The organism is Streptomyces sp. NPDC037410, from assembly GCF_055602235.1.
Genome location: NZ_JBVJWR010000001.1, coordinates 102,874 through 156,931 on the forward strand (window position 1 = coordinate 102,874; position 54,058 = coordinate 156,931).

Below are 54,058 nucleotides of genomic sequence, written 5' to 3' on the forward strand. Positions count from 1 at the left end.
ACTCCTCTACCACCCCCCCCCCCCCCCCCCCCCCCCCCCCCCCCCCCCCCCCCCCCCCCCCCCCCCCCCCCCCCCCCCCCCCCCGACGCGCAGGTCCTCGTGTGGACCGACATGGCCGGCCTGACCGGCGGCAAGGTGCCGCGCTTCACCAAGCAGTACGCCAACCTCCGCGAGACGCTCGGCGACGCCGCCCGCGCCTTCGCCGAGGACGTCGGCGGCGGGGCGTTCCCCGCCGAGGAGCACACCTTCCACTAGCCGCAGCGGCACCATCCGACAGCCCGCCGACATCCCCCATCGGCGGGCTGTCGGTCGTCTGTCGGGGGCTTGTCGGTGGCGCCCTGTTCCATGGTGGACATGACGCGATCACACACCAACGCCGTCGAGGTCCGGGGCCTCGTGAAGCACTTCGGCGCGACGAAGGCCCTCGACGGGGTCGACCTCGACGTCCGCGAAGGCACCGTCCTCGGGGTCCTCGGGCCGAACGGCGCCGGGAAGACCACCCTCGTCCGCTGCCTGTCCACCCTCCTCGTCCCGGACGCCGGGACCGCCACCGTCGCCGGGTACGACGTGGTGAGGCACCCCCGTCAGCTGCGCCGCGTCATCGGCCTCACCGGCCAGTACGCCTCGGTCGACGAGAAGCTGTCCGGCTGGGAGAACCTGTACATGATCGGGCGGCTGCTCGACCTCTCCCGCAAGGACGCCCGCGCCCGCGCCGACGAGATGCTGGAGCGCTTCTCCCTCACCGACGCCGCCAAGCGTCCGGCCATGAACTACTCCGGCGGCATGCGGCGCCGCCTCGACCTCGCCGCCTCGATGATCGGGCAGCCCGCCGTCCTCTACCTGGACGAGCCGACCACCGGCCTCGACCCGCGCACCCGCAACGAGGTGTGGGACGAGGTGCAGCGCATGGTGTCCGAGGGCGCGACCGTCCTGCTCACCACCCAGTACATGGAGGAGGCGGAGCAGCTCGCGAGCGAACTGACCGTCATCGACAAGGGCAAGGTCATCGCCAAGGGCGGCGTCGACGAGCTGAAGGCCAAGGTCGGCGGCCGGACCCTGAAGGTCCGCCCCGTGGACGCGGGCCGGCTGCCCGCCATGGCCGCCGCGCTCCGCGAGACCGGCCTCGACGGGATCGCCGGCTCGACCGTCGTGCCCGACGAGGGCGTGCTGTACGTGCCGATCCTCACCGACGAGCAGCTGACGGCCGTCGTGGGCCTGCTCGGCGCGCGCGGTTTCGGCATCGCCCACATCGGCACCCATCTGCCCAGCCTGGACGAGGTGTTCCTGGCGATCACGGGCGAGAAGACCGCCGACTCCGACCTGTCCGACGCGATCAACGAGGAGGTCGTCGCATGAGCACGACCGCCGTCACCCCGTCCAAGTCCCCCGCCGGCGCCCCCGGGAAGGCCTCGCCGCGCACGGCGCCTCCCACGGAGAGCAGCCGGATCGGCCTGCGGGCCAACCTCCGCCACATCGGCGCCCTGGCCCGGCGCAACGCGCTCCAGATCAAGCAGGACCCGGAGTCGATGTTCGACGCCGTGCTCATGCCGGTCATCTTCATCCTGCTGTTCGTGTACGTCTTCGGCGGCGCCATCGCCGGCAAGGGCAACCAGGCCGAGTACGTGAACTACGTGGCCCCCGGCCTGATGGCCATGATGGGCATGAACATCGCGATGGGTGTCGGCACCGGCATCAACGACGACTTCAAGAAGGGCGTCATGGACCGGTTCCGGACCATGCCGATCGCCCGGTCCTCCGTCCTCATCGCGAAGATCGTCGTCGAGGTCGGCCGCATGATGGTCGCCACCGCGATCCTGCTCGGCATGGCCTTCGTGCTCGGGCTCACCATCCACACCTCGGTGCTCGGCCTGCTCGCCTCCATCGGCCTGTCGCTGGTCTTCGGCGCCTCTCTGATGTGGATCTTCATCCTGCTCGGCCTCACGATGAAGACGGCCCAGGCCGTCCAGGGGATGGCCATGCTCGTCCTGATGCCGCTCCAGTTCGGCTCCTCGATCTTCGCCCCGCCGACCACCATGCCCGGCTGGCTGCAGACGTTCACCGACTACAACCCGCTGTCGAACCTCGCCGACGCCTCCCGCGCCCTGATCAACGGCGGCGCGCTCGCCCACTCGGTGGGGATGACCCTCGGCTGGTCGGTGCTCATCACCGTCCTCGCGGCACCGTTCGCGGTCTCCAAGTTCCGCAAGAAGACCTGAGTCCCGACCGGGGGATCATGACTCGGCGCGCTCACTGATCGCGTCGGCGGCGCGACCGAGCAGGGCGGCGGCCTCTTCCAGAGAGAGGCGGCCGCCCTCCGCGTGTGCGGCCTCGAACTCCCCCTCCGCGAGCGCGGACCGGGTCAGTTCCGTGGCCCGCCACAGGTTCTCCAGCTCCCTGGGCGGCGACAGATGACCGGGCGGCAGCAGCCCCTCGGACGCGCCGAGCAGGACGGCGGCGGTACGGGACGGGGGACCGCCGAGGCCGGCGAGCGCCCAGGCCGCGGTGATCAGATGGATCGACGGCATCTGCGGGGCGACCATCAGGGACAGCCCGCCGAGGGAGCGCTCGTACGCCCGCCGGGACAGCTCGAACGCCGCGTCGTACCGCTCTTCGAGGTTGAACACCCAGGCCAGGCTGCCGAGCGTGAAGCCCTCGAAGATCGAGAAGGTCTCGGAGCTGAACTCGTCGAGCAGCCGCTCCAGATGCACCCGCGCCTCGGCCGTCCGGCCGGTCCGGGCGAGCAGCAGCGCCAGGAAGATCCGGGCGGCGAGCATCGGCTCGTGGCCCCAGCCGTGCTCGCCCTTCACCACCTCGCGCAGGATCCGCTCCGCCTCCTCGCCGCGGCCGGTCTCGATCAGCATGTCGGCGTACCGGGCGCGCAGCAGGCCCATCTGGGACTGGGCGCCGATCCGCTCCGCGTACGCGATGGCGTCGGCGTAGTCCTGTGCGGCGCCCTCGAACTGGAGCCTCCGCTCGCGGGCCTCGGCGCGCGCGGACAGCGCCTCGGCGGCGCCCCAGGCGTCCTCCAGGCGTACGAAGATCTCCAGGCTCTCGTCGGCGTCGGCGGTCGCCCGCTCGGCCAGGTCGGCCCGGTTGGCGAGCATGTTGGCGCGCAGCTGGAGGGCGTTGGCGAGCTCCCAGTCGTAGCCGTAGCGGCGGCAGGCGGAGACGTGCGCCTCCAGGGCCGCGTCCATGCGGCCGGGCTCGCCGATGAGGAGGACGGCGAAGACCGCGAAGGAGCCGGGCAGCCGGCAGGTCTGCGGGAGCCCCGGCGGGTAGATCTCGTTGATCCGCCGCAGCCGCTCGACCCCGGCGGGGGTGGTCCAGCGGCCGGTCTCGTGGTCCATGTTGAGCAGCTCGATCAGCCGCAGTCCGCGCCGGGCCTCCCAGCGCTGCTCCTCGGAGAGCGGCGGGGGCGCGGCGGTGCACGGCTCGTGCATCGGTACGACGGGGGCGGCGGGCGTCCCGAAGGGGTCGGGCCCGAGGGCGACGACGGACTCCGCCCAGTGCAGGGCGTCGGCGCGCAGGTCGCGCATCTGCCAGTACCAGAGCAGCGAGTGGACGAGCACGAGCGCCTCGTCCTCCTCGCGGGCGTCGACGGCCCGGCGCAGTGCGGTACGGATGTTCCCGTACTCGGCGCCGAACCGCGCGATGGCCACGGTCTGCCCGGAACCGCGCAGCTCGGGGTCGGTACGGCGGGCGAGCTCGCGGTAGTACGTGAGGTGCCGGCGCTCGACGGCGGTCCGCTCCCCGGCCTCGTCGAGCCGCTCCCCGGCGTACTCGGCGACGGTCTCCAGGAGCCGGTACCGCATACCGGTCTCGCCGGGGGCGGCGACGACGAGCGACTTGTCGACGAGGGCGCCGAGGAGGTCGAGGAGGTCGAGGACGGGGGCGGCGCCCCTCTCGTCGGCGCAGACCGCCTCCGCGGCCTCCAGGTCGCAGCCGCCCGTGAAGACCGAGAGGCGGCGGAGGACGGCGCGTTCGGGGACGTCCAGGAGGTCCCAGGACCAGTCGACGACCGCGCGCAGGGTCTGCTGCCGGGGCAGGACCGTCCTGGCGCCCGAGGTGAGGAGCCGGAAGCGGTCGTCGAGGCGGTCCGCGATCTGGCGGAGGGTCAGCATCCGCAGCCGGGCCGCCGCGAGTTCGATGGCCAGCGGGAGGCCGTCCAGGCGCCGTACGACCTCGCCGGCGGCGACCGGGTCGTCCTCGACGCGGAACCCGGGGCTGACCGCCGCGCCCCGCTCCCCGAGCAGCCGCAGCGCCATCCCGGTCGGCAGCGGGCCGAGGGGCCGCAGCGCCTCCCCGGGGACGCCGAGCGGTTCACGGCTCGTCGCGAGCACGCGGAGCTCAGGGCAGCGCGCGAGCAGGGTCTCGGCGAGTTCGGCGGCCGCGCCGACGAGGTGCTCGCAGTTGTCGAGGAGGAGCAGCATCCGCCGCCCGGCGCAGTGCTCGACGAGCCGGGCGAACGGGTCGCCCCCGCCGCGCAGCTCCTCGGCTCCGGCGCCGCGGAGCACGGTCTCGCGGGCGCCGACGGCCGCGAGGACGGCCTCGGGCACGGCCTCCGGGTCGCGTACGGGCGCGAGTTCCGCCACCCACACGCCGTCCGGCCAGTCCCCGGCCGTCCGCTCGGCGGCCTCCTGCGAGAGCCGGGTCTTCCCGGCCCCGCCGGGGCCGAGCAGGGTGACGAGCCGCGCGCCGCGCAGATCGTCCCGGACGAGGGCGATCTCCTCCTCGCGCCCGACGAAGCTGGTGAGCCGCGCGCGCAGGTTGCCCCGCACGGGAGGACGTTCGGGTTCCGGGGCGAGCAGCTCCGCGTGGAGGGCGCGCAGGGCGGGGGACGGGTCCGTGCCGAGGCGGGTGGCGAGGGCGCGGCGGACCGACTCGTAGGCGGCGAGCGCCTCGGCCGCCCGGCCGGTGTCCCGCAGGGCGCGGATGCGGAGGGCCTGGAGGGGCTCGTCGAGGGGATGGGCGGCGCAGAGGGAGGTGAGCTCGGGGAGGGCGGCGTCGGCCCCGCCGAGCGCGAGGGCGGCGTCGAGCCGGGCCCGGCGGGCGTCCAGGCGGCGGGCCTCCCAGCGGGCGGCCTCCGCGTCCCGGTCCGGCAGGTCGGCGAGGGCGGGCCCGCGCCAGAGCCCGAGGGCCTCGTCGAGGAGCGCCGCGGCGCGTGCGGGGTCGGCCGCGGCCATGCCCTCGACGGCGAGGCGCTCGAAACGGCGGGCGTCCACGTCCTCGGGCCGGGCGTCGAGCCGGTAACCGCCCTCGGCGGAGACCACGCGGTCCCGGCCGAGGGCCCTGCGGAGCCGCGCGACGAGGGCCTGGAGCGCGGCGGGCGCGTCGGCGGGCGGCTCGTCGCCGTGCCACACCTCGTCGACGAGCTCGGCCACGGGAACGATCCGGCCGGCCCGCAGGACGAGGACGGTGAGCAGGGCGCGGACGCGGGGGCCGCCGACGGCGAGGTCGGTGCCGTCGGGGGTGCGGACGAGGGTGGGACCGAGGACGGAGTAGCGCACGGGCCCATTCTCGCGTGCCCCCGCACCGGGCGGGGCGTCGCCCCAGCCCAGGAACTCGTGGCGGTGCCCGGTACGTTTCACGCACAGTCGTCCTCCGTACGTACCCCAGGGAGCCCTCGTGATGACCACGGCCGCCGCCCGGCGCCATGAACGGCGGGTCAGTCCCGTCTTCCTGGCGATCCTCGCCGTCATGGCCGTGACCGGCTGGGCGGTGTGGACGGACTTCGCCGCCTCGCCCGGTCTCGCGGTGTTCCTCTTCGTGACCTCGGCGTGGGTCGTGTCGCTCTGTCTGCACGAGTACGCGCACGCCAGGACCGCCCTGCACGGCGGGGACATCACCGTGGGCGCGAAGGGTTATCTGACGCTCAACCCGCTCGCGTACACGCACGCCGTGCTGAGCGTCGTCCTGCCGGTGCTGTTCGTGATCATGGGCGGGATCGGTCTGCCGGGCGGCGCGGTCTTCATCGAGCAGGGGCGGATCAAGGGCCGCTGGAAGCACAGCCTGATCTCGGCGGCGGGCCCCCTGGCCAACGTGCTGTTCGCGATCGTGTGCACGGCGCCGTTCTGGCTGGACGCGCTCGACGGCGTGCCGCTCGCCTTCCGGTACGCGCTGGCGTTCCTGGCGTTCCTCCAGGTGACGGCCGCGCTCCTGAACTTCCTGCCGGTGCCGGGGCTCGACGGCTACGGGGTCGTGGAGCCCTGGCTGTCGTACAAGGTGAAGCGGCAGATCGAGCCGTACGCGCCGTACGGCTTCTTCATCGTGATCGCGCTGCTGTTCGTCCCGCAGATCAACAGCGCCTTCTTCGACGCGATCGACGCCCTGATGCGCGCGCTCGGGGTGCCCGAGTTCAGCCGGTACTGCGGCTCGCAGCTGTTCCGGTTCTGGGAGGAGACGCCGGAGTTCTGCCGGGTCTAGGCGTCCGCGGCGGCGGCCTTCTCGGCCTTCGCGCGCCGGATGTAGTACCAGGCCATGTTCGAGGACAGGCCGGCGAGGAGCACCCAGACGACGCCGAGGAAGCTGCCCTGGACGAAGGAGACGACGGCCGCGGCGGCGGCCAGGGCGCAGACCACGAGGGCGTAGAGGGCGAGGCGGGGCATGGGGGTCGGCTCCTGTCCGGATGCGGCGTTTCGTGCCCGTCCAGTGTCCCCCATGCCCCGGTCCGCGACGGGACCGGCTCGGACGACCGGCTCAGATGTCGGTGACCCGCAGGCCCGCGTGCGCCTTGTAGCGGCGGTTGACGGAGATCAGGTTGGCGACGAGCGACTCGACCTGGTGGGCGCCCCGGAGCCGGCCGGCGAAGACGCCGCGCATGCCGGCGATGCGGCCGGCGAGGGCCTGGACGATCTCGACGTCGGCGCGCTCCTCGCCGAGGACCATGACGTCGGTGTCGATCTCCTCGATGGAGGTGTCCTTGAGGAGGACCGCGGAGAGGTGGTGGAAGGCGGCGGCGACCCGGGAGTCCGGGAGGAGCGCGGCGGCCTGCTCGGCGGCGGAGCCCTCCTCGGGCTTGAGGGCGTAGGCGCCCTTCTTGTCGAAGCCGAGCGGGTTGACGCAGTCCACGACGAGTTTGCCGCGGAGCTCCTCGCGCAGCGACTCCAGGGTCTTGGCGTGGCCGTCCCACGGCACGGCGACGATGACGACGTCGCTGCGGCGGGCGGTCTCGGCGTTGTCGGCGCCCTCGACGCCGTGGCCGATCTCCGCGGCGACGGCCTGCGCGCGCTCGGCGGCGCGGGAGCCGATGATCACCTTCTGGCCGGCCTTGGCGAGGCGGTAGGCGAGGCCGCGGCCCTGGTCGCCGGTGCCGCCGAGGACGCCGACGACGAGACCGGAGACGTCGGGGAGGTCCCACGGGTCCTTCGGGGCGGGCTTGCTGTCAGTCGTAGTCATGGCCCCGACATTACCGACCGGTCGGGTCCGTCGGCCCACTCTCGTACGGGTGGAACTGCCGCGACCCGGCCTCGCGCGGGGCCCGGCTGGGGCAGGATGCGGGCCCATGGATGCCGTACGGGTCGCGTTGCTGCGGGAAGTGCTCGCCGGGACGGAGTGGCCGGCGGCGGCCCGCCGGTTCGCGGGCGCGCTCCGGTCCTCGGTCGTGCCGCACCGGGGCGGGCTGCTCCTGGTGGGCACGGAGGGGTACGAGCCGTGGCATCTGGCGGCGCACCTGGTCGACGAGTCCGCCTGGTCGGGGCTGCCGGAGCTGGCGCCGACGCTGGTCCGGCACCGGGTGCGACCGGGCGCCCCGGCGCATCTGTCGGTGGGCCTGGCCCGTCTGGAGGCGGCGGCGCGCGGGGCGACGCTGCTGATGGTGGCGCCGGAGCGGCCGGACGCGGGGGTGCTCCAGCGGGTGCACGACGCCCGCCGGGCGGGGGCGACCGTGCTGTCGCTCGACGGCGGCGACGAGGAGGTCCTGGGGCTCGCGCACGAGACGCTCACGGTGGCGGCGGGGGCGGAGGTGGACCTGGACACGGTGCAGCACCTGGTGAGCGCGGCGGCCGGGGAGAACAGCCTGCCGTCCCCGCGCGGCGGGCGCCGTTTCCGGGACCGGCTCTCGGGGCTCGCGGACCGGCTGACGGCCCCGCCGCCGACCCGCTGGTAGGCCTTCCCGCCGGTAGGCCCTTGCCCGTACGGCCCGCGGTAGGCCCGCCCTGCCGCTGCAGATCAAGGACCTGAGGGTTCGCCGTTCGCGGTCGGCGCGGTGGGCGCGGTCGCAGTCTGGACGGGTGGCGTGGTGTGCGTGGCCTCGGTGGGGCTGCTCTGTCTGGCGCTGCCGAAGCTGCTCGCGTACGACTCCGCGACGGACGAGGACTCGCTGCGCCGCAAGGCCCAGCAGGAGGCCGTCGACGGCGCACGGCCGGAGGCGGCCGGGACCGTCTGACACGACTACGGGTCCCGGCCGCTTCCGCGGGGGCGCTACTCGTCGTCCGCCTGGTCGTTTCCGGCGGGGGCGGCGCTACTCGTCGTCCGCCTGGTCCTTCCCGGCGGCGTCGTGCCAGCGGGGGTCGGTCTCCCATTCCAGGTTCCGCTCGCGGGCGGTCTCCATGGCGTGGGAGGCCTCCTCACGGCTGGCGTACGGGCCGAAGCGGTTCTTCGCAGGGCACTCGGGGCCCTCCTCGACCTTCTTGTGCTCCAGGCAGTAGTACCACTCGCCCGGTTTGCCCGTGGCGCTCTTCTTGAACAGCGGCATCGTCCTCGGCTCCTTCCTTCGGGACCATGCTGCCCCAGACCCGGTCGTTAGACTCGCTGGCATGTCTGGCCAGTCGCTTCTCGTACCGGGGGAGCTCTCCCCCCATCGTTCCGTTCCGGGTTCCATCCGCCGCCCCGAGTACGTCGGGAAGCCCGCACCGGCCCCGTACACCGGGCCCGAGGTGCAGGATTCCGACACCATCGAACGGATGCGGATCGCCGGCCGCATCGCCGCCCAGGCGATGGAGGAGGCCGCCAAGCACATCGCCCCTGGTGTCACCACCGACGAGCTCGACCGGGTCGCGCACGCGTACATGTGCGACCACGGCGCCTACCCGTCCACGCTGGGCTACCGCGGCTTCCCGAAGTCGCTGTGCGCCTCGGTCAACGAGGTCATCTGCCACGGGATCCCGGACTCGACCGTCCTGCGGGACGGCGACATCGTGAACCTGGACGTCACCGCGTACATCAACGGCGTCCACGGCGACAACAACGCCACGTACCTCTGCGGCGACGTCGACGAGGAGTCGCGGCTGCTCGTGGAGCGCACCCGGGAGTCCCTGAACCGGGCGATCAAGGCGGTCAAGCCGGGCCGCCAGATCAACATCATCGGGCGGGTCATCGAGTCGTACGCCAAGCGCTTCGGCTACGGGGTCGTGCGGGACTTCACCGGGCACGGCATCAACTCGTCGTTCCACTCCGGCCTGATCGTGCCGCACTACGACTCGCCCCACCACACCACCGAGATCAAGACCGGCATGACCTTCACGATCGAGCCGATGCTGACGCTCGGCAGCCACGACTACGACATGTGGGACGACGGCTGGACCGTGGTGACCAAGGACCGCAAGCGGACGGCGCAGTTCGAGCACACGCTCGTGGTGACCGAGAACGGGGCCGAAATCCTTACGTTGCCCTGACCGCTCGAACGGGTAGCGTTTTTACCGACAGGACGTCGGGAACCGGTTGACTTAGGTAAGCCTAAGTAGGCAGGATCGTCACTGGTTCCCGCCCATCGGTCTCGGAGGCACGCCTTGGACACGCCCTTCTCCACGTTGATCCGCACGGCTTCGCACGAGCAGCACACGGAGGCGGAGACCTCGTCCTTCATGGGCGACCTCCTGGGCGGGCGCCTGGCCGTCGACGCGTACGCCCGCTACACCGAGCAGCTCTGGTTCGTGTACCGGGCCCTGGAGGAGGGCGCGGAGGCGCTCCGCGAGGACCCGGTCGCCGGGCCCTTCATACGGCCCGAGCTGTTCCGCACGGCCGCCCTGGAGCAGGACCTCGCCCATCTGCGCGGCCCCGACTGGCGCGCGGGCGTCTCCCCGCTGCCCGCCACCGCCGCGTACGCCGGGCGGGTCGCCGAGTGCGCCCGCGACTGGCCCGCCGGCTACGTGGCCCACCACTACACGCGCTACCTGGGCGACCTGTCGGGCGGTCAGATCATCCGCGACCGGGCGGAGCGGACCTGGGGCTTCGACCGCAAGGGCGACGGGGTCCGCTTCTACGTCTTCGAGGAGATCCCCAACCCGGCGGCGTTCAAGCGGGGGTACCGGGAGCTGCTCGACGGCGTGGACGCCGACGACCTGGAGAAGCAGCGGATCGTCGACGAGTGCCGGCGCGCCTTCGACTTCAACACCGCGGTCTTCCGCGAGCTGGGCGGGGAGTACCCACTCAGCGCCTGAGAGCCCCTCAGCGCGTGAGCGTTCCCTCCAGGCGGACCCGGCCGCCCAGTTCCACGATGCCGTCGGGGCCGGGGGCGGTGAGCAGCTGCGAGCCCCGGCCCTGCGTGATGTTGAGGGCCCGTCCCAGCTGTGCGGTGAGGAGCAGCGCCGCCGCGCCGGTCGCCTCGTCCTCGTCGATGCCGTCGCCGCGGCCCGGGAAGGCCCGCGCCCTGATCCGCCCGGCGGCCTCCTCCTCCCAGGCCCAGGCGTAGATCCACTCCCCCGGCTCGGGCACGTCGAGGGCCTCCACCTCGGCGACGGAGCCGTACTGACGCAGGGTCCGGGGCGGCGCCCACTCGGCGCGCGCCTCGATCCAGGTGAACTCGCCGTCGCCGCGCACCCAGACCTCGCCGGCGGGCGGCTGGACGACCTCCAGGTCGAGCAGCCAGGCGGCGCCGACGAGCGGGTGTCCGGCGAACGGGAGGCGCAGCCCGGGGGTGTAGATGTCGACGATCCCGCGCTCCGGGTCGTCCACGAACACCGTCTCGCTGAAGCCGAGCTCCTTGGCGAGCGCCTGCCGTGACGACTCGTCGGGGTGGGTACGGGCGTCCCGTACGACTCCGAGACGGTTGCCGTGCCGGCCGTCGCCCGCACAGAAGACCCGGAGGACGTCGATGTCAGTGGCGGTCGTGTTCATGACGGAATTCAACCACCTGCGCACCGACCGTACCGACGCGTAATCGGAATCGGGATAATCCACCCCGCTTGACCTTCCCTTGACCAAGCCGTGATGCCCCCATGATGCCCCCGTGACCTCGCCGTGTCCGGTGCGCCCGCCCTGAGAGCTGAATCACTGGAGGGGTGGGTATTGCTGAGGTAAGCCTCGGTTAAGTTAGGTCCGCCTCAGTCCGTCCCCCGCGTTCCTGGAGTACTCATGCGAGCAGTCCGCCTCTCCGTCGTCACCGCCGCCGCGACAGCGGCCGCTCTGACCGCCGTCACGGGCTGCGCCGAGAAAAGCGACTCCAAGGCGAGCGACGACGCGATCACCGTCGTCGCCAAGGACGACTCCTGCGAGGTCTCGAAGAAGGAGTTCCCGGCCGGGCACGTGAAGCTGGCCGTCGAGAACCGCGGCTCCAAGATCACCGAGGTGTACGTCCTCTTCCCGGACGACCGGATCGTCACCGAGCGCGAGAACATCGGCCCCGGCACCAAGGCCACCATCACCGCCGAGTTCAAGTCCGGCGACTACTTCATCGCCTGCAAGCCCGGCATGAAGGGCGACGGCATCCGCCAGGCCGTCAAGGCCACCGGTGGCAAGGCCGCCGCCAAGCGCTCCCCCGAGATGGACGCCGCAGTCGCCGCCTACCGCCAGTACGTCCAGGCGCAGGCCGACGAGACCCTCCCCAAGGTGAAGGTCTTCACCGACGCCGTCCGCGCCGGGAACATCGAGGCCGCGAAGAAGGCCTACGCCGACTCCCGCATCGGCTGGGAGCGCACCGAGCCGGTCGCCGAGTCCTTCGGCGACATCGACCCCAAGGTCGACGTCCGCGAGGACGGCCTGGAGGACGGCCAGGACCCGGCGAAGGACTGGACCGGCTGGCACCGCCTGGAGAAGGCGCTCTGGCAGGACAAGAAGATCGGCGACCGCGAGAAGCAGCTCGCCGACCTCCTCGACAAGGACCTCGCGGACTGGGTGAAGCGGGTCGGCAAGGCCGAGATCACCCCGACCTCCATGGCCAACGGCGCCAAGGAGCTCCTGGACGAGGTCTCCACCGGCAAGGTCACCGGCGAGGAGGAGCGCTACTCGCACACCGACCTCGTCGACTTCAAGGCGAACGTCGAGGGTGCGCAGAAGTCCTTCGAGCTGCTCAAGCCGGTCGCCTCGAAGAACGACCCGAAGCTCGTCGCCGAACTCGACAAGCAGTTCGCCGCGCTGAACACGCTGCTCGACAAGTACCGCACGGACAAGACCGGCTACGTCTTCACCTCGTACGAGAAGGTCGGCAAGACCGAGCGCAAGGAACTGTCCGACGGCGTCAACGCCCTGGCCGAGCCGCTCTCCAAGCTCGCCGCCGCGGTCGTGAAGTAACAGGGGGAGGCATCATGACCGACGAGACCACCACCACGGAGCAGGGCGCCGCCGAGCAGGCCGCCGCGCCCTCCCGCCGCAAGGTCATCGGCTGGGGCGGTGCCGGGCTCGCGCTCGGTGCCGCCGCGGCCGGCGGCGCCGTCGCGCTGACCCGCGAAGGCGACCACACCGCCCCGGTCGCCGACACCGGCGGCGCCGTGCCCTTCCACGGCGCGCACCAGTCGGGCATCGCGACCGCCGTGCAGGACCGGCTGCACTTCGCGTCCTTCGACGTGAAGACCACCGACCGCGACGAGCTGATCCAGCTCCTCAAGGAGTGGACGCGGGCCGCCGAGCGCATGACGGCCGGCGCCGAGGTCGGCGAGGGCGCCTACGGCGGCCTGCCGGAGGCCCCGCCGGACGACACGGGCGAGGCCCTCGGCCTCAAGCCCTCCCGGCTCACCCTCACGATCGGCTTCGGCCCCTCGCTCTTCGACGGGCGCTTCGGGCTGAAGGACAAGCGGCCCGGGGCCCTGGTGGATCTGCCCAAGTTCCCGGGCGACAACCTCGATCCGGCGCGCAGCGGCGGCGACATCTGCGTGCAGGCCTGCGCGGACGACCCGCAGGTCGCCGTGCACGCCATCCGCAACCTCGCGCGGATCGGCTTCGGCAAGGTCGCGGTGCGCTGGTCGCAGCTGGGCTTCGGCAAGACGTCCTCGACGACCCCGGACGCCCAGACCCCGCGCAACCTGTTCGGCTTCAAGGACGGCACGCGGAACATCGCGGGCACCGAGACCGAGCGGCTCGCGAAGCACGTGTGGGTGTCCGGCAAGGACGCCGAAGGCGCCTCGGCCTGGATGGACGGCGGCTCGTACCTCGTCGCCCGCCGCATCCGCATGAACGTGGAGATCTGGGACCGCACTCCGCTCTCCGAGCAGGAGGACATCTTCGGCCGGGACAAGAAGGAAGGCGCCCCGGTCGGCAAGGCCAAGGAGCACGACGAGCCGTTCCTGAAGGCCATGAAGCCGGACTCGCACGTCCGCCTCGCGCACCCGGACAGCAACAACGGGGCGACGATCCTGCGCCGCGGCTACTCCTTCACGGACGGCACGGACGGCCTCGGCCGGCTCGACGCGGGCCTGTTCTTCCTGGCGTACATGAAGGACGTCCGCACGGGCTTCATCCCGGTGCAGACCTCGCTGTCCAAGAACGACGCACTCAACGAGTACACACAGCACGTGGGTTCGGCGCTGTTCGCCGTCCCGCCGGGCGTCCGCGACAAGGACGACTGGTGGGGCCGGGCGCTGTTCGCGTAACCGAGGAGGAGAACCGACGTGTTCGGAAACTATCTGATCGGCCTGCGTGAGGGCCTGGAAGCCAGTCTGGTCGTCTGCATCCTCATCGCGTACCTGGTGAAGACCGGGCGCCGTGACGCGCTGAAGCCGATCTGGATCGGCATCGGCGTGGCCGTCGGTGTGGCCCTCGCCTTCGGCGCGGGCCTGGAGTTCGGCTCGCAGGAGCTGACCTTCGAGGCGCAGGAGGCGCTCGGCGGCTCGCTGTCGGTCCTCGCCGTGGGCCTGGTGACCTGGATGGTCTTCTGGATGCGGCGCACGGCCCGGCACCTCAAGGCGGAGCTGCACGGCAAGCTGGACGCGGCCCTGCAGATGGGCACGGGCGCGCTGGTCGCCACCGCCTTCCTGGCGGTGGGCCGCGAGGGCCTGGAGACGGCGCTCTTCGTGTGGGCGTCGGTCCGGGCCTCCTCGGACGGTTCGTACGCGCCGCTGACCGGCGTCATCCTGGGCCTGCTCACGGCGGTCTTCCTCGGCTGGCTGTTCTACCGGGGCGCGCTGAAGATCAACCTGGCGAAGTTCTTCACCTGGACCGGCGGCATGCTGGTCGTGGTGGCGGCGGGCGTGCTCGCGTACGGCGTGCACGACCTCCAGGAGGCCCGGTTCCTCGGCGGCCTCGCGGACAAGGCCTTCGACATCTCGGCGACGATCCCGCCGGACAGCTGGTACGGCACGCTCCTCAAGGGCGTCTTCAACTTCCAGCCGGATCCGACGGTCCTTCAGGTCACGGTGTGGGCGCTGTATCTGATCCCGACGCTCGCGCTGTTCCTGGCCCCGATAGGGTCGGGTCCGTCCGTGCGGGTGGAGAAGCAGAAGGCGACCGATGACAAGGCTGAGGCGAGCGCCGAGACGACCGCTTGAGCGGCTGTCGTCGCGGCCCACGAGGTTCCTTGCCGCCGCGGCGGCGGCGACCGTCCTGTCGCTGACGGCGAGCGGCTGCGTCACCGTGCACGGTGAGCTGGCGCTGCTGCCGCCGGCGACGAAGACCGAGGCGGCGCAGGCCGTCGCCGACTTCACGACCGCGTACAACCGGGCCGACAAGGCCTATGACCCGGCCCTCGACTCGGACCGGGTCACCGGTCCGCTCGGGGAGGTCAACCAGTCGGGCCTGCGCGCACGGCACATCAACACCCCGGGCGGCAACCCGGACCACAAGCCGCTCGTGCTGAGCGACGCGCGGTTCGTGCTGCCCCGGAAGGCGGGCTGGCCGCGCTGGTTCGTCGCGGACACGGCCTCCAACCGGAGCACCCCCGACCAGCGCTGGCTCCTGGTCTTCGTGCGCAACGGGCCGGAGCGGCTGTGGGAGGTCGCGTACCTCACGATCCTGCCCCGGGGCGATGTGCCCGAGTTCTCCGAGGAGGAGGGGTACGCGGTGCCGGTCGCCGCGGACACCGACGCGCTCGCGGTCGCGCCCGAGGACCTCGGCAAGGAGTACGTCGCGTATCTGAAGGACGGGCGGCCGGGGCCGTTCGCGCCGGGCACGCACACCACGCAGTGGCGGGCGGAGCGGCAGAGGGCCGCCAAGCGGCCGGGCATGGCCACCCAGTACATCGACCGGGTCGCGGACCAGGGGGACTTCGCGCCGCTGGGTCTGCGGACGAAGGACGGCGGCGCGCTCGTCTTCTTCGCGACCCGGTACTTCGAGCGGCAGACGGCGGCGAAGGGCTACCGGCCGAAGGTCGGCCCCGACACCAAGGCGCTGCTGACCGGGGAGATCAGGAACACGGTCACCCGGGAGTGGGTGTCCAGCCAGGCGGTCCTGGTGAAGCCGGCGGGCACGGACCGCGACGGGGTCACGGTCGCGAGCCGGCTCCAGGGCGTGGTGGGCGCGGAGGGCTCGTAGCCCTCGCGCGGAGGGCTCGTAGCCCTCACTCGCCCTCCCGGGGGCGTCAGCGCGTCAGCGGCCAGGCGATCTCGTGGGCCGTGTGCTCCCCGTTCCCGTCGGCCTCGCGCTCGGCCGCGTGCCGGGCGCAGGCGTCCTGGAGGGCCTCCAGGAGGTTCAGCGGGTCCGGCAGCGGGTGCTCGGGACCCCGGAGCCAGGCGACGACCGGGTGGGCGTCCTCGTCGCCGGGGAGCCGGGCCGGCGGCACGAGGACGTAGCTGCCGCGGCAGTGCCAGCGCAGCCCCGGGTGCTCGTCCATCGTCTCCGGGTGGCAGTCCAGCTCACACGGCCACCACTCGTCCTCGTCCTCGGGGGTGCCGCGGGTGGCGGTGAAGAAGAGCATCCGCCCGCCGACCGTGTCGACGTCGGCGGACTCGGCGACGGGCCCGACCTCGACGCCCTCGGCGAGGAGGCGCTCCAGGGCGGCGCGGCCGGCGGCCAGCGGCACGTCGAGGACGTCGTGGACCATGCCGGTGGCGGTGATGAAGTTCGCCTCGGGCGCGTTCCGCGCCCAGCGCTCGATCTGCGCGCGGTCGGTGGTCGACTGGGTCTGCCAGGCGAAGGAGACGGGGTGCCGGGCGGGGGTGGGACAGCCGATCCGCTCACAGGAACAGCTGTAGCCCACGGGGTACGCGGCGGGGGCCAGGGGCAGCCCGGCGGCGGCGATGGCCAGGAGCAGCTTCTCGCGGTCGTTCTCCTCGTCGGCCGCGGTGCGTTTGGGGCGCCTGCGCAGCCACTGTGCGAGTCTGCTCTCCGTGCCGCGGTAGCGGCCGATGCCGTCGCCCATCTATCCCCTCACACCTCGTGCTCGCCCGTTCGGCTCTGCCCATCGTCCCACCATCCTGGGCCTCGGGTGACCGGAGTGCGGAAGGGGGTTGCTCACAGACACCGGGCGCGGGTTCAGTCGCGGGGCGCGAGACCGCGCAGGGCGAGGTCGACGAGGGTGTCGGCGTAGGCGTGGGTGAGCGGCAGGGTCCGGTGGATCCACCGGTGGTGGAGGGGTCCGACCAGGAGTTCGACGGCGACGCGGGGGTCCGTCCCGGGGTCGATGTCGCCCTTGGCCTGGGCGGCCTCGATGCGGCGGACGTAGGACTGGAGCTGGGGTTCGAGCAGGGCCTCGGTGAAGCGGGCGCCGAGCTCGGGGTCGACGATCCCCTCGGCGGCGAGGGCGCGGGTGGGGCCGTCGAAGGCGGGGTCGGTCAGCTCGTCGACGGTGGCGCGCAGGACGAGCCTGAGGTCGGCGGCGAGGTCTCCGGTGTCGGGGATCTCACTGTTCGCGTCTCCACCGAGTGCCTCGTTGGCCCGGGCGGCGAGGTCGAGGAAGGCGTCGAGGAGGACGGCCGCCTTGGAGGGCCACCAGCGGTAGATGGTCTGCTTGCCGACGCCGGCGCGGGCGGCGATGCCCTCGATGGTGGTCTTCGCGTAGCCGGTCTCGGAGACGAGGGCGAGCGCGGCGTCGAAGATGGCGCGGCGGGAGCGCTCGCTGCGGCGGGAGGCGTCGGGGGCGGCCTTGGGGGGCCTGGTCTCGGGCATGGTCCCAATCTAACAGCCGACGAGACGAGACGTCTCGCCATGTCCCGCCGCTCGGACGGGCCCGAACCACCCGAACGGTCCACAGCGCGGAGGCCGCCGAGAGCGGACCATGGGTCCACCCGTCACCACCGCTCTCCCGTGAGGAGCCTTCATTGCGCAACACTCCGCGCGCGTCCTCGCCCCGCCGCTACCTGATGTGCCCACCCACGCACTTCGCGGTGACCTACTCCATCAACCCCTGGATGGACCCTACGAAGCCGGTCGACCTGGCCCTCGCCCTCGCCCAGTGGGAGGACCTGCGCGACCGCTACCGCTCGCTCGGCCACACCGTGGAGCTCCTGGATCCCGACCCGGCGCTGCCGGACATGGTCTTCGCGGCGAACGGCGCGACGGTCGTCGAGGGCCGGGTCCTCGGCGCGAAGTTCGCCCACCCGGAGCGGGCCCGCGAGGCCGACGCCCATGTGTCCTGGTTCCGGAGAAACGGTTGGGCGGACGACGCCGTGCGCGAGCCGGAGCACGTGAACGAGGGCGAGGGCGACTTCGCCGTCACCGCCTCCTGGATCCTCGCCGGCCGCGGCTTCCGCTCCAGCCCGCTCTCCCACGACGAGGCGCAGGAGTTCTTCGGCCGCCCGGTGATCGGCCTGGAGCTGGTGGACCCGCGCTACTACCACCTGGACACGGCGCTGTGCGTCCTGGATGACGCCCGGGACGAGGTCATGTACCACCCGGACGCCTTCTCCCCCGGCAGCCGGGCGGTCCTCGCCCGGCTCTTCCCGGACGCCCTGATCGCGAGCGGCGAGGACGCCGCGGCCCTCGGCCTCAACGCGGTCAGCGACGGCCGGAACGTCCTGCTCCCGCAGGCGGCGGTGGGCCTCTACGAGCCCCTCCGCGCGCGCGGCTTCGAACCGGTCGGCATGGACCTGGGCGAACTCCTCAAGGGCGGCGGCAGCGTGAAGTGCTGCACCCAGGAGCTGCGCCCCTAATCGGCCGGCGGCCAGGAGTCGCCCCACTCCACGTCACGGGCCTGCTTGTACAGGGGCCCGTGCCGCTTGGTGACGGTCTCGCGGCCGAGGCCTTCGGGCGCGCAGAGTTCGAGCAGGACCTGGCCCTTGCGGATCTGCGGCCTGCGGACGACGCGCGCGGTCGTCGGGGTCGCGGGGAACCGCACGGCCGCCACGTACGCGTACTTCTCGTCCTCGTACGGCAGCGACCCCCCCTTCACCTTCCGGTGCAGGGACGAGCGGCTCACCCGGGCGGAGAAGTGGCACCAGTCCGTGCCGGGCACGATCGGGCAGGCCCCGCTGTGCGGGCAGGGCGCGGCGACGGTGAAACCGGCGTCGATCAGCAGCGTGCGGGCCGCGATGATCCGCTCGTAGCCGTCGGGGGTGCCGGGCTCGACGATCACGACCGCCTGCGCGGCCCGGGCCGCCTCGGTGACCAGCGCCGTCCTGTCGGCCTCGGTCAGCTCCTTGAGGACGTACGAGACGGTGACGAGGTCCGTGTCGGCGAGGCGCAGGGCGGAGCCGATCCGCTCGCGCCGCCACTCGGCGTCCACGATCCCCGCCGCCAGCTCGCGGCCGAGTGCCAGAGCCGGTTCCGCCCAGTCCAGGACGGTGGTGCGGGGCGGCTCCTCCGCCCAGGCCTCGGCGACGGCCCAGCTCGCCGATCCCGTGCCGCCGCCGACGTCGGTGTGGGTGCGCGGCGCCCAGTCGGGCGCGGCGTCCCGGAGGGCGCCGAGGGTGCCCCGTACCGCCTCGAAGGTCGCCGGCATGCGGTACGCGGCGTACGCGGCGACGTCGGAGCGGTCGCGCAGCACGGGGGCGTCCGTCGGGGTGGTGCCCCGGTAGTTGGCGATCAGCCGCTCGACGGCCTGCGCGGCCCGGTTGGGCGGCAGCCCTTCGAGGAGCGCGGCGAGGGCGGCGCGCAGGGAGTCGGCGGAGGGAGCTGAGGCGTTCACCGAGACAGTCTAGGCGGGCGCGCCGGTCTCCTCCGTCCTGCGCCAGGGGCGGCAGAGGCCCAGGAAGCAGGCGAGGGCGAGGACGGCGCTGCCGAGCTGGACGACGGCCATGGGGACGGCGGTGTGCTCGCCCGCGATGCCGACGAGCGGGGAGGCGACGGCGCCGACGAGGAAGGAGGAGGTGCCGAGGAGGGCGGAGGCGGATCCGGCGGCGTGCGGGGTGCGCATCAGGGCCTGGGCGTTGGTGTTGGGCAGGACCAGGCTCATCGCGGACATCAGGACGAAGAGGCCGGCGGCGACGGGCGCGAGCCCGGTCCCGCCGAAGACGCCCGAGGTCATGAGGAGCAGCGCGAGGCCGGCGAGCACGACGAGGGCGAGGCCCCAGCCGAGCACCTTGTCGAGGCTGACGCGGCCGACGAGGAGCTTGCCGTTGATCTGGCCGACGGCGACGAGCCCGATCGAGTTGAGGCCGAAGAGCAGGCTGAAGGTCTGCGGGGAGGCCCCGTAGATCTCCTGGACGACGAACGGGGAGGCGCTGATGTACGCGAAGAGGGCGGCGAAGGTGAGGCCGCCGGTCAGCACGTAGCCGGTGAAGACCCGGTCGGCGAGGAGCCCGCGCATGGTGCGCAGGGCCTGCCCGACCCCGCCCTCGTGCCGCCGCTCGGGGGGCAGGGTCTCGTGCAGGAAGCGCCAGACGACGACGGTGAGCAGCACGCCGATGGCGGCGAGGACGTAGAAGACGCCCCGCCAGTCCGTGATGCGGAGGATCTGGCCGCCGATGAGGGGGGCGATGATCGGGGCGGCACCGGAGATCAGCATCAGGGTGGAGAAGAAGCGGGCCATCTCGACGCCGTCGTAGAGGTCGCGGACGACGGCGCGGGCGATGACGATGCCTGCGGCGCCGGCGAGGCCCTGGAGCAGCCGGAAGCCGATGAGCAGTTCGACGCTGGGCGCGAAGGCGCAGACGGCGGTGGCGAGGACGTACACGGCCATGCCGGTGAGCAGCGGGCGCCTGCGTCCCCACTTGTCGCTCATGGGGCCGACGACGAGCTGGCCGAGGGCCATGCCGGCGAGGCAGGCGGTGAGGGTGAGCTGCACGGTGGCGGCGGGAGCCCGCAGCGCACCGGTGACCTCCGGGAGCGCCGGGAGGTACATGTCCATGGAGAGCGGGGGGAGGGCGGTGAGCCCGCCCAGGACGAGGGTGACGAGCAGCCCCGTCCGCCGGGCGGCGGTGACGACGGGGCTGTCGGTTATGTGCCCTTGTGTTGTTTTCTGACTGCTCTCCGGCATCGACTGCTCCATTCCGTTGAATCCTCGCCCATGTTCTCAGCCGAACCGGTCCGTGGTGACCACGGACCGGTTCGGGATCCCACGGGCGTACGAGCGGGGCGGCCGTCGCCGTCAGGCGGGCTTGAGGCCCGGGTCGCCCGCCTCCGTGACGAAGGAGGCGGCGGTGGTGACGGGCGCGCCGGGCCGGGTCACGTACGGGACCGTACGGAAGTCGGCGCGGGCGCTCTCCTCGCCGAGGGAGACCGTGACGTAGCCGCGCCGGCCGCTGTAGAACTTCACGTGCGGATTGGCCTGGGTGATCCGGTCGTGGTTGGAGGGCCGGTCGGCGCCGTTCCCGCCGCTGGCGATCGAGGTGGTGACGATCTCGGTGCCGACCGTCCGCGAGGCCGGGTCGCGGAAGTCGGCCTTGATGTCGAGGCCGATGCCGACGTGGACGTCGCCCGTGAGCACCATCAGGTTCTCGACGCCGGCGGCCCGCGCACCCGCGAGGATCCGCCGCCGGGAGGCCGCGTAGCCGTCCCAGGCGTCCATGGAGAGCGTGAAGTCGGCGGTGGGCCGGTCGCGGCGCTCGCTGAACACGACCTGCTGCGGCAGGACGTTCCAGCGGGCCCGGGAGGCCTGCCAGCCGTCGAGCAGCCAGCGCTCCTGTTCGGCGCCCGTCAGGGTGCGCGCCGGGTCGTCAAGCAGGGGCCCCGGGACCTGCCAGCCGTCCCCGTACGCCTGGTCGGAGCGGTACTGGCGGGTGTCGAGGATGTCGAACTGGGCCGTCTTCCCGAAGCGCAGCCGCCGGTACAGCTTCATGTCGGGACCCTCGGGCTGCTGGGGGCGGCGCAGCGGCTGGTGCTCCCAGTAGGCGCGGTAGGCGGCGGCACGCCGGAGCAGGAACTCCTCCGGCGGGACGCCGTCCTCGGAGATGTCGCCCGCGTAGTTGTTCTCGGTCTCGTGGTCGTCCCAGGTGACGACGAAGGGGTGCGCGGCGTGCGCGGCGCGCAGGTCGGGGTCCGTCTTGTAGAGCGCGTAGCGGAGCCGGTAGTCCTCCAGGGTGAGGGTCTCCCGGTTGAACACGTCGGGGAGCCGGCGGTCGGTGTAGGCACGGGCGCCGCCGGTGGCGTCGACGGCGTACTCGTACAGGTAGTCGCCGAGGTGGAAGACGACGTCGACGTCCTCGTCCGCGAGGTGGCGGTAGGCCGTGAAGTAGCCGTCGTGGTACGCCTGGCAGGAGACGGCGGCGAGCTTGACCTCGCGCGTCCGGGCGGCGGGGGACGGGGCGGTACGGGTCCGCCCCACCGGGCTGGTCCAGTCCCCGGCACGGAAGCGGTAGAAGAACTCGTGGCTCGGGTCGAGAGGGGCGACCTCGACGTGGACGGTGTGCCGGAACTCCGGGTGCGCGGTCGCCACGCCGCGCCGGACGATCCGGGTGAACCGCTCGTCGCGGGCGAGCTCCCACTGCACGGAGACCCGGTTCGCGGGCAGCCCGCCGCCGGGCTCGAAGGGGCGGGGCGCGAGCCGGGTCCAGAGCAGCACCGAGCCGGGAAGGGGATCGCCCGAGGCGACCCCGAGGGTGAACGGGTCCTCCGTGACACGCCGGGCGTCCAGCTCGGCGGCGGCCGCCGCTCCGGCCGTGGGCAGCTGGGTGGCGAAGGCGAGCGCGGCGGCCGCGCCGGTGGCGGTCAGGAAACGTCGGCGTCCGAAGTGACGTGCGGCGGCGCGGAGTTCGTCGGCATGCTGCTGTACGTGGGTCATGTTCCCCTCCCCAGACGGATGCTGTCCTTCCGTCATTCGAGGGGTGCGGGACGACGCCCCCTTGTCGAGTACAGAACATCCATGTGTCGGACGGATGAGTTCATGGGGCACACGTCTCGCGTACGCTGCGCGCCCATGAGCATCGCAGTGGTGACGGGAGCCGGTTCGGGCATCGGCCGGAGCGTGGCGCTGGCCCTCGCGGCGGCCGGCTGGTCGGTGGCCCTGGCGGGCCGACGCGCCGAGGCCCTGGAGGAGACGGCCGCGGCCCTCCCCTCCGGCGACTTCCTGTGCGTCCCGACGGACGTGACCTCCGAGGAGCGGGTGACGGCCCTCTTCGCGTCGGTACGGGACCACTGGGGCCGCGTCGACCTGCTCTTCAACAACGCCGGTACGTTCGCGGGCGGCGGCGTCCCCGTCGAAGACCTGGACCCGGCGACCTGGCGCACGGTCGTCGACGTGAACCTGACGGGCGCGTTCCTGTGCGCCCAGGCGGCCTTCCGGACCATGAAGGAGCAGTCCCCGCAGGGCGGCCGGATCATCAACAACGGCTCGATCTCCGCCCACGTGCCGCGCCCGCACTCGATCGCGTACACGGCGACGAAGCACGCGGTGACGGGCCTCACGAAGTCGCTGTCCCTCGACGGGCGCGCGTACCGGATCGCCTGCGGCCAGATCGACATCGGCAACGCGGCGACGGAGATGACGGCCCGCATGCAGACCGGCATCCTCCAGGCCAACGGCGAGACGGCGGTGGAGCCGGTGATGGACGCGGCGGACGTGGCGGCGACGGTGGTGCACATGGCGGCGCTGCCGCTGGAGGCGAACGTGCAGTTCGCGACGGTGATGGCGACGACGATGCCGTACATCGGCCGGGGGTGAGACCGGCCCCCGGCCGAGAGTGGTTCAGGCCTGCCCGGTCTCGAACCGGGAGACCTTCCCGCCGTCGACGGTGAACCTCCAGGCGGTCCGCATCTCACCCCAGGTGTCGTTGCGGTAGTTGGCGACCAGAGCCAGTCCACCGTCCGCCTCGGACTCGACGTCCATGTACCCGTTCGAGGAGAACACCTCCCGGTCGAGCCAGTCCCGCAGGTCGCGGTCGGAGCCGTCGTCGGACATGGTCGCGCCGGGCGCCAGGAGGCCGGCCAGGGCCGACTGGTCGTTGGCGTTGAGGGCCGTGACGAAGGCGCGCACGGTCGGGTCGCTGAGCCGGTTCACAGGAATAGCCATGCCCCACCCGTACACCCGCGGTGCCCCGACCCGCCGTGTGCCCGGGCCGTGGGGTCCCTCCGACGGCGGTCCCGAGCCGGTCAGGACCAGTCGCAGGCAGGGGGAAGCGTGGTTCGAGTCACCACGGCGTCCGAATTGCGCCAGCGCCAGAAGTGGCCACCGGCGCACCCTGACGTCATGACCACCCACACCACGACGGCGTACTCGGCCCGCCCCATCCCCTCCACGACGCTCGCCGGGCTCCGCGCCACGGACGACGCCGGCCGCCCCTGCGTCCCGTACACCGCCACCGACGGCGGCGACCCCCTCCGCTGCTGCCTGCGCCTCTCCGTACCCGGCGAGCGGATCGCCCTCGTCTCGTACGCGCCCCTGCGCCGCTGGGCCGCCGAGACGGGCGCGGAGCCCGGGGCGTACGACGAGCAGGGCCCGGTCTTCGTCCACGCCGAGGACTGCGGCGGCCCGGCACCCTCGGAGGCGTACCCCTTCTCCCGTACGGGCGCACTCCGCACCCTCCGCCGCTACGACGCCGCCGGCCGCATCGTCGGAGGCCGCCTCCTGGAGCTCCCCGACACCCCCGCCGAGGGCTTCGACGAGGCCCTGACCGAGGCCTTCGCGGACCCGGCCGTCGCTCTGGTCCACGTCCGGGCCGTCGAGTACGGCTGCTTCCACTTCGAGGTCCGCCGCCCCTGAGCCGGCCGGCGCACACGAGAAGGGCCCCGACCAGGTCGCAACCTGATCGGGGCCCTTCCCACGTGGGCCGACAGACGAGTCGGGCTGTACGCCGGGTTCTGTGCCCCGGGACCTCGCGGTCGTCGGGGCGACGGCCATCCATCTAGGACCGGCGTTGCCGCCGGCCTCCTGCGGTCTACCCGCGGACTCGGGCGAGCAGCCCTCGAACATCCGCGCAGGGACACCGGGGTGTCCCCTCTTGACCTTGCTCCGAGTGGGGTTTACCTAGCCGCCTGAGTCACCTCAGGCGCTGGTGGTCTCTTACACCACCGTTTCACCCTTACCGAGGACCGAGGTCCCCGGCGGTCTGTTTTCTGTGGCACTGTCCCGCGGGTCACCCCGGGTGGCCGTTAGCCACCACCCTGCTCTGTGGAGCCCGGACGTTCCTCGGGAAGATCCTGAGATCTCCACGCGGCCGTCCGCCCGGCTCGTCTGCCGTGCCGACCATGCTACCTGCCGATTCAGAGGAAGTCGGCCGTCTCCAGGTCGAAGCCGAAGGGTTCCGGCAGCGGAAGCGGCTTGCCGAAGGTGGCGAGGTCCCGTCGGAGGTACTCACCGTCCTCGGGATCGCTGAACAGGGTCACCGTGGACGTGTCCCTGTCCACGAGCAGGTAGAGCGGGATGGCACCACGGGCGTAGCAGCGGCGTTTGACGTCACGGTCGACGCTCGCACGACGCGAGGTGACTTCGAGGACCATGGCGACGCCCTCGCAGGGCATCCAGGAGTCGGCCCCACGGAACAGGCGCCGTGCTTCCGGAGCGAAGGTTCCGTCTGGGATGACGTGATCCCTCGGGGCCCCCGGGGCCTCCTTCAGGTTCAGGCCCTTGTTTCCGGAGAACTGCATCTCGGTCCTCGACCGCCGGTACACCTGTCCGATGATCAATCCGATGTAGTCCTCGTGGTCCCCGTCCGGCGGCGGTGTCACGACGATCTCCCCTTCGATCAGCTCCGCGCGGAAGCCCTCCGGCGTGTCCAGCGCCAGGAAGCCCTCCAGCAGGATGTCCGCCTGCGTGAGCGATTCGTGCGGCATGGCAGTCATGTCGTCAGACTCGGACATCGAGGCACCCGCCGTCCGTCAGATCGGGGTCGTTCCCTCGATCGTGGCACATGATCGGGTACGCGCCCCGGAGCCACCGCTTGACCTTGTCGCAGCGTCAGGGTTTCTACTGGGCGCATGCGGATCGGCGAGATCGCCGCGCTCGTCGGGGTCACCCCCCGGGCCGTGCGGCACTACCACCAGTCGGGGCTGTTGCCCGAGCCCGCGCGGCGGGCCAACGGGTACCGGGAGTACGGGGTCCGGGACGCCGTGCTGCTCGCCCGGATCCGGCGTCTCACCGAGCTGGGGCTCGGGCTCGACGAGGTGCGGGACGTGCTCGCGGACGACGAGGGGCGGGGGCTCGTGGAGGTCCTTGAGGAGCTGGCGGAGGACCTGGCCCGCCAGGAGGCGGTGGTCCGGGGGCGCCGGGAGCGCCTCGCCCCGCTCCTCGCCGAGGCCCGGGCGGGCCGGCTGCCCGCCGAGGGGCCCGTGTCCCCGGAGCTGGCGGCGCTGCTCGCGGGCGTGGGAGAGCTGCCCGACTCGCCGATGGCGGCGAAGGACCGGGAGATCCTCGCCCTGCTCGACGTCGTCGCCCCCGAGGCGGAGCGGGCCCGGCTGATGGAGCTGATGCGCGGGGCGGCGGGCGGTGCGCGGGAGGTGTACGGGCTCCTCGACGCCCTCGCCGACGCGGCGGCCGACGATCCCCGGGTGGAGGAGGCCGCGCGCGCCCTGGCCGCCGTCCTGCCGGGCGGGATGGCGGTGGAGCTGCCCGCGGAGGGCGCGGGGAGTCTCGCCGACGCCTTCTTCGCCGATCTGGCCCCGGCCCAGTCGGCGGCGGTGCGGCGGGCGATCGCGCTGGTGCTGGAACGACGACGCTTCGAGGAGAGGGACTGAGCCCATGACGGACACGCCTACGCCACGACCGGGGCTGCGGCTGCTGCGCGGGGTCGCGTACGCCGCCCTGCCCGCCGAGCTGGTGCTCTTCGTCTGTCTGCTGGCCGGGGTGCGGATACCCGGTGGCGTGCTGCTCGCCGGGGAGCTCCTCGTCCTGGGGGTGCTCGCCGCCGAGGGTCTGGTCTGGGTGCGGCTGCGGCGGCGGGGGCTGTCCGCCCGGGAGGCCCTGGGCGCGCTGGTGCCCGGGCCCGTGCTGCGGCTCGTCGGGCATGAGCTGCGGCTGCTGGCGAGTCTGGGGCGGTGGGTCGCCCGGCGGCCGCACGGGGTGGCGGGCGCGGACGGTGTGTTCCCGCACGCGCGGGACCAGGCGGCGATGATGTACGGCTTCGCGTTCGTGACCGTGGTCGAGACGGTCGGCATGTCGTTCCTGCTCGCCGAGTGGCCCGTCCTCCACGCGGTCTTCCTCGTCCTGGACGTCTACACCGTGCTGTTCGTCCTGGGGCTGCACGCCGCCTCCGTGACCCGCCCGCACACCCTCACGCTCGCCGGGAACGAGCTCCGGCTGCGGCAGCACGCGCACGTCGACGTGCGGGTGCCGCTCGACCGGATCACGGCCGTCCGGCGCGAGCTCGTGTTCTCGCACGAGAAGGCCGAGGGCGAGCTGAACCTCGCCGTGGGCTCCCAGACCTCCGTCACGGTCGAGCTGACCGAGCCGGTCGACGCGCCCCGGCTGCTCGGCGCGCCCCGCCCCGTCCGGCTGATCCGCCTGCACGCCGACCAGCCGAAGGCCCTGTACGAGGCGCTCACGCGGGCGCGAACAGGACCTTCGCCGTCCCCGGGTCCGCTTCCGACAGTCTGACCCGCAGCCACTCCCCCAGCGGCAGCTTCGCCTCCCCGCCCTCGATCCGGGCGACGACCGCCGGGTCCTCCAGGTGGACGGTGCCGACGGCCGGTTCGCGTTCCTTCACGTCGATGACGTACGCGTCGAAGATCTCGCCGACCCGTTCCTTCAGGAGCGCCGCCTCGACGATGTCGACGCTCTCGCGTTCGACGGTGTTGGCGCGGCGGGCGCCGGTGGCCATCTCGTCGGGCAGGCCGGGCAGGGCGGCCCGTACCCACTCGGGCGGCTCGTCCCCGGCGACCGCGGCCACGCACAGCTCGCCCGCGTACCGGTCGACGAGGCGGCGCAGCGGGGCGGTGGCGTGCGTGTACTCGTCGGCCACGGCGGCGTGCACGGCGGGGGTGGGGACGTGGCCGTCGGTGAAGACGGTGTAGCCGGCGCCGCGCAGCAGGCTGGTGCACTCCTGGAGGAAGGCGGCGTGGCGCGGGTCGGTGGGGTCGGCGGAGCGGACGACGTCGGCGTACGAGACGTGGTGCGGCCAGTCGACGCCGAGGGCCTGGGCGGAGCGGCGCAGCCGGGCGACGGCGCCGTCGGGGGCGGTGGGCAGGGTGCGCAGGATGCCGGTGCCCGCGGCCGTCATGAGGTCGGCGGCGGCCATGCCGGTGAGGAGGGAGATCTGCGCGTTCCAGCCGTCGGCGGGGAGCGGGGCCCGGTATTCGAGGGTGTACGTGTGGTCCCGTTCGACGATCTCCTGCTCGGGGACGTGGAGGGAGATGCCGCCGCGTTCCGCTTCGAGCGCCTCGCGGAGCCGGCCGATGTCCCGGAGGAGGGCGAGGGGTTCCTCGGCCGTGCCGTCGTCGATGCGCCGCTGCACGCCCTCGTAGTCGAGTTTGGCGCGGCTGCGGACGAGGGCGCGGCGGACGTCGGTGGCGACCCTCTGGCCCTCGGCGTCGAGGTCGATGCGCCAGAGCAGGGCGGGGCGGGGTTCGCCGGGGAGCAGGCTGGCGGCGCCCTCGGAGAGGACGGGCGGGTGGAGGGGGACCTTCCCGTCGGGGAAGTAGAGGGTGAGGACGCGCCGGTGGGCCTCGGCGTCGATCGCGCCGCCGGGGGTGACGAAGGCGGCGACGTCGGCGATGGCGTAGTGCACGCGGTAGCCGCCGTCGGCGCGGCGGGCCAGGTGCATGGCCTGGTCGAGGTCGGTGGAGGTGGGCGGGTCGATCGTGAAGAAGGGGAGGTCGGTGGCGTCGTGGGAGGGGACGCGGGGGTTCTTCGCGGCCGCCTCGGCCTCGGCGAGGACGGCGGGCGGGAAGTCCTCCGGGATCGCGAGCTCGGTACGGAGTGCGCGCAGGGCGGCCCGCAGCGGAGCCTCGGCTGCGCCGGTCACATGGAGGTGGCGGCGGGGCATGGACCGAGCGTATGGCCGGGGGTGGGGCCCGGCACCTCGTACGCTGGAGCGTCGGGGCCGCACCCCCTCCCCCGTACGGACGAAGGAGAACCACCGTGCTCGTGCTGTTGCCGCCCTCCGAAGGCAAGGCCTCCTCGGGGCGCGGGGCGCCGCTCAAGCCGGAGTCGCTGTCCCTGCCGGGTCTCGCGGAGGCACGCGCGGCGGTCCTGGACGAGCTGGTCGAGCTGTGCGCCGCCGACGAGGAGAAGGCGCGCGAGGTGCTGGGCCTGAGCGAGGGGCTGCGCGGCGAGGTCGCGAAGAACGTGGAGCTGCGGACGGCGGGCGCGCGTCCGGCCGGGGAGATCTACACGGGCGTGCTGTACGACGCGCTGGGTCTGGCGACGCTGGACGCGGCGGCCCGGAAGCGGGCGGGCCGCTCGCTGCTCGTGTTCTCGGGCCTGTGGGGCGCGGTGAAGGTGACGGACCGGATTCCGTCGTACCGCTGCTCGATGGGGGTCAAGCTGCCGGGGCTCGGGGCGCTCGGCGCGCACTGGCGCGGTGCGATGGCCCCGGTGCTGCCGGAGGCGGCCGGGGACGGTCTCGTCCTGGACCTGCGCTCCTCGGCGTACGCGTCGGCGTGGAAGCCGAAGGGCGAGGTCGCGGCCCGGACGGCGACGGTGCGGGTGCTGCACGCGCCGACCCGGAAGGTCGTCAGCCACTTCAACAAGGCGACGAAGGGCCGGATCGTGCGCAGCCTCCTGGAGGCGGGCGCGAAGCCTGGTTCGCCGGCGGAGCTCGCGGAGGCGCTGCGGGATCTGCGGTACGTGGTGGAGGAGGGCGGGAAGGCGGGGGCGCTCGACGTGCTGGTGGACGAGATCCACTAGCGCTTCGTTGCACCCTCCGCAACGCTCGTTGCGGGTGTCGCTCGCCCTGGGCAGGATGACGCCCATGTCCTCGACGAGCGTGTTCGACCTCGCCCCGGAATGCCGTGTCGTCCCGGTCGTCGTGATCGAGGACGCCGCCGACGCCGTGCCCCTGGCGCGGGCCCTGGTGGCCGGCGGCCTCCCGCTGATCGAGGTCACCCTGCGCACCCCGGCGGCGCTCGACGCCGTCCGCGCGATCGCGGCCGAGGTGCCGGAGGCGGTCGTCGGCGCGGGCACGGTCGTCTCGCCCGCCGGGGTCGCGGACGCGGTGCGTGCCGGGGCGCGGTTCCTGGTCGGCCCGGGGTGGACCGAGCGGCTGCTCGGCGCGATGCGGGACTCGGGCGTGCCGTTCCTGCCGGGGGTCTCGACGGCCTCGGAGGTCGTGGCCCTGATCGAACGCGGGGTGGAGGACATGAAGTTCTTCCCGGCGGAGGCGGCGGGCGGCGTCCCGTATCTGAAGTCCCTCGCCGGCCCGCTGCCCCGGGCCCGCTTCTGCCCCACGGGCGGCGTCTCCCTCGCCTCCGCCCCCGCCTACCTCGCCCTGCCGAACGTCCGCTGCGTCGGCGGTACGTGGATGCTGCCGCCCGCCGCCCTCGCGGCCCGCGACTGGGGGCGGGTGGAGTCCCTCGCGCGCGGGGCGGCGGGTCTGGGGCGGCCCGTCAGGTGAACGTCACTCCGAGGTGGTCGGTGACGGGGCGGTAGCCGAGGCGCTGGTAGAGGGCGTTGCTGGTGGGGTTGGCCAGGTCCGTGAAGAGCAGGACCTGCGGCACGCCGGCGTCGAGCGCGGCCCGGCTGACGGCCTCGGTGACCCCGGCCGCGTACCCGTGTCCCCGCTCGGCGGGCGGGGTGTAGACGAGGTGGACACGGGCCTGGCCCCCGACCGTGCGGGAGACGGCTGCCATCGACACCGGGCGGCCGTCGGGCCCCTGCCAGAGCCAGAAGCGTCCCTCGGAGATCCGCTCGGTGACGAAGCCGGTGTAGTCCTCGGCGGGCTCGTCGCCGACCGCCACCACGAACTCCCGCGCCCAGGCGGCGACGAGCGGGACGTCGGCCTCGGCGGCTCGCCGTGCGCGGCCGGCCGGGGCCGGGTCCGGCGGGGTCAGCTCGCCGAGCCGGAAGAGCCGCAGGCGGACGGTGGGCGCCCAGGGGCGGCCGGTGGCCTCCGCGTACGCCTCGACGGCGGCCGTCTCGCCGCGTACCCCGGTCGGCTCCTGGCCGCCGGGGAACCGGAGTGCCCGGGCGGCCTCCTCCGTCATGACCCCGAAGGCGGGCACGCCGGGCGGCGACACCACGAGGACGCCGGTGACCCGGCCGTCCGCCTCCTCCCACCAGCCGAGCCGCCCCGCCGCGTCCATGAGCGTGAGCACGGCGGTGTTGCGGGCGGGGTCGGCGGCGAGATGCTCGGCGGCCGCGGCCCGGAAGGCGGCGGCGCTGTCGGTGAAGGACCACGTCATGCGGGCGATGGTGGTACGGGGCCGGGGGGACGCGCCAGCGGTTTCTGCTCCGCTACCTCAGGTGCGAGGTGTCGTTGAGGAGCCGTACGGAGGCGTTGCCGTCGGCGTAGTAGGCCACGGCCGAGATCGAGGCGGCCGACAGCTCCATCCGGAACAGCGACTCCGGCGGGGCGCCGAGCGCGAGCCGGACCAGGGTCTTGATCGGCGTGACGTGGGTGACGAGGAGGACCGTACGGCCCGCGTACGCGGCGGTCAGCCGGTCCCGGGTCGCGGCGACGCGCCGGGCGACGGTCGCGAAGCTCTCGCCCCCGCCGGTCGGCGCGGCCTTCGGCGAGGCCAGCCAGGCGTCGAGGTCCTCCGGGTACCGCGCGCGGACCTCACCGAACGTCAGGCCCTCCCAGGCGCCGAAGTCGGTCTCCCGCAGGCCCTGCTCGATCCGCACGTCGAGCCCCAGCCGGGCGGCGACGGCTCCGGCGGTCTGGCGGCAGCGGGTGAGCGGCGAACTGACGATCTCCTGGATCGTGCCGCGCGCGGCGAGCGCCTCGGCGACGGCCTCGGCCTGCCGCAGCCCGGCCGCCGACAGCTCGGGATCACTCCCCCCGCTCCCCGAGAACCGCTTCTCGGGCGTGAGCGCGGTCTCCCCGTGCCGAAGCAGCACGAAGGTGGCGGGCGCACCCATGTCGGGCCCGGCCCAGCCTTGCCGGGGGGCGGGGGCCGCGTGCGCGGGCGCGGCGGCGATCGATGCGGCCGCCCGGGATGCGGGCACGGGAGCCGCGCCGTCCTGCGCGGGCGCGGAAGCCGCCTGCACGGGAGCCGCGCCGGGCTGCGCGGGCGCGGCGGCCATCGATGCGGCCGCCCCGGATGCGGGCACGGGAGCCGTGCCGGCCTGCGCGGGCCCGGAAGCCGCCTGCACGGGAGCCGCCCCGGCCTGCGCGCTGCCCGTCGCGGGCGTCGCCGCAGGGCCGACAGTCCCCGCGCTCGCCGCCGGGGGCGGGGGCTCGGCGGTTGCCGTCGAGTGGTCGGTCGCCGGCGCGTGGGCGCGGGCCGCGTGGCCCGTCGGGGCCAGGGCGCCCGCCTCGGCCTCGAAATCGCCGGAGGCCACCGAGGCCGCGACGGCCTCCTCGGCGGCGAACAGGCCGTCGTCCTGGCCTGCGGCCGGGGCCGCCGGGCGCGACACGGCGCCCGGCCAGGCGCCCGAGCCCGTACCCGTACGCGTACCAGGTCCCGTACCAGGGCCCCCCGCTGTCCCCGCAAGCGCCGCACGGGCCTTCGCCGCGCCCGCTGTCGCGTCGCCGGGCGGGCCCGGCGGGGGCGGGGTCGCGGCGTTGCGGGCGGCGGAGGCGTCCAGGCCCGCCGTGGACGCCGAGGGCTCCCACTGGCGGCCGCGCTTGCCCGCGTCCATCGCCTCGTTCGCGAGCCGGTCCGCGTGCTTGTTCCGCTCGCGCGGGATCCACTCGTAGCGGACCTGTCCCGGCGGGAAGACGCGGGCGGCCTCGGCGGCGAGCGGCTTCATGTCCGGGTGCTTGATCTTCCAGCGGCCGGACATCTGCTCGACGACCAGCTTGGAGTCCATCCGGACGTGGACGGTGGCGTCCGGGAAGAGTTCCCGGGCCGCCCTCAGACCCGCCACCAGGCCCTTGTACTCGGCGACGTTGTTCGTGGCCACGCCGATGTACTCGGCGGCCTCCGCGAGGGTCTCCCCCGTCGCCGGGTCGAGGACGACCGCGCCGTACCCGGCGGGTCCCGGGTTCCCCCGGGAACCGCCGTCCGCCTCGACCACGAGCTCGCGCATTACAGGCCGGACTCCGAGGTGCGGACGAGGATCCGGCGGCAGTTCTCGCAGCGGACGACCGTGTCCGCCGCGGCGGCGCGGACCTCGTTGAGCTCGGTGATGTTGAGCTCGATGTGGCAGCCCTCGCACTTGCGCTGGTAGAGCCGGGCCGCGCCGACGCCGCCCTGCTGCTCGCGCAGCTTCTCGTACAGCTTGATCAGGTCGGCCGGGACGGAGCCCGCGACGAGCTCGCGCTCCTTGGCGACGGAGGCGGACTCGGTGTCCAGCTCGGCCTGCGCGGTGTCACGGCGGGTGGTCGCGTCGTCCACCTTGCCCTGCACGGCGGCGACGCGCTCGGTCAGCTCCTTGAGGCGCTCCTGGGCGGACTCGCGGCGCTCCATGACCTCGAGGACGATCTCCTCCAGGTCGCCCTGGCGCTTGGCGAGGGAGACGATCTCGCGCTGGAGGTTCTCCAGGTCCTTCGGGGAGGAGACGGCGCCCGAGTCGAGCCGCTGCTGGTCGCGCGCGGCGCGCTGGCGGACCTGGTCGACGTCCTGCTCGGCCTTCGTCTGCTCGCGGCCGCAGTCGCTCTCCTCGGTCTGCGCGGCGACGAGCAGGTCGCGCAGCTGGGTGAGGTCCTTGGTCAGCGCCTCGATCTCGGCGTGCTCGGGCAGCGAGCGGCGCTTGTGGGCGAGCTGCTGGAGGCGGACGTCCAGGGCCTGGACGTCGAGGAGGCGGATCTGGTCGGCGGGCGCGGCGTTCAGTTGGGGGCTCCAGGAGAGGTGTGGTGGGAGGACCAGGGGTCGGTGACCGTCTTCGAGACGTGGACGCGGAGGTCCCAGCCTTGGCGGTCGGAAATCTCGTCGAGCTGGGCGGCGGCCTGCTCGCACCAGGGCCATTCGGTGGCCCAGTGGGCGGCGTCCACCAGGCCCAGGGGCGACTGCTGGGTGGCCTCGGAGACCGGGTGGTGGCGCAGGTCGGCGGTGAGGAAGGCGTCGACGCCCGCGGCGCGCACGGCGCCGAAGAGGCTGTCGCCGGAGCCGCCGCTGACGGCGACGCGGCGGACGGTCATGCCGGGGTCGCCGGCGACCCGGATGCCCTGCGCGGTGGCGGGCAGCCGCTTCGCGGCGCGGGCGGCGAACTCGGCGAGGGTCTCGGGGTGGTCGAGCTCGCAGATCCGGCCGAGGTTGTTCTCGGGGACGAGGGGGCCGGTGACGCGGAGGTCGAGCGCGCCGGCGAGGGCATCGGAGACGCCGGGGTCGGCGGTGTCGGCGTTGGTGTGCGCGACGTGGAGGGCGATGTCGTGCTTGATGAGGGTGTGCACGACGCGGCCCTTGAAGTGGCCGGCCGCGACCGTCGTCGTACCGCGCAGGTAGAGCGGGTGGTGGGTGACGATCAGGTCGGCGCCGAGGGCGATCGCCTCGTCGGCGATGTCCTGGACGGGGTCGACGGCGAAGAGCACGCGGGTGATCTCGGCGTCGGGGTCGCCGCAGACGGTGCCGACGGCGTCCCAGGACTCGGCTCGCTCTGGTGGCCAGAGGGCGTCGAGCTCGGCGATGACTTCAGACAGACGGGGCACGAGGGAAAGGCTACCTGGCTCCCCTTTGCGCCCAAACCGGCGCCGCTCTCGCGGATGTGGCGGGCCGCCGTCGGGGTTCCTCACTTGACGGTTGCGGCCGTCTCGGCCGAAGAAGTCCCTGGCGCCGGTCGGCACCAGGGACTCCGCCGTCTACTTCACGAGGTAGCCGCGCAGGTCGTCGAGGACGCTGTTCGCCGCGGTGACGCCGAGGCCGAGGTACCAGGTCTCGTCGGGGACGTCCTTGGCCCGGCCGGCCTTGACGGCGCCGAGGTTCTTCCAGAGCGGGTTGGCCTGGGCGGTGTCCTTCTTGGTGGCCTTGGCGTCGCCGTAGACGCCGGTGAAGATCCAGTCGGCGTCGGCCTCGTCGATCTTCTCGGGGCTGACCTCGGCCGCGAGCTCGTCGATCTGCTGGTTCTTCGGCCGGGGCAGGCCGGTGTCCTCCAGGATCGTGCCGATGAAGGAGGCCTTGGCGTAGAGGCGGATCTTGCCGGGGAGGTAGCGGACCATGGAGATGGTCGGCTTGTCCGGGCCGATGTCCTCGCCGAGCTGCTTCGCCTTGGTCTCGTACGCGGCGAGCTTCGTCTTCGCCTCGGCGGTCCTGTCGAGCGCGGCGGCGTTGAGGAGGTAGTTCTCCTTCCAGGTGAAGCCGGGGCGGATGGAGAACACGGTCGGCGCGATCTTCGACAGTTCGTCGTACTTGTCGGCGGCGCGCAGCCGGCTGCCGAGGATGAGGTCGGGCTGGAGGTTGGCGATGGCCTCCAGGTTGAGGTTGTTGATGGTGCCGACGGACTTGGGGGTGCCGGCGTCCTTCTTCAGGTAGCCGGGGATGCCGTCGTCGCCCTCGGAGGGGGCGTAGCCGACGGGCTTGACGCCGAGGGAGACGACGTTGTCGAGCTCGCCGACGTCGAGGACGACGACCCGCTTGGGGGCGGCCGGGATCTCGGTCCTGCCCAGGGCGTGGGTGAGGGTGCGGGGGAACCGGCCCGGCTTCGCGTCGGTGCCCATGGCCGCGGTCTTGGCGGCGGCGTCGCCGAAGTCCTTGCCGCCGGTGGCGACGTCCTTCTTCTTGGCCGTGTCCTCCTTCTCGGCGGAGTCGGAGCTCCCGTCGCCGCCTCCGCAGGCCGCGAGCGAGAGGGCGGCGGCGAGGGCGACGGCGGCGGAGGGACATGAGAAGGCTCCTGTACGGGTCGTCCTGGCGGGGACTTGCGTGAAACGGGCGCGGCTCGACTGCCCGTGCGGGCACGGCCGGACCGCCCCCTGAGGGCACGGCTCAGCGGAGGCGACACCTCCACTTAGGTTCGCCTTACCTTACTCACCACGGGCCACTCCAGCACAACCGCCCCCTCCCCCTCAGCCGAACCGCCGGACGGCCACCCTTATGTGTGAAGTGACCCTGCTCGTGTTGTTCGGCTGGAAGTGCGAAAACTAGCTTCGTGGCCGGAGGTGACGAGTCGATGACAGCGTGTGCCATCGAGACCACGGCCGAGGACGACGACCGCGACCCCGGTGCGACCTGGCCGGCGGGGTTCACGATCACGGCCAACGGCGCGTACGCGGCCAGGCTCGCGGGCGCCGGCGACGCCCTGTACGTGGAGCGCTGGACGCTCGACGGCCCCGAGCCGTACGCCGTACCGCTCCCCCTCGACCAGCCCGAGGAGCGGGGCACCCGGCTGCTGCCCCTCGCGGACGGCCGGGTCCTCGTCGCCCGCCGCGTGGACGGACGGCGGAACACGTTCTCGCTGCTCTACCCCACCGGCCCGGCCACCGGCGAGCTCCGGCTCGGCGCGGTGGAGGCGCCCGGCTCCGAGCACCTGGTGCTGCTCCCGCCCTCGCCGGACGGCATCTGCGCGTACGCGATGTGCGTCGGCCCCGACACGACGACGCTGTGGCTGGTGGCGGGCGGGGCCTTCGGCCCGGAGAAGGTGGCGGAGGTCAGGGGCCGCTGCACGGGCGGGGTGTGGCTCGACCGCACGGGCCGGATGCTCGCGCTCGACCGGCGGCTCGACGGCGGGCCGGTGAAGGCGGTCGCCGTGGACCTGGAGCGGGGCGGGGAGGTGACACCGCTGCTCCAGATCACCGAGGACAGCGACGACCGGCTGCTGCTCGCGGACCCGGACAGCGGACTGCTCCTGATCCGCTCCGACGCCCCGGGGCACGACCGGCTCGGCTGGGGGGTGCTGGGGAGCCTGCTGCCGGTGCGGTTCCCCGAGTGCCTGCGGCTCGACGACGCGGCGGTGACGCCGTTCGCGGTGCAGCCGGGGCAGGTGCTGATGCCGGAGAGTTGCGCGGTGGCGCTGCGGATCGACGCGGCGGGCGGCAGCTGGGTGGGCACCTGGCAGCCCTCGTCCCGCCGGATGGCCCAGCTGGCGGCGCCCGAGGGGTGGCTGGCCGGGGCGGGCCTGTGGACGGCCGAGGGCGTGCTGCGGCTGCCGTACGCCACGGACGGGGCGCCCTGCGGGCTCGCCGCTGTGGAGATGCCGCCGGAGCCCGAACCGGTGGCGGTCGTCGAGGAGCCCCGGGTGTGCCGCCCCGTCCCCTTGCAGCAGGCGCCTCTGACCGACCGTGGACCGGCTCGTTAGACTCACCGCCGCACAGCAAGAGCAAGACCTACGGGGTGAGTTCGAGAATGTCCGAAGCAAGCACGCAGGGAACGGAGTCGCACGGCTCCGGGAAGCACCGCGGCGAGGCGTCGCCGGCGGAGGACTCCACGTCCTCTCCGCACGGCCGGCACCGCCGCGTGACCGACTAGCACGTAAGAAGAAGGTGGCGGCGAAGGGCCCCGGGGATCACCCCGGGGCCCTTCGTCTTCCCCGGGATCGCCCCGGGGCCTTCCTCTTCCCCACCGCCACCCCCGTGGCTCAGCCCCTCTTCAGACCCAGCACCTCCGCCGCCGCGAAGGTCTCGCCCGCCGGGCGGGACGCGTAGTGCGGGGTCAGGAGGGAGTCCAGTTCCTCGTACGTGAACGCCTCCTTGGCCGTGTCGAACTTCGCGGAGACCTTCGGCCGGTCCACGACCGCCACCATCCCGCCGTGCACGACGAGCAGCTGCCCGTTGACCCCGGCCGCCGCCGGGGACGCCAGATAGCCGACGAGCGGCGCCACGTGCTCCGGGGACAGCGGGTCGAGCTCGCCCTCCCGCGGCTCCCCGAAGCCCGCGAACACGTCCTCCGTCATGCGCGTCCTGGCCCGCGGGCAGATCGCGTTGGCGGTCACGCCGTACCGGGCGAGCGCGAGCGCGGACGAGGTCGTCAGGCCCACGATGCCGCCCTTGGCCGCCGCGTAGTTCGGCTGACCGGCCGAACCCGCGAGGAAGGCCTCCGACGAGGTGTTGACGATGCGGCCGTACACGCCGGTCTCGCCCGCCTTGGAGCGGCCCCGCCAGTGCACGGCCGCGAAGTGGGTGGTGTTGAAGTGGCCCTTGAGGTGGACCCGGATGACCGAGTCCCACTCGTCCTCGCTCATCGAGAAGACCATCCGGTCGCGCAGGATGCCCGCGTTGTTGACCAGGACGTCCAGCTTCCCGAACTCGGCCACCGCCAGGTCGACCAGGGTCCGGGCCGTCTCGAAGTCGGAGACGTCGCCGAGGTGCGCGACCGCCCGGCCGCCCGCCGCGCGGATCTCCGCCGCGACCTCCTCGGCGGGTGCCGCGGAGGCCTCGCCGGAGCCGTCGCGGCCGGGCTGCCCGTAGTCGTTGACGACGACGGCCGCGCCGAGCCGGGCCAGTTCCAGGGCCTCGGCGCGGCCGAGACCGCGCCCGGCGCCGGTGACGATCGCGCTCAGTCCCTCAAGAGGGAGTGACATGGAAGATCGCGTCCTCTCAGATCTCGATGCAGGTACGGAGGGCGGCGCCGGTCCGCATCTGCTCCAGGGCCTCGTTGATGCCCGCCAGCGGCACCCGGTGGGTGATCAGCGACTCCAGGTCGATGCGGCCGGCCCGCCAGAGCGCGATGGCGCGCTCGTACGAGCGGAGCACGTCCCCGCCCCCGTACATCGAGGGCAGGATCCGCTTCTCGTCGAAGAACAGCTCGAACATGTTGAGCTGGAGGAAGTCGTCGAGGGCGCCCGCGCCGACGACGCAGAGGGTGCCGCCGCGGCGGGTCGTCTCGTACGCGGTGCGCGCGGTGGCGGACTTGCCGACGACCTCGAAGACGTAGTCGAAGCCCTCGCCGCCGGTGATCCGCTGCCTGGCGTCGGCGAGCCCGTCGGGGGCGACCGCCTCGGTGGCGCCGAACCTCAGCGCGGCCTCGCGGCGGGACTCGACGGGGTCGACGGCGACGATCTGGGCGGCGCCCTGGAGCTTGGCGCCCTGGATCGCGGAGATGCCGACGCCGCCGCAGCCGATCACGGCGACCGACGAACCGGCCTCCACCTTGGCCGTGTTGATGGCGGCGCCGAGGCCGGTGGTGACGCCGCAGCCGATGAGGGCGGCGATGTCGAAGGGCACGTCGTCGGGGATCGGGACGGCGCAGCCCGCGTCGACGACGACCTCCTCGGTGAACGTGCCGGTGCCGGCGAAGCCGAAGACGTCACCGCCGGGGCGCTTGAAGTTGGGCGTGCCGGCGTTCATGAAGCCGGCCAGGCACAGCTGGGTCTGGCCGCGCCTGCAGGCGGGACAGCTGCCGCAGGCGGGCAGCCAGCAGAGCAGGACCCGCTGGCCCTGGCTGAGGCCGGTGACGCCGTCGCCGACGTCGAGGATCTCGCCCGCGCCCTCGTGGCCGGGGATGAAGGGGGCGGGCTGCGGGAGGACGCCGCTCATCGCGGAGACGTCGGAGTGGCACAGGCCGGTGGCCCGGACCCGGATCCGCACCTTCCCGGGGCCGAAGCCCACCGCCTCGACGTCGTCGAGGACTTCGAGTTTGTCCTGGCCGATCTCGTGCAGTACGGCTGCGCGCATGGTGCGGCTCCCTCCGGGACGGGTCTACGAGTGTTCGACGAGGGTGTCGGCGAGGACCGGGGCGTCGTCGCGCTCCACGGCCGTCACCGCCACCTGGACGCGGCCGTCGCCGGCCCACATGCGGATGCGCAGGGTCTCGCCGGGGAAGACGATCCCGGCGAAGCGCGTGCGGTACGAGCGGACGCGGGTGACGTCCCCGTCGAGCAGCGTGTCCACGACCGCCTTGAGGGTCATGCCGTACGAGCAGAGCCCGTGCAGGATCGGCCGGTCGAAGCCGGCGAGCTTGGCGAACTCGGGGTCGGCGTGGAGCGGGTTCCAGTCTCCGGAGAGCCGGTAGAGCAGGGCCTGCTCCGCGCGGATCGGCCGGTCGACGGTGGCGTCGGGCGCGCGGTCCGGGAGCGCGAGGCGCTCGGAGGGACCGCGGTCGCCGCCCCAGCCGCCCTCGCCGCGGACGAAGATCGAGGCGTCGCTGGTCCAGAGCGGGCCGTCCTCGTCGGCGGCCTCGGAGCGCAGCACGAGCACGGCCGCTTTGCCCTTGTCGTACACGGCGGCGACGCGCGAGGTGGAGACGGCGCGGCCGCCGGTGGGCAGGGGGCGGTGGAGGGTGATCGACTGGCCGCCGTGCAGGACGGCGGCGAGGTCGATGTCGATGCCGGGGGCGGAGAGTCCGCCGACGACGCCCATGCCGGCGCCCGCGACGGTGGCGAAGCTGGGCAGGACGTGGAGCCTGGACTCCAGGGTGTAGCGGAGCTCGTCGGGGTCGGTGGCCGGGATGCCGGCCCCGAGGCCCAGGTGGTAGAGCTGGACGTCCTTGTGGTCCCAGGAGATCTCGGCGCTGCGGGGTTCGGCGGCGACGGCCTTGGCGGGGTCGATGGGCATCGGGCTGCTGCTCCTCGTTCCATGGAAGACCTCGGTGCGGCCGTCCGCACCGTCGGCCGCACCGAGGCCGTGCGGGGACCGTCCCGTACACGCCCGTTCTAGAACGCGTTCTAGGTCGGTGGACCCCATGTATAGCCGAGGCGGGGAAAGTTGGGAACCCTCCCGGCTCCTTACATCTGACCCCCCGTCAGACGCGCCCGGTACATTTGTCACGGCCCAGTCCGTACATTCACGCCTGCCGGACCAAGGGCCCCGCTCCGTAACGTCATGGCCATGAAGAACGAGACAGCGGTCGCCTTCACCGGAGTCACCCGGTCCTTCGGACCGGTCCGCGCCGTGAACGGCATCGGCCTCACCATCCGACGCGGCGAGACCGTCGCCCTGCTCGGCCGCAACGGTGCCGGCAAGTCCACCACCATCGGCCTGCTCCTCGGCCTCGACGAGCCCGACGGCGGCCACGTGCGGCTCTTCGACGGCACCCCGGCCCAGGCCGTCGCCGCCGGCCGGGTCGGCGCGATGCTCCAGGACGGCCGCCCGGTCCCCCGCGTCACCGTCCGCGAGCTCGTCACCTTCGTCGCCCGGACCTACCCCAAGCCCATGCCGGTCGCCGAGGCCCTCGCGCTCGCCGACCTCACCGACCTCGCCGGCCGCCGGGTCGACCGGCTCTCCGGCGGCCAGGTCCAGCGCGTCCGCTTCGCCGTCGCCCTCGTCGGCAACCCCGAGCTGATCGTCCTCGACGAGCCCACCTCCGCCCTCGACGTCGAGGCCCGCGAGGTCTTCTGGGAGTCGATGCGGGGCTACGCCCGGCGCGGCAACACGGTCCTGTTCTCCACCCACTACCTGGAGGAGGCCGACGCCAGCGCCGACCGGATCGTCGTCATCGACTCCGGCCGCGTCCTCGCCGACGGCACCAGCGAGCAGCTCAAGCGCGCCGCCGGCGGCAACCTCGTCTCCTTCGACCTGGCCGGCGCCCCCAGTGAGGGCCTGACCCTGCTCCCCGGAGTGACCGCCGTCGAGATCCGCGGCGACCGCGCCCTGCTCCACACCGACGACTCCGACGCGACCGTCCGCGCACTCGCCGACCGGAACGCCATCCGGGGCCTCGAAGTCGCTCCCGTGTCCCTCAACGACGCCTTCCTCGCCCTCACCGCTCACGCCCCTGCCGCGCAGGACCGCCCCCTGGAGACGACCCGATGATCACCGAGTACGTACGCCTCGAAGTCCGCCGCACCCTGCGCGACACCGGGTTCGCCATCGGCACCATCGCCGTCCCGGTGATGATGTACCTCCTCTTCACCAACCTCGGCGGCCAGAACGAACCGGAGTGGAAGGCCGCCTCCATGGTCGGCATGGCGGCGTACGGAGCACTCGGCTCCGCCCTGTCGATCGGCACGGGCGTCGCCGAGGACAAGGGCTCCGGCTGGCTGCGGCAGCTGCGGATCACTCCCATGAGCCCGCGCCAGGTCGTCATCGGCCGCGCCCTGACCGGCTCGGTGGTGGTGCTCCCGGCGATCCTCGGAGTCCTCCTCGCCGGCGGCCTGTTCAACGACGTCCACCTCGCGGCCTGGCAGTGGGCCGTGGTCGCGCTCGCCCTCTGGCTCGGCTCGCTCCCCTTCACCCTCCTCGGCATCGGCAACGGCTACCGGCTCACCGCGCAGACGACGGGCGTCGCGAACATCGCCTGCAACCTGGGCCTCGCGGTCCTCGGCGGCCTGTGGTTCCCGGTGAGCCTCTTCCCCGGCTGGCTGCGCACCCTCTCCGAGTACACCCCGACCAACCGCTTCGCCGAGATCGGCGTCTCGGTCACCTCCGGACACGCCCCGGGCGTGGCGGCGCTCGTGGTCATCGCGGTCTGGGCGGCACTGTTCGGTGTGTACGCGGCGACCTCGTACCGTCGTTCGGCACGGACCGCGTGAACGAGCGGACACATCGGAGATGACGGAGATGGGGGACTCGGGGATGAAGGACGTCCGGAAAGTGTGGACCGGCGCCGCGAAGGAGCGGATGCGGTCCCGGGGCGAACGGGGGCCGAGCGGACTGAGCCTCCTCCCCTGGCTGCTCATGGGCCTGGGCGCGCTGTCCCACCTCCTCGGGGGCAAGGCCCCCAACCCCTGGCTCGGCGCGCTCGGCCTGCTCGCCTTCAACACCCTCTACATCGCGATCGTCTTCCGCGCCTTCGACCGGCGCGCCCGCGAGTCGTGGGCCACCTGGGCCCTCCTCGTCGCCCTCGGGGCGCTGACCTTCGCCCTCGCCATCGGCTACGGCCGCGAGTGGCTGCTCCTCTTCCCGCTCCTGGGCCTCGCGGTCGGCGCGGCGGTACGGGGCAAGGAGCGGCTGCGGTTCATCGTCTTCCCGCTGGTCGCGGCGGTAGGGGCGGTCACGTTCTGGCGCGACGGCTGGGACTCCTTCGGCGTCGTGTACGGCACGTTCATCTCCATCATGGTGACGGCGGCGATCCTCGCTCTCGACGAGACGGTCCGGGAACTGCGGGCGACCCGGCAGGAACTGGCCAGGACGGCCGTCGAGAAGGAGCGGCTGCGGTTCTCGCGCGACCTGCACGACCTGCTCGGCCACACCCTTTCGGTGATCGTGGTGAAGTCGGAGGTCGTCCGGCGGCTCGCCCCGCGCGACCTGGACGCGGCCCTCGCGCAGGTCGCGGACATCGAGTCGGTGGGCCGTCAGGCGCTGACCGAGATCAGGGAGGCGGTGACCGGCTACCGCGAGGGAAGCCTCGCGACCGAGCTGGACCGGGCCAGGGACGCGCTCTCCTCGGCCGGCATCGAACCGGTCGTACGCCGCAGGGGCCCGCTCCTCGAACCCCAGACGGAAGCCCTCCTCAGCTGGGTCGTACGGGAGTCGGCGACGAACGCCGTCCGCCACTCCGGCGCCTCCCGCTGCGAGATCGACCTCTCCGGTACCGCCGACCGGGTCCGGCTCACCGTCACGGACGACGGCCGCGGCCCTGCCGCCGGCACCCCGGGGAGCGGCCTGCGCGGCCTGCGCGAGCGGGTCACCGCGGCAGGCGGCACTCTTGACTCGGGACCGGCTCCGCGGGGCGGGTTCCGGGTCACCGCGGAACTCCCCGTGGAGACCCCCGTACCGCACGAGGGGGAGCCCACGGAATGATCAGACTGCTGCTCGCCGAGGACCAGGGCATGATGCGCGGGGCGCTGGCCCTGCTGCTCGGGATGGAGCACGACATCGAGGTCGTCGCCCAGGTCGGCCGCGGGGACGAGATCGTCGACGCGGCCCTGGTCGCCCGGCCCGACGTGGCCCTCCTCGACATCGAGCTGCCCGGCCGCTCGGGCCTCGACGCGGCGGCGGACCTGCGGGACGAGGTCCCGGACTGCCGGGTCCTCATCCTCACCACCTTCGGCCGCCCCGGCTACCTGCGCCGCGCGATGGAGGCGGGCGCGGCGGGCTTCCTCGTGAAGGACGGCCCCGTGGAGGACCTGGCCGAGGCGGTACGCCAGGTGCTGCGCGGCGAGACGGTCATCGACCCGGCCCTCGCGGCGGCGGCCCTCAGCGCGGGCCCGAACCCCCTGACGGGCCGCGAACGCGACGCCCTGGCGGCCTCGGTGGACGGCGCGACCATCGCGGACATCGCCGCCACCCTCCACCTCTCGGAGTCCACCGTCCGCAACTACCTGTCCTCCGCGATCGGCAAGACGGGCACGCGGAACAGGATGGAGGCGGTGCGGGCGGCGCGTCAGCAGGGCTGGCTCTAGCTCTTCGTGCGCCTCGGGAGCCACAGCAGCATCAGCAGGGCCGCGGCGACGAGGACGGACGTCGAGACGCGGAAGGCCGCCGCGTAACCGGTGGTGAGGCCGGCGGGGGTCGCGGCGGGGCCCGTGACGGCCGTCGCGACCGTGGTCAGGATCGCGATGCCGAGCGCCCCGCCCATCGTGCGGGAGGTGTTGACGAGGCCGGAGACGAGGCCCGCGTCACCCGGGGCCGCGCTGGAGGTGGCGAGGGTGGACAGCGGCGTGGTGGCCAGGCCGATGCCGCCCATCATCAGGATCCCGGGGCCCAGGATCGTCGTCAGGAAGCCGCCGTCGGCGGTCATCGTGGACTGCCAGGCGAAGCCGGTGGCCCCGATGAGCGCGCCCGTCACCGCGAGGTTCCGGGCGCCGACGGACGGCATCAGACGCGGCGCCAGCTTCGAGCCCAGGACGACGCTGAGGGAGCTGGGGACGAGCGCCAGACCGGCCTGGAGCGGGCTGTAGCCGAGGACGCTCTGCGCGTACGTCGTCATGAAGAACCACATGCCGAAGGAGCTCGAACCGCACAGCAGGATCCCCACGTTGGCCGCCGACACCGCCCGCGTACGGAACAGCTTCAGCGGCATCAGCGGCGCCGCCGTGCGGGACTCGACCGTCACGAACACGGCGAGGAGCCCGAGTCCGCCGAGCAGCGTCAGGACGGTCGCCGGGTCGGTCCAGCCCGCCGCCTCCGTCTGGACGATGCCGTACGCGAGGGTGGCGAGGCCCGCCGTGACGAGGACGGCGCCCGGCAGGTCGACGCGGCGGCCGCCGCCGGTGCGGCTCTCGCGCAGCCAGAACACCGCGGCCGCCAGGACGAGGACCCCGATCGGGACGTTGACGAGGAGGACCCAGCGCCAGGACAGCAGGTCGACGAGGAGCCCGCCGACGAAGCCCCCCGCCGCGCCGCCGGCCGCGCCCACCGCCGTCCAGGTGGCGATGGCCCTGGCCCTGGCGGATCCGGCCGGGACGGCGGCGGTGACCAGGGTCAGCGTCGCCGGGGAGAGCACGGCCGCGCCGAGGCCCTGGACCGCGCGGCCCGCGACGAGCTGCCAGCCCTCCTGGGCGAGGCCGCCCGCGACCGAGGCGGCGGTGAAGAGCCCGAGCCCGAGCAGGAACATCGCCTTCCGCCCGTAGAGGTCGGCGGCCCTCCCGCCGAGCAGCATGAACCCGGCGAAGGCGATGGCGTACGCGTTGATCACCCATTGGAGACCCGCCGCCGTGAGCCCGAGGTCGGCCCGCATCGACGGCAGCGCCACGTTCACGACGGAGACGTCGAGGACGACGAGGAACTGCCCCGCGCTGGCGGTCAGGACGACCGTCCAGGCGCGGCTCCTGGGGACGGACGGGGTATCGGACGTGCTCGTGGCGGAGTCGGTCTGCGGCATGAGTGTGATGGTCGCAGACCGCTTCCGCCCCGTACATGGGGACAAAGCCCCAGGTCCCGTACGGCTGTGGCGCTACGCCTTCCGCAGCAGGGTCACCACCGCGGCCCCGCCGAGGCCGATGTTGTGGGCGAGTCCGACCCGCGCCCCCGCCACCTGCCGGGGTCCCGCCTCGCCGCGCAGCTGCCAGACGAGTTCGGCGGCCTGGGCGAGGCCGGTCGCGCCGAGCGGATGGCCCTTGGAGATGAGGCCGCCGGAGGGGTTCACGACCCAGCGCCCGCCGTACGTGGTGGCGCCGGACTCGACGAGCTTGCCGGAGGCGCCCTCCTCGCACATGCCCAGCGCCTCGTACGTCAGCAGCTCGTTGACGGAGAAGCAGTCGTGGAGTTCGACGACGTCCACGTCCTCGATGCCGAGGCCCGAGCGCTCGTACGCGAGGCGGGCGGCGGCCCGGGACATGGGGCGGCCGACGGCGTCGATGCAGGAGCCGGAGGCGAAGGACTCCTCGGTGTCGGTGGTCATCGCCTGGCCGGCGATCTCCACGGCCCGGTTCCGGAGCCCGTGTTCGGTGACGAATCGTTCCGACACGACGAGGGCGGCGGCCGCGCCGTCGGAGGTGGGCGAGCACTGGAGCCTGGTGAGCGGCCGGTGGACGGTCTTCGCGGCGAGGATCTCCTCGACGGTGTGGACGTCCTGGAACTGGGCGTTCGGGTTGTCCGCCGAGTGCCGGTGGTTCTTGGCGCCGACGGCCGCGAGCTGCGCCTCGGTCGTCCCGTACCGCTCCATGTGCTCCCGGGCGGCGTTGCCGAAGATCTGGGCGGTGGGCGGGGACATCTCGAAGCCGTGGGCGGCGGCCATGATGCCGTAGTGCCGGGCGACGGGAGACGTCGAGAAGTCCCCGGCCCCTGCCCCGCCCCCCAGTGAACCCCGGCTCATCTTCTCGAAGCCCAGGGCGAGGACGCAGTCGGCGATGCCGCCCTCGACGAACTGCCGGGCGGTCATCAGGGCGGTGGAGCCGGTGGCGCAGTTGTTGTTGAGGTTGTAGACGGGGATGCCGCTGAGCCCGAGCTCGTACACGGCGCGCTGGCCGGCCGTGGAGGCCTGGAAGCAGTAGCCGACGGCGGCCTGCTCCACGCGCGCGTAGGGCACGCCCGCGTCGGCGAGGGCCGCGGTGCCCGCCTCCTTCGCCATGTCCCAGTACTGCCAGTCCCGGGTCTCCGGCTTCTCGAACTTCGTCATTCCGACGCCGACGACGTACGCCTTCATCGTGTGCCCTCTCAGTCCCTGGGAAGGCCGAGCAGGCGCTCGGCGACGACATTGAGCTGTACCTGGGTGGTCCCGCCCGCGATGGTGAGGCAGCGGGACATGAGCAGGCCGTGGACGGCCCGTTCGCCGGGGCCCTCGCGCACGGCGCCTTCGGGGCCGAGGAGTTCGAGGGTGAGTTCGGCGAGCTTCTGCTGGTGGAGGGTCTGGACGAGTTTGCGGACGCTGGCGCCCGCGCCGGGTTCGAGTCCGGACACCTGGAGCAGGGTGGTGCGCAGGCCGATGCACGCGAGCGCGTGCGCCTCGGCGAGCAGGGCCCCGATCCGTACGCGTACGGAGCTGTCGGCCGTCTCCGCCCGGTCGATGAGCGCTTCGAGGCCGGTGTCGAAGGCGACCTGGTCGGCCATGTGGACGCGTTCGTTGCCGAGGGTGTTGCGGGCGACCCGCCAGCCGTCGTTCACCTCGCCGACGACGGCGTCGGCGGGGAGGATCGCGTCGTCGAACCAGACCTCGTTGAAGAGGGAGTCCCCGGTGATCTCCTTGAGCGGCCGGACGTCGATCCCGGGGGTGTTCCGCATGTCGACGAGGAAGTAGGTCAGCCCCTGGTGCTTGGGGGCGGCGGGGTCGGTGCGGGCGAGCAGGATGCCGTGGTGGGCCCACTGGGCGGCGCTCGTCCACACCTTCTGCCCGTTGATCCGCCAGCGCCCGTCCTCCGTCCGGTCGGCCCGGGTGCGGAGGGAGGCGAGGTCGGATCCCGCGCCGGGCTCGGAGAAGAGCTGGCACCACAGGCGCTCGCCGCGCAGGGTCGGGCCGAGGTGCTCGGCCTGCTGGGCGGGGGTGCCGTGGGCGAGCAGGGACGGCACCACCCAGGTGGCGATGCCGAGCCCGGAGACGGTGATCCCGGCCTCGTCCAGCTCCCGTTGCACGGCGAGCTGCTGGAGGGGGCCGGCGCCGAGTCCGTACGGCTCCGGGAGGTGCGGGGCCGCGTAGCCGGTGGGGGCGAGGGCGCGCCGGGCGGCGGCCGGATCGAGCCCGGCGGCGGGGGCGACGGCTTCGCGGGCCTCGCGGCGGTACGCGTCGGCCTCGGGCGGCAGGTCGAGGCGGAGGCCGCGGCGGACCCCGGCGGCGGCGTGCCGGAGGGCGGCGAGCCGGTGGTGGTCGCCGGTGCCGAGGAGCTGGCGGGCGACGAGGGCGCGGCGCAGCAGCAGATGGGCGTCGTGCTCCCAGGTGAAGCCGGTGCCGCCGAGGATCTGGATGCAGTCCTTGGCGCAGGTGTACGCGGTGTCGAGGGCGGTGGCGGCGGCGAGCGCGGCGGTGAGGGAGCGGGCGGCGTCGTGGCTGTCCTGGCCGGCGCGGGCGGCGTCCCAGGTGAGGGCGCGGGCCTGTTCGAGCCGGACGAGCATGTCGGCGCAGAGGTGTTTGACGCCCTGGAACTGTCCGATGGGCCGGCCGAACTGCTCGCGGGTGCGGGCGTGTTCGGCGGCGGTCTCGACGGCGCGGGCGGCGGTGCCGCAGGCGTCGGCGGCGAGGAGGACGGCGGCGAGGTCGTGGACGAGGGCGGTGTCGAGATCCAGGGCGTGCGCGGCCGGTACATGGGCGGCGCGGGCGGTGATCTCGGCGGTGGGCCGGGTCGGGTCGGCGCTCTCGTGGGGCCGGACGGTGAGGCCGTCGGTGTCGGCGGCGAGCCAGACGGAGCCGTCGGCGGTGGCGGCCCGGAGGAGGACCAGGTCGGCCTGGGCGCCGCCGAGGACGGGGGGTGCGGTGCCGTCGAGGAGGTATCCGCTCGCGGTGCGGACGGCGGTGAGGGTGCCGGTGCCGCTGAGGGCGACGGCGCCGATCCGCTCCCCACGCGCGAGCGTGCCGGCCGAGTCGTGCCGCCCGCACCGGTGGAGGAGTTCGGCGGCGAGTACGGAGGGCAGGTAGGGCCCGGGCAGCAGGGCCCGCGCCGCCTCCTCCACGACGACGGCGAGGTCCCCGAGGTCGCCGCCCCCGCCGCCGTACTCCTCGGGGAGGTGCAGCCCGAGCAGCCCCTGCTCGGCGGCGGCGTCCCAGTACGAGGGCCGTCCGGTGGCGGTGTCGGGGACGTCCAGGTGCTTGCGGACTTCCTCGGGGGGTACGGCGCGGGCGAGCCAGCCCCGGACGGATCGGGCGAGCTCCCGCTGTTCGTGCGTGATGGCGATGCCCATGCGCCGCAGACTAGAACACGTTCCATTCTGACGGAAGGTCAGAAACGAGAGGAGATGAAACCTGCGCGGCACGGAGAGCGGACGTCCCGACCGGCCCCGGGGCACCTCGCCCTCACCCCCGACGGCGAGCGCCGTCTGACCGAAGTCGCGACTCACGTCGCCGAGTTCCGCACCCGCTCCGTCGAGGGCATCACACCGGACGAGTACCGCACCGCCGTCCGCGTCCTGGAGCGCATGATCGAGAACCTGGAAGCCCCAAGACCCTGACACCGCGCCGTGACAGCATGCGTCCCGGGGACCAGGCAGTGCAGAGAAGCACACGGAGGGGTGCGACATGGACGCAAGCTGGACGGCACTGCTGATCGCCCTGGTGGGCGTCGCGGGAACGCTGGGAGCCGCGCTGCTGACACAGACCCGAGCGGACCGCACCAAGCGCATGGAACTCCAGGCCGCCGCCGAGCAGCGACGCGAGGAACGCGCGCATGCCGCGCAGCTGCTGAACGCGGAGCGGGCCCGGCAGGCGCAACACGAGAGTCTGGAACGCCGGCGCGCCTGCTACATCACGCTGAACACCGCGGCGCGCCAGTACGTGACGTCGATGACCAACCACGTCCACGCACTCCTCCGCGGCGAGGACGTCGTCACGTCCCTGGAGAAGCTGGAGGCGGCCCGACTGACGTACCGGGACAGCTACGCCGAATCCCAGATGATCGTCCCGGACGCGGTGGCGCGTGCGTCCAGCGAGGCCAAGCGGCACATGAACGCCGCGTACGCGAAACTCCGGGACCTCGCAACGGACCCCTCCGTGAACGCGGAGGAACTGGCGGCCATGCAGGTCGAACTCCACGAGGAGACCTGGCCGTACCTGGCGGCGATGAAGAGCTCCATGCGCAGAGACCTGGCCGTCGAGGACTGAACGATCCCCCGTTGTCAGTGGCGCCTGCCACGATCCCTTGAGACGGAGACCTGAACGACTTCAGAAGGCGAGTACGCCATGGGCACCTGGGACATCGGCCCCTTCGACAACGACACCGCCGCCGACTTCTCGTACCGGGTGGACGAGGCCCCGGAGGAGAAGCGGGCCGAGGTGCTGCTCGCGGCCTTCCGCGAGGTGACCGCGACGGGCGAGGAGTACCTCGACTCGGACGTCGCCGTGGAGGCCGTCGCGTCGGCGGCCCTGGTGGCGGCGCAGTGCCCGGGCGGCGACCCGGTGACGACCTCGTACGCCCCGAAGAAGCCGCTTCCGGAACTCCCGCCGGAACTGCGCCCGGTGGCGGTCGAGGCCCTGGACCGGATCCTCACCGAGCCGTCCGAGCTCCTGGAGCTCTGGGAGGAGTCGGACGGCGAGGCGTGGAAGGCGGGCGTACGGAGACTCCGGGCCGTCCTCGCGGTGAGCTGACCGTACGCGGAGAACCCGCCCGGGCCGGGCCGGTTCCTCAATCTGGTACCCCGCGGAGGGCGTTACGCTCCCGGCATGTCGAGCATGCGCGCGGTGATCCTGGAGCATCGGCGGGGTGAGGGACCTCCTCCGTACGAGCGGGTGCGGGGCGCCGGTGAGCCGCTGGCCCGGCGGGACGGGGTCGCCGTCCACGGACGGGTCGGGGCGGTCGCCGGTGTCGGCAGCGACGGGCGCACCCTGTGGACGCACGCCTTCGCCGGGCGGCCCAACGCGGCTCATGTCTCGGGTGGGCGCGTTCTCGTCACCACTGATTCGCTGGAGTACACGCCGTGGGGCTTCCTCGGTCCCGCGTACCTCCTCGACCTGGCCGACGGGCGGGTCGTCGCCGAGCTGCGCGGTGAGCGGGGGGTCGCGCGGGGCGGCGGGCGGTTCCTGCTGGGTCTTGAGGGTTACGGGATCTTCGAGACGCGGGAGTACGACCGGGACGGTGCCGAGACGGATCGCTGGGACTCGTACGGGCATTACGTCGTCGGGAGTGGGGTTCGTGTCGTCGAGGCCGACCGGCGGGTGCCCACTCAGGGGCGGGTCGTCCGCCTTCTGCCCGGTGGCGTCGTCACGGCCGGGCCTCGGCTGAGCGATCCTCAGCCGCCCAAGCCGGTCGTCCTTTCCGACGGCACTGTGCTGGTCCTGGACGGTGGAGTGATCCGGGCCGTGGGGCGGGACCTCGGCGCGACCGTTCTCGCCGAGTTGAAGGCCCTCGCCGATACGCGGTGCATCCGGACCCTACGGCGGGACGGAGATCTGCTCGTCGCGAGCATCGCGGAACCGCACCCTGCCGATCCGGCCCGGTACACGGTCGACACCTGGACACTGCGGCTGTCCCCTACCGGCGGCGGTGCCTGACCGCGAGCACGACCGACGTCACGGTCGCTCCGGCCGCGACCAGCGCCAAGCCGGCCAGGCCGGGGTTGACCCACCACGGGACGATCTCCTCGCCCGCGCACACCAGACTCACGGGCAGCGCGCTGCTGGAGTCGGGCTCCGCCATGTGGCCCGCGTTGAACCAGCACGCGTCCTCCGGCTGGAGGGACGGCAGGTACGAGAGCCCGTACACGTGCAGTGCCCCGCCCGCGACGAAGGCCGCCCCGGCGACCCAGGCGGCCTTCCTCGCGGGGGTACGGCGGGGCCGGGGCGGCGGGGGCAGGGCGGCGTTCTCCCGCCGGGCCCGGAGCAGCCCCCCGTACGTGATCCCCGCCCACACCGGCAGGACGAGGGCGAGGATCGCCATCCCTATGAGGGTCGCCACGGTCAGCCGCCGGACGAAGACGACTTGCACCGGCGCGCTCCCGCCGGGTTCCGGGTGATCTCCATGGTGTTCCTCCACGACGCGGGTGATCAGCGCGGTCGAGTCTGCCACCGAGAGAGCGGGCGGACGGAAAGACGGTGTGGTTCGCGTGCGGCGCGTAGGGCACGATGGGCGCTCGTACCCGCGTACCCGCCAGTAGGAGTGACCATGTCCGTGCCCGCGCCCGCGATTCTTGCCGCCTTCGAGGCCGCGAAGGGCTTCATGCCCGCCGGGGAGGGCCTTGCGCTGTACGAGGCCGCCGCCGAGGCCGCGAAGCTCGGGCTCCCGCTGCTCGAGGTCGGGACGTACTGCGGCCGGTCGACGATCCTGCTCGCCGACGTGGCCCGGCAGGCGGGGACGGTCGCCGTGACCGTGGACCACCACCGGGGCAGCGAGGAGCAGCAGCCGGGGTGGGAGTACCACGACACGAGCGTCGTCGACCCGGAGGTGGGGCTCATGGACACCTTGCCGACCTTCCGGCGGACCCTCCACAAGGCGGGCCTCGAAGAGCACGTGATCGCCGTGGTCGGGCGGTCGCCGCAGGTCGCGAAGGTGTGGGGCGGCCAGCTCGGCTTCGTGTTCATCGACGGCGGGCACACGGACGAGCACGCCACGAACGACTACGAGGGCTGGGCCCCCAAGGTCGCCCCCGGGGGCCTGCTCGTCATCCACGACGTCTTCCCGGACCCGGAGGACGGCGGCCAGGCGCCGTACCGGATCTACCTGCGCGCCCTGGAGTCGGGTGACTTCGAGGAGGTCTCGGTCACCGACTCGCTGCGGGTGCTGCGCCGCCGCTGACCTCAGAACAGCGAGGTCACGTACAGGCAGTTCGTGTAGCTGTAGCCCGGTTCGATCTTCGCCTTGCTCGACTTGGTGTCGCCCGCCGTCGACGTGCCGGTGGCCGACCGCTTCTGGAGGAAGTGGTAGTCGCCGGCGGGCAGCAGCAGGGTCGCCTTCGGGTACTTCGAGGACGGCCCCGTGCAGGCCTTGATCTTCGGCGAGTTCACGAGCAGCGGGGCCTGGTACTTCTTGCAGGTCCCGCACGCCCGGAGGGTGACCTTGCCGGTCATCGGGCCCGTGTAGAGCAGCTCGACCTCGCCGGGCCCGTCGTTGCTGACCACCATGACCATCCGGGTGCCGCCGGGGACGTCGGCCGGCGGCAGGCTCTTCCCGGCCTCCGGCTCCTCCTCGGCGATCTCGGCGGCGATGGCGATCGAGCGGGCGTGGGCGGCCTGCGGGCTGTTCGGGTACGTCTTGGCGTAGTCCGTCATGGCAGTGGCCGCCTCGCTGAACTCCTTGTCCTTGAAGTGGTCCGTCCCACAGGCGAAGTCGCCCTTCTGGACGGCCGCCGCCGCTTCCTTCGCCGCATCTTCGAGGGACGGGTCCGTCATGTTGTCGAGCGAGGAGCGGAGCGCGCGCAGCTGGTCCGTGGCGTCGCAGGGCTCGGTGCCGCCGAGGGCGGTCGTCCGGGTCCTGATCGCCGCCCGGACGGCCGGTTCGACGCGGGTCGCCTGGGCGGACTTCGGGAAGGTGCCGAGGAGGTCGCTGAGGCTGTCGCTCGCCGGCGGGTTCGCCGTCTGCACGCCGAGCGCCGCCGTCCCGCACTGGTAGAGCGACTCGGCCAGCGGCTCGTCGGTCTTGGCGGGCCGGGAGCCGAGCAGCTCCTTGTCCACGGTGGAGGGGAGCTCCCGCAGGTGCTTGAGCGGCGGGACGGCCGCGCAGTACTCCTTCTTCCCGTACGGGGCCGAGACCGCCTTGTAGTACGCGTCCAGGCGGTCGGGGACGAGCTTCCCCGCCCGCGAGCCCGCGTGCTTCGTGCCGAGGTCCGCGTAGGTGTCGAGCGCCTTGCGGTACGTCGGCTCGGCCTTGTCGAAGGCGAGGCCGTCGGCGGACTTCACGAGCGCGTCCGCCGCCGCGAGCCGCTCCAGCAGCGCCTGCTCCTTCGCCTCGTCGCGGGCCGCCCCGTACGCGAGGGAGCCTCCGGCGGGCACGGCGAGCAGGACGAGCGCGAGCGGCAGCGCCAGGCGGCGGAACGAGGCGCCGACCCGGAGGGTGGCGCGCAGTCCGCGGCGGGCGCCGTCGGCGGCGACGGCGAGCAGGAAGACGCCGTAGCCGACGAGGAGACCGAACGGCACGCCGTCGACGTCGGCGGGGAGCGCGGCCACGAGCAGGCCGCCGGTGGCGAGCCAGCAGAGCGCGGCGCCGACCCAGTTGCGCAGGAGGACGTAGCCGAGACCGAGGCAGGAGAGGTTGAGCAGGCCGATCATGGCGGCCTGCGCCGGATGCGCGTCGCCGGGGGGCGGCCCGTACGAGGGCGGCGGCCCGTACGGCGGAGGCCCGTACCCCGGCGGCCCGAACCCGGGCGGCGCACCGGGCGGCGTCGGCCCGCTCCCGGCCCCGCCCCACCCGGGCGCGACCGCGGGCCCGGCCGGAGCACCGGCCCCGGCGGCGGCGAACGCGGCGGTGGGGAGGTCCGGCGAGACGGGCGCGGGCTCAGGCGGAGAGCCGGCCGCGGCGGCGGCGAGCTGAGCGGTGGGCAGGTCTTGCGAGACCGGAGCGGGCTCGGGCGGAGAGCCGGCCGCGGCGGCGGCGAACGCGGCGGTGGGGAGGTCCGGCGAGACGGACGCGGGCTCGGGCGGAGAGCCGGCCGCCGCGCCAGTCGCGGCACCGGGCGGGGTACCAGCCGCCGCACCGGGCGGGGTACCGGGCGCCATACCGGCCGCGCCTCCAGGCGGGGCACCAGCCGCGGCCGCCAGCGTGGTCGTGGGCTGATCCTGTGGAACCTGCGGGGGCGCGGCGCCCGGCGGCGGGCCGAAGGCCGGCGTCGGCGTCCCCGCGCCGGGGGCGACTGGACGTGCGGGCGCCGGAGGAACCCAGGGCGGTTCCCCCGCACCCGGAGCGCCTCCGGAAGGCGCCCCGGCCCGGGCGCCC

General features: G+C 73.4%; 52 protein-coding genes, 1 other RNA gene and 2 pseudogenes. 28 read left to right on the plus strand and 27 right to left on the minus strand.

What is annotated here, in order from left to right; all coding sequences use genetic code 11:
- Window positions 1-84: 84 nt before the first annotated feature.
- The 3 genes and pseudogenes from ACZ7HT_RS00445 to ACZ7HT_RS00455 all read left to right on the plus strand — a co-directional run.
- A pseudogene (locus ACZ7HT_RS00445) lies at window positions 85-255 on the plus strand (3-methyl-2-oxobutanoate hydroxymethyltransferase); the annotation flags it as partial.
- Window positions 256-345: 90 nt separating this feature from the next.
- Window positions 346-1,356 carry an ATP-binding cassette domain-containing protein gene (locus ACZ7HT_RS00450; protein WP_471158199.1) on the plus strand — a complete coding sequence of 337 codons (1,011 nt, stop codon included), beginning with the start codon at window positions 346-348 and terminating at the stop codon, window positions 1,354-1,356.
- Window positions 1,353-2,216 carry an ABC transporter permease gene (locus ACZ7HT_RS00455; RefSeq protein ID WP_471158201.1) on the plus strand — a complete coding sequence of 288 codons (864 nt, stop codon included), beginning with the start codon at window positions 1,353-1,355 and terminating at the stop codon, window positions 2,214-2,216. Before ACZ7HT_RS00450 ends, ACZ7HT_RS00455 begins: the two co-directional genes overlap by 4 nt.
- Before the next feature lie 15 nt (window positions 2,217-2,231).
- Here ACZ7HT_RS00455 and ACZ7HT_RS00460 read toward each other — a convergent pair whose 3' ends face one another.
- Window positions 2,232-5,507 (minus strand): AfsR/SARP family transcriptional regulator, encoded by a 3,276-nt coding sequence (locus ACZ7HT_RS00460; RefSeq protein WP_471158203.1) that lies wholly within the window; start codon window positions 5,505-5,507, stop codon window positions 2,232-2,234.
- Between the two features lie 121 nt (window positions 5,508-5,628).
- On the opposite strand from ACZ7HT_RS00460, the gene ACZ7HT_RS00465 reads away from it, so the two are divergent.
- Window positions 5,629-6,423: a site-2 protease family protein gene (locus ACZ7HT_RS00465; RefSeq protein WP_471158205.1), complete on the plus strand. Its 795-nt coding sequence runs from the start codon at window positions 5,629-5,631 to the stop codon at window positions 6,421-6,423.
- Here the strand turns inward: ACZ7HT_RS00465 and ACZ7HT_RS00470 are convergent.
- Together ACZ7HT_RS00470 and npdG are read right to left on the minus strand one after the other, a co-directional pair.
- Window positions 6,420-6,659: a hypothetical protein gene (locus ACZ7HT_RS00470; RefSeq protein WP_471158207.1), complete on the minus strand. Its 240-nt coding sequence runs from the start codon at window positions 6,657-6,659 to the stop codon at window positions 6,420-6,422. The two genes, ACZ7HT_RS00465 and ACZ7HT_RS00470, sit on opposite strands and share 4 nt — an antisense overlap.
- Window positions 6,660-6,696: 37 nt before the next feature.
- The gene (gene npdG / locus ACZ7HT_RS00475) at window positions 6,697-7,395 is read right to left on the minus strand and encodes an NADPH-dependent F420 reductase (RefSeq protein ID WP_471158209.1); all 699 of its coding nucleotides are present in this window, start codon (window positions 7,393-7,395) and stop codon (window positions 6,697-6,699) included.
- Window positions 7,396-7,501: 106 nt separating this feature from the next.
- Here npdG and ACZ7HT_RS00480 point away from each other — a divergent pair, with 106 nt between their 5' ends.
- Window positions 7,502-8,104 carry a hypothetical protein gene (locus ACZ7HT_RS00480; protein WP_471158211.1) on the plus strand — a complete coding sequence of 201 codons (603 nt, stop codon included), beginning with the start codon at window positions 7,502-7,504 and terminating at the stop codon, window positions 8,102-8,104.
- A 111-nt stretch (window positions 8,105-8,215) separates the two neighbouring features.
- Window positions 8,216-8,383, plus strand: a pseudogene (locus tag ACZ7HT_RS00485) (MFS transporter); the annotation flags it as partial.
- Window positions 8,384-8,458: 75 nt separating this feature from the next.
- Here ACZ7HT_RS00485 and ACZ7HT_RS00490 read toward each other — a convergent pair.
- Complete coding sequence (locus ACZ7HT_RS00490) at window positions 8,459-8,692, minus strand: hypothetical protein (protein ID WP_471158213.1); 234 nt, start codon at window positions 8,690-8,692, stop codon at window positions 8,459-8,461.
- Between the two features lie 61 nt (window positions 8,693-8,753).
- On the opposite strand from ACZ7HT_RS00490, the gene map reads away from it, so the two are divergent.
- Both map and ACZ7HT_RS00500 read left to right on the plus strand, forming a co-directional pair.
- The gene (gene map, locus ACZ7HT_RS00495) at window positions 8,754-9,611 is read left to right on the plus strand and encodes a type I methionyl aminopeptidase (protein WP_471158215.1); all 858 of its coding nucleotides are present in this window, start codon (window positions 8,754-8,756) and stop codon (window positions 9,609-9,611) included.
- Window positions 9,612-9,725: 114 nt separating this feature from the next.
- Entirely contained in the window at window positions 9,726-10,376 is a 651-nt protein-coding gene (locus tag ACZ7HT_RS00500; RefSeq protein WP_471158217.1) for a biliverdin-producing heme oxygenase, read from the plus strand.
- Between the two features lie 7 nt (window positions 10,377-10,383).
- Here ACZ7HT_RS00500 and ACZ7HT_RS00505 read toward each other — a convergent pair whose 3' ends face one another.
- Window positions 10,384-11,052: a PhzF family phenazine biosynthesis protein gene (locus ACZ7HT_RS00505; protein WP_471158219.1), complete on the minus strand. Its 669-nt coding sequence runs from the start codon at window positions 11,050-11,052 to the stop codon at window positions 10,384-10,386.
- A 237-nt stretch (window positions 11,053-11,289) separates the two neighbouring features.
- On the opposite strand from ACZ7HT_RS00505, the gene efeO reads away from it, so the two are divergent.
- Genes efeO through ACZ7HT_RS00525 form a run of 4 tightly spaced genes read left to right on the plus strand, consistent with a single transcriptional unit; the run spans window position 11,290 to window position 15,615 of the window.
- Window positions 11,290-12,444, plus strand: a complete 1,155-nt coding sequence (gene efeO / locus ACZ7HT_RS00510; RefSeq protein ID WP_471158221.1) for an iron uptake system protein EfeO — start codon at window positions 11,290-11,292, stop codon at window positions 12,442-12,444.
- Between the two features lie 14 nt (window positions 12,445-12,458).
- Window positions 12,459-13,739 (plus strand): iron uptake transporter deferrochelatase/peroxidase subunit, encoded by a 1,281-nt coding sequence (efeB, locus tag ACZ7HT_RS00515; protein ID WP_471158223.1) that lies wholly within the window; start codon window positions 12,459-12,461, stop codon window positions 13,737-13,739.
- An 18-nt stretch (window positions 13,740-13,757) separates the two neighbouring features.
- The gene (gene efeU / locus ACZ7HT_RS00520; RefSeq protein WP_471158225.1) at window positions 13,758-14,633 is read left to right on the plus strand and encodes an iron uptake transporter permease EfeU; all 876 of its coding nucleotides are present in this window, start codon (window positions 13,758-13,760) and stop codon (window positions 14,631-14,633) included.
- Window positions 14,596-15,615: an SCO2278 family lipoprotein gene (locus tag ACZ7HT_RS00525; RefSeq protein ID WP_471158227.1), complete on the plus strand. Its 1,020-nt coding sequence runs from the start codon at window positions 14,596-14,598 to the stop codon at window positions 15,613-15,615. Before efeU ends, ACZ7HT_RS00525 begins: the two co-directional genes overlap by 38 nt.
- Window positions 15,616-15,661: 46 nt before the next feature.
- On the opposite strand, the gene ACZ7HT_RS00530 is transcribed toward ACZ7HT_RS00525, so the two are convergent.
- Both ACZ7HT_RS00530 and ACZ7HT_RS00535 read right to left on the minus strand, forming a co-directional pair.
- Window positions 15,662-16,441, minus strand: coding sequence for a bifunctional DNA primase/polymerase (locus tag ACZ7HT_RS00530; protein ID WP_471158229.1), 780 nt, complete (start codon window positions 16,439-16,441; stop codon window positions 15,662-15,664).
- A 113-nt stretch (window positions 16,442-16,554) separates the two neighbouring features.
- Window positions 16,555-17,187: a TetR/AcrR family transcriptional regulator gene (locus tag ACZ7HT_RS00535; RefSeq protein ID WP_471158231.1), complete on the minus strand. Its 633-nt coding sequence runs from the start codon at window positions 17,185-17,187 to the stop codon at window positions 16,555-16,557.
- A gap of 152 nt (window positions 17,188-17,339) precedes the next feature.
- Here ACZ7HT_RS00535 and ddaH point away from each other — a divergent pair, with 152 nt between their 5' ends.
- Window positions 17,340-18,170, plus strand: coding sequence for a dimethylargininase (gene ddaH, locus ACZ7HT_RS00540; RefSeq protein WP_471158233.1), 831 nt, complete (start codon window positions 17,340-17,342; stop codon window positions 18,168-18,170).
- Here the strand turns inward: ddaH and ACZ7HT_RS00545 are convergent.
- The 3 genes from ACZ7HT_RS00545 to ACZ7HT_RS00555 form a co-directional block, all read right to left on the minus strand.
- Window positions 18,167-19,144: a small ribosomal subunit Rsm22 family protein gene (locus tag ACZ7HT_RS00545; protein ID WP_471158235.1), complete on the minus strand. Its 978-nt coding sequence runs from the start codon at window positions 19,142-19,144 to the stop codon at window positions 18,167-18,169. The genes ddaH and ACZ7HT_RS00545 overlap by 4 nt on opposite strands.
- A 9-nt stretch (window positions 19,145-19,153) precedes the next feature.
- A complete protein-coding gene (locus tag ACZ7HT_RS00550; protein WP_471158237.1) occupies window positions 19,154-20,434 on the minus strand; it encodes a Bcr/CflA family multidrug efflux MFS transporter in 1,281 nt (426 codons plus the stop codon).
- Window positions 20,435-20,545: 111 nt separating this feature from the next.
- Complete coding sequence (locus tag ACZ7HT_RS00555; protein WP_471158239.1) at window positions 20,546-22,177, minus strand: alkaline phosphatase D family protein; 1,632 nt, start codon at window positions 22,175-22,177, stop codon at window positions 20,546-20,548.
- Between the two features lie 102 nt (window positions 22,178-22,279).
- On the opposite strand from ACZ7HT_RS00555, the gene ACZ7HT_RS00560 reads away from it, so the two are divergent.
- Window positions 22,280-23,056 (plus strand): SDR family oxidoreductase, encoded by a 777-nt coding sequence (locus ACZ7HT_RS00560; protein WP_471158241.1) that lies wholly within the window; start codon window positions 22,280-22,282, stop codon window positions 23,054-23,056.
- A 24-nt stretch (window positions 23,057-23,080) separates the two neighbouring features.
- Here ACZ7HT_RS00560 and ACZ7HT_RS00565 read toward each other — a convergent pair whose 3' ends face one another.
- Entirely contained in the window at window positions 23,081-23,404 is a 324-nt protein-coding gene (locus tag ACZ7HT_RS00565; RefSeq protein WP_471158243.1) for a nuclear transport factor 2-like protein, read from the minus strand.
- A gap of 177 nt (window positions 23,405-23,581) precedes the next feature.
- Here ACZ7HT_RS00565 and ACZ7HT_RS00570 point away from each other — a divergent pair, with 177 nt between their 5' ends.
- Window positions 23,582-24,094, plus strand: a complete 513-nt coding sequence (locus ACZ7HT_RS00570; RefSeq protein ID WP_471158245.1) for a DUF1203 domain-containing protein — start codon at window positions 23,582-23,584, stop codon at window positions 24,092-24,094.
- 71 nt (window positions 24,095-24,165) lie between these two features.
- Here ACZ7HT_RS00570 and rnpB read toward each other — a convergent pair.
- Window positions 24,166-24,564: RNase P RNA component class A (gene rnpB / locus ACZ7HT_RS00575), an RNA gene on the minus strand.
- A gap of 30 nt (window positions 24,565-24,594) precedes the next feature.
- Window positions 24,595-25,173 carry a Uma2 family endonuclease gene (locus ACZ7HT_RS00580; protein ID WP_471158247.1) on the minus strand — a complete coding sequence of 193 codons (579 nt, stop codon included), beginning with the start codon at window positions 25,171-25,173 and terminating at the stop codon, window positions 24,595-24,597.
- Between the two features lie 135 nt (window positions 25,174-25,308).
- Between ACZ7HT_RS00580 and ACZ7HT_RS00585 the strand changes: the two genes are divergently transcribed.
- Together ACZ7HT_RS00585 and ACZ7HT_RS00590 are read left to right on the plus strand one after the other, a co-directional pair.
- A complete protein-coding gene (locus ACZ7HT_RS00585; RefSeq protein WP_471158249.1) occupies window positions 25,309-26,064 on the plus strand; it encodes a MerR family transcriptional regulator in 756 nt (251 codons plus the stop codon).
- Window positions 26,065-26,068: 4 nt separating this feature from the next.
- Window positions 26,069-26,923, plus strand: coding sequence for a hypothetical protein (locus ACZ7HT_RS00590; RefSeq protein WP_471158251.1), 855 nt, complete (start codon window positions 26,069-26,071; stop codon window positions 26,921-26,923).
- On the opposite strand, the gene ACZ7HT_RS00595 is transcribed toward ACZ7HT_RS00590, so the two are convergent.
- Window positions 26,868-28,310 (minus strand): RNB domain-containing ribonuclease, encoded by a 1,443-nt coding sequence (locus ACZ7HT_RS00595; RefSeq protein WP_471158253.1) that lies wholly within the window; start codon window positions 28,308-28,310, stop codon window positions 26,868-26,870. The genes ACZ7HT_RS00590 and ACZ7HT_RS00595 overlap by 56 nt on opposite strands.
- A 95-nt stretch (window positions 28,311-28,405) precedes the next feature.
- On the opposite strand from ACZ7HT_RS00595, the gene yaaA reads away from it, so the two are divergent.
- Window positions 28,406-29,173 carry a peroxide stress protein YaaA gene (yaaA, locus tag ACZ7HT_RS00600; protein WP_471158255.1) on the plus strand — a complete coding sequence of 256 codons (768 nt, stop codon included), beginning with the start codon at window positions 28,406-28,408 and terminating at the stop codon, window positions 29,171-29,173.
- A gap of 64 nt (window positions 29,174-29,237) precedes the next feature.
- Window positions 29,238-29,879 carry a bifunctional 4-hydroxy-2-oxoglutarate aldolase/2-dehydro-3-deoxy-phosphogluconate aldolase gene (eda, locus tag ACZ7HT_RS00605; RefSeq protein ID WP_471158257.1) on the plus strand — a complete coding sequence of 214 codons (642 nt, stop codon included), beginning with the start codon at window positions 29,238-29,240 and terminating at the stop codon, window positions 29,877-29,879.
- On the opposite strand, the gene ACZ7HT_RS00610 is transcribed toward eda, so the two are convergent.
- The 5 genes from ACZ7HT_RS00610 to ACZ7HT_RS00630 form a co-directional block, all read right to left on the minus strand.
- A complete protein-coding gene (locus ACZ7HT_RS00610; protein ID WP_471158259.1) occupies window positions 29,872-30,666 on the minus strand; it encodes a GNAT family N-acetyltransferase in 795 nt (264 codons plus the stop codon). The two genes, eda and ACZ7HT_RS00610, sit on opposite strands and share 8 nt — an antisense overlap.
- A gap of 52 nt (window positions 30,667-30,718) precedes the next feature.
- A complete protein-coding gene (locus tag ACZ7HT_RS00615) occupies window positions 30,719-32,458 on the minus strand; it encodes a bifunctional RNase H/acid phosphatase (RefSeq protein ID WP_471158261.1) in 1,740 nt (579 codons plus the stop codon).
- Complete coding sequence (locus ACZ7HT_RS00620) at window positions 32,458-33,201, minus strand: zinc ribbon domain-containing protein (RefSeq protein ID WP_471159014.1); 744 nt, start codon at window positions 33,199-33,201, stop codon at window positions 32,458-32,460. The genes ACZ7HT_RS00615 and ACZ7HT_RS00620 overlap by 1 nt, the downstream gene beginning before the upstream one ends.
- Complete coding sequence (locus ACZ7HT_RS00625; protein ID WP_471158263.1) at window positions 33,198-34,016, minus strand: Nif3-like dinuclear metal center hexameric protein; 819 nt, start codon at window positions 34,014-34,016, stop codon at window positions 33,198-33,200. The genes ACZ7HT_RS00620 and ACZ7HT_RS00625 overlap by 4 nt, the downstream gene beginning before the upstream one ends.
- Window positions 34,017-34,166: 150 nt before the next feature.
- A complete protein-coding gene (locus tag ACZ7HT_RS00630; protein ID WP_471158265.1) occupies window positions 34,167-35,021 on the minus strand; it encodes an ABC transporter substrate-binding protein in 855 nt (284 codons plus the stop codon).
- A gap of 449 nt (window positions 35,022-35,470) precedes the next feature.
- Here ACZ7HT_RS00630 and ACZ7HT_RS00635 point away from each other — a divergent pair, with 449 nt between their 5' ends.
- Entirely contained in the window at window positions 35,471-36,595 is a 1,125-nt protein-coding gene (locus tag ACZ7HT_RS00635) for a hypothetical protein (RefSeq protein WP_471158267.1), read from the plus strand.
- A gap of 279 nt (window positions 36,596-36,874) precedes the next feature.
- On the opposite strand, the gene ACZ7HT_RS00640 is transcribed toward ACZ7HT_RS00635, so the two are convergent.
- Genes ACZ7HT_RS00640 through ACZ7HT_RS00650 form a run of 3 tightly spaced genes read right to left on the minus strand, consistent with a single transcriptional unit; the run spans window position 36,875 to window position 39,788 of the window.
- Window positions 36,875-37,816, minus strand: coding sequence for a 3-oxoacyl-ACP reductase (locus tag ACZ7HT_RS00640; RefSeq protein WP_471158269.1), 942 nt, complete (start codon window positions 37,814-37,816; stop codon window positions 36,875-36,877).
- 16 nt (window positions 37,817-37,832) lie between these two features.
- Window positions 37,833-38,909: a Zn-dependent alcohol dehydrogenase gene (locus ACZ7HT_RS00645; RefSeq protein WP_471158271.1), complete on the minus strand. Its 1,077-nt coding sequence runs from the start codon at window positions 38,907-38,909 to the stop codon at window positions 37,833-37,835.
- 24 nt (window positions 38,910-38,933) lie between these two features.
- On the minus strand, window positions 38,934-39,788 hold the full coding sequence (locus ACZ7HT_RS00650; RefSeq protein WP_471158272.1) for a MaoC/PaaZ C-terminal domain-containing protein: 855 nt from the start codon (window positions 39,786-39,788) through the stop codon (window positions 38,934-38,936).
- A 273-nt stretch (window positions 39,789-40,061) separates the two neighbouring features.
- Here ACZ7HT_RS00650 and ACZ7HT_RS00655 point away from each other — a divergent pair, with 273 nt between their 5' ends.
- The 4 genes from ACZ7HT_RS00655 to ACZ7HT_RS00670 are packed head-to-tail and all read left to right on the plus strand — an operon-like array spanning window position 40,062 to window position 43,516.
- On the plus strand, window positions 40,062-40,985 hold the full coding sequence (locus ACZ7HT_RS00655) for an ABC transporter ATP-binding protein (RefSeq protein ID WP_471158274.1): 924 nt from the start codon (window positions 40,062-40,064) through the stop codon (window positions 40,983-40,985).
- Window positions 40,982-41,704, plus strand: a complete 723-nt coding sequence (locus tag ACZ7HT_RS00660) for an ABC transporter permease (protein WP_471158276.1) — start codon at window positions 40,982-40,984, stop codon at window positions 41,702-41,704. Before ACZ7HT_RS00655 ends, ACZ7HT_RS00660 begins: the two co-directional genes overlap by 4 nt.
- A gap of 19 nt (window positions 41,705-41,723) precedes the next feature.
- Window positions 41,724-42,914 (plus strand): sensor histidine kinase, encoded by a 1,191-nt coding sequence (locus ACZ7HT_RS00665; RefSeq protein ID WP_471158278.1) that lies wholly within the window; start codon window positions 41,724-41,726, stop codon window positions 42,912-42,914.
- Entirely contained in the window at window positions 42,911-43,516 is a 606-nt protein-coding gene (locus ACZ7HT_RS00670; RefSeq protein ID WP_359516619.1) for a response regulator transcription factor, read from the plus strand. Before ACZ7HT_RS00665 ends, ACZ7HT_RS00670 begins: the two co-directional genes overlap by 4 nt.
- On the opposite strand, the gene ACZ7HT_RS00675 is transcribed toward ACZ7HT_RS00670, so the two are convergent.
- The 3 genes from ACZ7HT_RS00675 to ACZ7HT_RS00685 all read right to left on the minus strand — a co-directional run bounded on the left by ACZ7HT_RS00675 (window position 43,513) and on the right by ACZ7HT_RS00685 (window position 48,383).
- Window positions 43,513-44,937 carry an MFS transporter gene (locus ACZ7HT_RS00675; protein WP_471158281.1) on the minus strand — a complete coding sequence of 475 codons (1,425 nt, stop codon included), beginning with the start codon at window positions 44,935-44,937 and terminating at the stop codon, window positions 43,513-43,515. The genes ACZ7HT_RS00670 and ACZ7HT_RS00675 overlap by 4 nt on opposite strands.
- Window positions 44,938-45,009: 72 nt before the next feature.
- Window positions 45,010-46,200, minus strand: a complete 1,191-nt coding sequence (locus ACZ7HT_RS00680; protein WP_471158283.1) for a lipid-transfer protein — start codon at window positions 46,198-46,200, stop codon at window positions 45,010-45,012.
- Between the two features lie 11 nt (window positions 46,201-46,211).
- Window positions 46,212-48,383 (minus strand): acyl-CoA dehydrogenase, encoded by a 2,172-nt coding sequence (locus ACZ7HT_RS00685; RefSeq protein ID WP_471158285.1) that lies wholly within the window; start codon window positions 48,381-48,383, stop codon window positions 46,212-46,214.
- Between the two features lie 334 nt (window positions 48,384-48,717).
- Between ACZ7HT_RS00685 and ACZ7HT_RS00690 the strand changes: the two genes are divergently transcribed.
- The 3 genes from ACZ7HT_RS00690 (at window position 48,718) to ACZ7HT_RS00700 (ending at window position 50,685) form a co-directional block, all read left to right on the plus strand.
- Window positions 48,718-49,299, plus strand: coding sequence for a hypothetical protein (locus ACZ7HT_RS00690; protein ID WP_471158287.1), 582 nt, complete (start codon window positions 48,718-48,720; stop codon window positions 49,297-49,299).
- Window positions 49,300-49,377: 78 nt separating this feature from the next.
- A complete protein-coding gene (locus ACZ7HT_RS00695; RefSeq protein WP_471158289.1) occupies window positions 49,378-49,782 on the plus strand; it encodes a DUF4259 domain-containing protein in 405 nt (134 codons plus the stop codon).
- Between the two features lie 75 nt (window positions 49,783-49,857).
- Window positions 49,858-50,685 carry a hypothetical protein gene (locus tag ACZ7HT_RS00700; RefSeq protein ID WP_471158291.1) on the plus strand — a complete coding sequence of 276 codons (828 nt, stop codon included), beginning with the start codon at window positions 49,858-49,860 and terminating at the stop codon, window positions 50,683-50,685.
- Here ACZ7HT_RS00700 and ACZ7HT_RS00705 read toward each other — a convergent pair.
- Window positions 50,666-51,199: a hypothetical protein gene (locus tag ACZ7HT_RS00705; RefSeq protein WP_471158293.1), complete on the minus strand. Its 534-nt coding sequence runs from the start codon at window positions 51,197-51,199 to the stop codon at window positions 50,666-50,668. The two genes, ACZ7HT_RS00700 and ACZ7HT_RS00705, sit on opposite strands and share 20 nt — an antisense overlap.
- A gap of 96 nt (window positions 51,200-51,295) precedes the next feature.
- On the opposite strand from ACZ7HT_RS00705, the gene ACZ7HT_RS00710 reads away from it, so the two are divergent.
- A complete protein-coding gene (locus ACZ7HT_RS00710; protein WP_471158295.1) occupies window positions 51,296-51,925 on the plus strand; it encodes a class I SAM-dependent methyltransferase in 630 nt (209 codons plus the stop codon).
- 2 nt (window positions 51,926-51,927) lie between these two features.
- On the opposite strand, the gene ACZ7HT_RS00715 is transcribed toward ACZ7HT_RS00710, so the two are convergent.
- Window positions 51,928-53,841, minus strand: a complete 1,914-nt coding sequence (locus ACZ7HT_RS00715) for a hypothetical protein (RefSeq protein WP_471158297.1) — start codon at window positions 53,839-53,841, stop codon at window positions 51,928-51,930.
- Window positions 53,842-54,058 lie beyond the last annotated feature (217 nt).

Coding starts and splice junctions, on each gene's coding strand:
- ACZ7HT_RS00630 (WP_471158265.1), bottom strand. CDS start 35,021: ATGGGCACCGACGCGAAGCCGGGCCGGTTCCCCCGCACCCTCACCCAC.
- ACZ7HT_RS00715 (WP_471158297.1), bottom strand. CDS start 53,841: ATGGCGCCCGGTACCCCGCCCGGTGCGGCGGCTGGTACCCCGCCCGGT.
- ACZ7HT_RS00570 (WP_471158245.1), top strand. CDS start 23,582: ATGACCACCCACACCACGACGGCGTACTCGGCCCGCCCCATCCCCTCC.
- ACZ7HT_RS00565 (WP_471158243.1), bottom strand. CDS start 23,404: ATGGCTATTCCTGTGAACCGGCTCAGCGACCCGACCGTGCGCGCCTTC.
- ACZ7HT_RS00650 (WP_471158272.1), bottom strand. CDS start 39,788: ATGCCCATCGACCCCGCCAAGGCCGTCGCCGCCGAACCCCGCAGCGCC.
- ACZ7HT_RS00640 (WP_471158269.1), bottom strand. CDS start 37,816: ATGTCACTCCCTCTTGAGGGACTGAGCGCGATCGTCACCGGCGCCGGG.
- ACZ7HT_RS00610 (WP_471158259.1), bottom strand. CDS start 30,666: ATGACGTGGTCCTTCACCGACAGCGCCGCCGCCTTCCGGGCCGCGGCC.
- ACZ7HT_RS00490 (WP_471158213.1), bottom strand. CDS start 8,692: ATGCCGCTGTTCAAGAAGAGCGCCACGGGCAAACCGGGCGAGTGGTAC.
- ACZ7HT_RS00635 (WP_471158267.1), top strand. CDS start 35,471: ATGACAGCGTGTGCCATCGAGACCACGGCCGAGGACGACGACCGCGAC.
- ACZ7HT_RS00695 (WP_471158289.1), top strand. CDS start 49,378: ATGGGCACCTGGGACATCGGCCCCTTCGACAACGACACCGCCGCCGAC.
- ACZ7HT_RS00595 (WP_471158253.1), bottom strand. CDS start 28,310: ATGCCCCGCCGCCACCTCCATGTGACCGGCGCAGCCGAGGCTCCGCTG.
- ACZ7HT_RS00690 (WP_471158287.1), top strand. CDS start 48,718: ATGGACGCAAGCTGGACGGCACTGCTGATCGCCCTGGTGGGCGTCGCG.
- eda (WP_471158257.1), top strand. CDS start 29,238: ATGTCCTCGACGAGCGTGTTCGACCTCGCCCCGGAATGCCGTGTCGTC.
- ACZ7HT_RS00530 (WP_471158229.1), bottom strand. CDS start 16,441: ATGGGCGACGGCATCGGCCGCTACCGCGGCACGGAGAGCAGACTCGCA.
- ACZ7HT_RS00685 (WP_471158285.1), bottom strand. CDS start 48,383: ATGGGCATCGCCATCACGCACGAACAGCGGGAGCTCGCCCGATCCGTC.
- efeO (WP_471158221.1), top strand. CDS start 11,290: ATGCGAGCAGTCCGCCTCTCCGTCGTCACCGCCGCCGCGACAGCGGCC.
- ACZ7HT_RS00670 (WP_359516619.1), top strand. CDS start 42,911: ATGATCAGACTGCTGCTCGCCGAGGACCAGGGCATGATGCGCGGGGCG.
- ACZ7HT_RS00655 (WP_471158274.1), top strand. CDS start 40,062: ATGAAGAACGAGACAGCGGTCGCCTTCACCGGAGTCACCCGGTCCTTC.
- ACZ7HT_RS00680 (WP_471158283.1), bottom strand. CDS start 46,200: ATGAAGGCGTACGTCGTCGGCGTCGGAATGACGAAGTTCGAGAAGCCG.
- ACZ7HT_RS00555 (WP_471158239.1), bottom strand. CDS start 22,177: ATGACCCACGTACAGCAGCATGCCGACGAACTCCGCGCCGCCGCACGT.
- ACZ7HT_RS00470 (WP_471158207.1), bottom strand. CDS start 6,659: ATGGGGGACACTGGACGGGCACGAAACGCCGCATCCGGACAGGAGCCG.
- ACZ7HT_RS00710 (WP_471158295.1), top strand. CDS start 51,296: ATGTCCGTGCCCGCGCCCGCGATTCTTGCCGCCTTCGAGGCCGCGAAG.
- ACZ7HT_RS00560 (WP_471158241.1), top strand. CDS start 22,280: ATGGGGCACACGTCTCGCGTACGCTGCGCGCCCATGAGCATCGCAGTG.
- ACZ7HT_RS00505 (WP_471158219.1), bottom strand. CDS start 11,052: ATGAACACGACCGCCACTGACATCGACGTCCTCCGGGTCTTCTGTGCG.
- ACZ7HT_RS00465 (WP_471158205.1), top strand. CDS start 5,629: ATGACCACGGCCGCCGCCCGGCGCCATGAACGGCGGGTCAGTCCCGTC.
- ACZ7HT_RS00660 (WP_471158276.1), top strand. CDS start 40,982: ATGATCACCGAGTACGTACGCCTCGAAGTCCGCCGCACCCTGCGCGAC.
- efeB (WP_471158223.1), top strand. CDS start 12,459: ATGACCGACGAGACCACCACCACGGAGCAGGGCGCCGCCGAGCAGGCC.
- ACZ7HT_RS00550 (WP_471158237.1), bottom strand. CDS start 20,434: ATGCCGGAGAGCAGTCAGAAAACAACACAAGGGCACATAACCGACAGC.
- ACZ7HT_RS00615 (WP_471158261.1), bottom strand. CDS start 32,458: ATGCGCGAGCTCGTGGTCGAGGCGGACGGCGGTTCCCGGGGGAACCCG.
- ACZ7HT_RS00585 (WP_471158249.1), top strand. CDS start 25,309: ATGCGGATCGGCGAGATCGCCGCGCTCGTCGGGGTCACCCCCCGGGCC.
- ACZ7HT_RS00580 (WP_471158247.1), bottom strand. CDS start 25,173: ATGACTGCCATGCCGCACGAATCGCTCACGCAGGCGGACATCCTGCTG.
- ACZ7HT_RS00590 (WP_471158251.1), top strand. CDS start 26,069: ATGACGGACACGCCTACGCCACGACCGGGGCTGCGGCTGCTGCGCGGG.
- ACZ7HT_RS00700 (WP_471158291.1), top strand. CDS start 49,858: ATGTCGAGCATGCGCGCGGTGATCCTGGAGCATCGGCGGGGTGAGGGA.
- ACZ7HT_RS00450 (WP_471158199.1), top strand. CDS start 346: ATGGTGGACATGACGCGATCACACACCAACGCCGTCGAGGTCCGGGGC.
- ACZ7HT_RS00645 (WP_471158271.1), bottom strand. CDS start 38,909: ATGCGCGCAGCCGTACTGCACGAGATCGGCCAGGACAAACTCGAAGTC.
- ACZ7HT_RS00455 (WP_471158201.1), top strand. CDS start 1,353: ATGAGCACGACCGCCGTCACCCCGTCCAAGTCCCCCGCCGGCGCCCCC.
- map (WP_471158215.1), top strand. CDS start 8,754: ATGTCTGGCCAGTCGCTTCTCGTACCGGGGGAGCTCTCCCCCCATCGT.
- ACZ7HT_RS00525 (WP_471158227.1), top strand. CDS start 14,596: ATGACAAGGCTGAGGCGAGCGCCGAGACGACCGCTTGAGCGGCTGTCG.
- npdG (WP_471158209.1), bottom strand. CDS start 7,395: ATGACTACGACTGACAGCAAGCCCGCCCCGAAGGACCCGTGGGACCTC.
- ACZ7HT_RS00535 (WP_471158231.1), bottom strand. CDS start 17,187: ATGCCCGAGACCAGGCCCCCCAAGGCCGCCCCCGACGCCTCCCGCCGC.
- ACZ7HT_RS00480 (WP_471158211.1), top strand. CDS start 7,502: ATGGATGCCGTACGGGTCGCGTTGCTGCGGGAAGTGCTCGCCGGGACG.
- ACZ7HT_RS00675 (WP_471158281.1), bottom strand. CDS start 44,937: ATGCCGCAGACCGACTCCGCCACGAGCACGTCCGATACCCCGTCCGTC.
- ACZ7HT_RS00665 (WP_471158278.1), top strand. CDS start 41,724: ATGACGGAGATGGGGGACTCGGGGATGAAGGACGTCCGGAAAGTGTGG.